This window comes from Anaeromassilibacillus sp. An250 (assembly GCF_002159845.1).
Taxonomy (GTDB): domain Bacteria; phylum Bacillota; class Clostridia; order Oscillospirales; family Acutalibacteraceae; genus Anaeromassilibacillus; species Anaeromassilibacillus stercoravium.
Genome location: NZ_NFJK01000022.1, coordinates 1 through 53420 on the forward strand (window position 1 = coordinate 1; position 53420 = coordinate 53420).

General features: G+C 54.4%; 50 protein-coding genes and 3 pseudogenes. 50 read left to right on the forward strand and 3 right to left on the reverse strand.

All coding sequences use genetic code 11. The features are described 5' to 3' along the window. Positions 1 to 69: 69 nt before the first annotated feature. The 8 genes and pseudogenes from B5F54_RS15075 to B5F54_RS15115 form a co-directional block, all read left to right on the forward strand. Positions 70 to 348 (forward strand): annotated as a pseudogene (locus B5F54_RS15075) (VirB6/TrbL-like conjugal transfer protein, CD1112 family); the annotation flags it as partial. Positions 349 to 368: 20 nt separating this feature from the next. Continuing rightward, complete coding sequence (locus tag B5F54_RS15080; RefSeq protein ID WP_002578789.1) at positions 369 to 791, forward strand: PrgI family protein; 423 nt, start codon at positions 369 to 371, stop codon at positions 789 to 791. A gap of 10 nt (positions 792 to 801) precedes the next feature. Continuing rightward, a pseudogene (locus tag B5F54_RS15085) lies at positions 802 to 2337 on the forward strand (VirB4-like conjugal transfer ATPase, CD1110 family); the annotation flags it as partial. After that, positions 2328 to 5243 (forward strand): annotated as a pseudogene (locus B5F54_RS15090) (SNF2-related protein); the annotation flags it as partial. The pseudogenes B5F54_RS15085 and B5F54_RS15090, both read left to right, overlap by 10 nt. Before the next feature lies 1 nt (position 5244). After that, positions 5245 to 6051, forward strand: coding sequence for a DUF3848 domain-containing protein (locus B5F54_RS15095; protein WP_002578490.1), 807 nt, complete (start codon positions 5245 to 5247; stop codon positions 6049 to 6051). Then, positions 6048 to 6392: a plasmid mobilization protein gene (locus tag B5F54_RS15100; RefSeq protein WP_002578491.1), complete on the forward strand. Its 345-nt coding sequence runs from the start codon at positions 6048 to 6050 to the stop codon at positions 6390 to 6392. The genes B5F54_RS15095 and B5F54_RS15100 overlap by 4 nt, the downstream gene beginning before the upstream one ends. 152 nt (positions 6393 to 6544) lie before the next feature. Beyond that, positions 6545 to 6850, forward strand: a complete 306-nt coding sequence (locus B5F54_RS15110) for a hypothetical protein (RefSeq protein WP_002578492.1) — start codon at positions 6545 to 6547, stop codon at positions 6848 to 6850. Continuing rightward, positions 6847 to 7158 (forward strand): CD1845 family protein, encoded by a 312-nt coding sequence (locus tag B5F54_RS15115; protein ID WP_002578493.1) that lies wholly within the window; start codon positions 6847 to 6849, stop codon positions 7156 to 7158. The genes B5F54_RS15110 and B5F54_RS15115 overlap by 4 nt, the downstream gene beginning before the upstream one ends. Before the next feature lie 33 nt (positions 7159 to 7191). On the opposite strand, the gene B5F54_RS15120 is transcribed toward B5F54_RS15115, so the two are convergent. Beyond that, positions 7192 to 7431 (reverse strand): helix-turn-helix domain-containing protein, encoded by a 240-nt coding sequence (locus B5F54_RS15120; protein ID WP_002578494.1) that lies wholly within the window; start codon positions 7429 to 7431, stop codon positions 7192 to 7194. A gap of 120 nt (positions 7432 to 7551) precedes the next feature. Here B5F54_RS15120 and B5F54_RS15125 point away from each other — a divergent pair, with 120 nt between their 5' ends. The 6 genes from B5F54_RS15125 to B5F54_RS15155 all read left to right on the forward strand — a co-directional run bounded on the left by B5F54_RS15125 (position 7552) and on the right by B5F54_RS15155 (position 11951). Beyond that, positions 7552 to 7989: a hypothetical protein gene (locus B5F54_RS15125; RefSeq protein WP_002578495.1), complete on the forward strand. Its 438-nt coding sequence runs from the start codon at positions 7552 to 7554 to the stop codon at positions 7987 to 7989. A gap of 136 nt (positions 7990 to 8125) precedes the next feature. Continuing rightward, positions 8126 to 8719 (forward strand): type IV toxin-antitoxin system AbiEi family antitoxin domain-containing protein, encoded by a 594-nt coding sequence (locus B5F54_RS15130; RefSeq protein WP_002578496.1) that lies wholly within the window; start codon positions 8126 to 8128, stop codon positions 8717 to 8719. Next, the gene (locus tag B5F54_RS15135; protein ID WP_002578497.1) at positions 8716 to 9570 is read left to right on the forward strand and encodes a nucleotidyl transferase AbiEii/AbiGii toxin family protein; all 855 of its coding nucleotides are present in this window, start codon (positions 8716 to 8718) and stop codon (positions 9568 to 9570) included. Before B5F54_RS15130 ends, B5F54_RS15135 begins: the two co-directional genes overlap by 4 nt. Then, positions 9567 to 9899 carry a hypothetical protein gene (locus B5F54_RS15140; RefSeq protein WP_002578498.1) on the forward strand — a complete coding sequence of 111 codons (333 nt, stop codon included), beginning with the start codon at positions 9567 to 9569 and terminating at the stop codon, positions 9897 to 9899. The genes B5F54_RS15135 and B5F54_RS15140 overlap by 4 nt, the downstream gene beginning before the upstream one ends. Positions 9900 to 9954: 55 nt before the next feature. After that, on the forward strand, positions 9955 to 11370 hold the full coding sequence (locus B5F54_RS15145; RefSeq protein WP_002578499.1) for a relaxase/mobilization nuclease domain-containing protein: 1416 nt from the start codon (positions 9955 to 9957) through the stop codon (positions 11368 to 11370). A 284-nt stretch (positions 11371 to 11654) separates the two neighbouring features. Then, on the forward strand, positions 11655 to 11951 hold the full coding sequence (locus B5F54_RS15155; RefSeq protein ID WP_002576327.1) for a hypothetical protein: 297 nt from the start codon (positions 11655 to 11657) through the stop codon (positions 11949 to 11951). 80 nt (positions 11952 to 12031) lie between these two features. On the opposite strand, the gene B5F54_RS15160 is transcribed toward B5F54_RS15155, so the two are convergent. Further along, on the reverse strand, positions 12032 to 12391 hold the full coding sequence (locus B5F54_RS15160) for a helix-turn-helix domain-containing protein (RefSeq protein WP_425330774.1): 360 nt from the start codon (positions 12389 to 12391) through the stop codon (positions 12032 to 12034). Positions 12392 to 12550: 159 nt separating this feature from the next. Between B5F54_RS15160 and B5F54_RS18315 the strand changes: the two genes are divergently transcribed. The 21 genes from B5F54_RS18315 to B5F54_RS15280 all read left to right on the forward strand — a co-directional run bounded on the left by B5F54_RS18315 (position 12551) and on the right by B5F54_RS15280 (position 36705). Next, complete coding sequence (locus tag B5F54_RS18315; RefSeq protein WP_009246557.1) at positions 12551 to 12748, forward strand: helix-turn-helix domain-containing protein; 198 nt, start codon at positions 12551 to 12553, stop codon at positions 12746 to 12748. Continuing rightward, a complete protein-coding gene (bcrR, locus tag B5F54_RS15170) occupies positions 12738 to 13352 on the forward strand; it encodes a bacitracin resistance transcriptional activator BcrR (RefSeq protein ID WP_087235057.1) in 615 nt (204 codons plus the stop codon). Before B5F54_RS18315 ends, bcrR begins: the two co-directional genes overlap by 11 nt. 180 nt (positions 13353 to 13532) lie before the next feature. Then, entirely contained in the window at positions 13533 to 14450 is a 918-nt protein-coding gene (bcrA, locus tag B5F54_RS15175) for a bacitracin ABC transporter ATP-binding protein BcrA (RefSeq protein ID WP_002576324.1), read from the forward strand. Then, positions 14443 to 15192 (forward strand): ABC transporter permease, encoded by a 750-nt coding sequence (locus tag B5F54_RS15180; protein WP_002576323.1) that lies wholly within the window; start codon positions 14443 to 14445, stop codon positions 15190 to 15192. The genes bcrA and B5F54_RS15180 overlap by 8 nt, the downstream gene beginning before the upstream one ends. Beyond that, positions 15192 to 16019: a bacitracin resistance undecaprenyl-diphosphatase BcrD gene (gene bcrD, locus B5F54_RS15185; RefSeq protein WP_002576322.1), complete on the forward strand. Its 828-nt coding sequence runs from the start codon at positions 15192 to 15194 to the stop codon at positions 16017 to 16019. The genes B5F54_RS15180 and bcrD overlap by 1 nt, the downstream gene beginning before the upstream one ends. A 167-nt stretch (positions 16020 to 16186) precedes the next feature. Further along, on the forward strand, positions 16187 to 16657 hold the full coding sequence (locus tag B5F54_RS15190; protein WP_002576321.1) for an RNA polymerase subunit sigma-73: 471 nt from the start codon (positions 16187 to 16189) through the stop codon (positions 16655 to 16657). Positions 16658 to 17133: 476 nt separating this feature from the next. Beyond that, positions 17134 to 17364 carry a hypothetical protein gene (locus B5F54_RS15200; protein WP_002576320.1) on the forward strand — a complete coding sequence of 77 codons (231 nt, stop codon included), beginning with the start codon at positions 17134 to 17136 and terminating at the stop codon, positions 17362 to 17364. Positions 17365 to 17448: 84 nt separating this feature from the next. Then, positions 17449 to 18660, forward strand: a complete 1212-nt coding sequence (locus tag B5F54_RS15205) for a tyrosine-type recombinase/integrase (protein ID WP_002576319.1) — start codon at positions 17449 to 17451, stop codon at positions 18658 to 18660. Positions 18661 to 18805: 145 nt separating this feature from the next. Further along, positions 18806 to 20017 (forward strand): tyrosine-type recombinase/integrase, encoded by a 1212-nt coding sequence (locus tag B5F54_RS15210; protein ID WP_002576318.1) that lies wholly within the window; start codon positions 18806 to 18808, stop codon positions 20015 to 20017. 1089 nt (positions 20018 to 21106) lie between these two features. Continuing rightward, positions 21107 to 21340 carry a hypothetical protein gene (locus B5F54_RS17405; protein WP_140400398.1) on the forward strand — a complete coding sequence of 78 codons (234 nt, stop codon included), beginning with the start codon at positions 21107 to 21109 and terminating at the stop codon, positions 21338 to 21340. A 466-nt stretch (positions 21341 to 21806) separates the two neighbouring features. Next, entirely contained in the window at positions 21807 to 23099 is a 1293-nt protein-coding gene (locus B5F54_RS15215) for a 3D domain-containing protein (protein WP_087235058.1), read from the forward strand. A 334-nt stretch (positions 23100 to 23433) separates the two neighbouring features. Continuing rightward, on the forward strand, positions 23434 to 23739 hold the full coding sequence (locus B5F54_RS15220; protein WP_087235059.1) for a hypothetical protein: 306 nt from the start codon (positions 23434 to 23436) through the stop codon (positions 23737 to 23739). Between the two features lie 83 nt (positions 23740 to 23822). Continuing rightward, positions 23823 to 24083, forward strand: coding sequence for a hypothetical protein (locus B5F54_RS15225; RefSeq protein ID WP_087235060.1), 261 nt, complete (start codon positions 23823 to 23825; stop codon positions 24081 to 24083). A gap of 485 nt (positions 24084 to 24568) precedes the next feature. Then, a complete protein-coding gene (rpe, locus tag B5F54_RS15235) occupies positions 24569 to 25210 on the forward strand; it encodes a ribulose-phosphate 3-epimerase (RefSeq protein WP_087235062.1) in 642 nt (213 codons plus the stop codon). Then, a complete protein-coding gene (locus B5F54_RS15240) occupies positions 25207 to 26433 on the forward strand; it encodes a 4Fe-4S dicluster domain-containing protein (protein WP_087235063.1) in 1227 nt (408 codons plus the stop codon). The genes rpe and B5F54_RS15240 overlap by 4 nt, the downstream gene beginning before the upstream one ends. A 1-nt stretch (position 26434) precedes the next feature. Beyond that, entirely contained in the window at positions 26435 to 27406 is a 972-nt protein-coding gene (locus B5F54_RS15245; protein WP_087235064.1) for an RnfABCDGE type electron transport complex subunit D, read from the forward strand. Beyond that, positions 27396 to 28064 carry an Rnf-Nqr domain containing protein gene (locus tag B5F54_RS15250; protein WP_172749767.1) on the forward strand — a complete coding sequence of 223 codons (669 nt, stop codon included), beginning with the start codon at positions 27396 to 27398 and terminating at the stop codon, positions 28062 to 28064. Before B5F54_RS15245 ends, B5F54_RS15250 begins: the two co-directional genes overlap by 11 nt. Next, on the forward strand, positions 28061 to 28654 hold the full coding sequence (locus B5F54_RS15255; RefSeq protein ID WP_087235066.1) for an Rnf-Nqr domain containing protein: 594 nt from the start codon (positions 28061 to 28063) through the stop codon (positions 28652 to 28654). Before B5F54_RS15250 ends, B5F54_RS15255 begins: the two co-directional genes overlap by 4 nt. A 583-nt stretch (positions 28655 to 29237) precedes the next feature. Continuing rightward, on the forward strand, positions 29238 to 31940 hold the full coding sequence (locus B5F54_RS15260) for a TasA family protein (RefSeq protein WP_087235067.1): 2703 nt from the start codon (positions 29238 to 29240) through the stop codon (positions 31938 to 31940). Positions 31941 to 32421: 481 nt separating this feature from the next. Next, complete coding sequence (locus tag B5F54_RS15265) at positions 32422 to 33603, forward strand: iron-containing alcohol dehydrogenase (protein ID WP_087235068.1); 1182 nt, start codon at positions 32422 to 32424, stop codon at positions 33601 to 33603. Positions 33604 to 34140: 537 nt separating this feature from the next. Further along, positions 34141 to 36705 carry a hypothetical protein gene (locus B5F54_RS15280; protein WP_087235071.1) on the forward strand — a complete coding sequence of 855 codons (2565 nt, stop codon included), beginning with the start codon at positions 34141 to 34143 and terminating at the stop codon, positions 36703 to 36705. A 158-nt stretch (positions 36706 to 36863) separates the two neighbouring features. Here B5F54_RS15280 and B5F54_RS15285 read toward each other — a convergent pair whose 3' ends face one another. Next, on the reverse strand, positions 36864 to 37322 hold the full coding sequence (locus B5F54_RS15285) for a hypothetical protein (RefSeq protein ID WP_087235072.1): 459 nt from the start codon (positions 37320 to 37322) through the stop codon (positions 36864 to 36866). Positions 37323 to 37501: 179 nt separating this feature from the next. Here B5F54_RS15285 and B5F54_RS17775 point away from each other — a divergent pair, with 179 nt between their 5' ends. From B5F54_RS17775 to mscL, 15 genes are all read left to right on the forward strand, one after another. Further along, complete coding sequence (locus tag B5F54_RS17775; protein ID WP_172749768.1) at positions 37502 to 37654, forward strand: hypothetical protein; 153 nt, start codon at positions 37502 to 37504, stop codon at positions 37652 to 37654. Positions 37655 to 37745: 91 nt separating this feature from the next. Then, positions 37746 to 38282: a stage V sporulation T C-terminal domain-containing protein gene (locus tag B5F54_RS15290; protein ID WP_087235073.1), complete on the forward strand. Its 537-nt coding sequence runs from the start codon at positions 37746 to 37748 to the stop codon at positions 38280 to 38282. A 269-nt stretch (positions 38283 to 38551) separates the two neighbouring features. Then, positions 38552 to 39058, forward strand: a complete 507-nt coding sequence (rimP, locus tag B5F54_RS15295; RefSeq protein ID WP_237967088.1) for a ribosome maturation factor RimP — start codon at positions 38552 to 38554, stop codon at positions 39056 to 39058. Next, the gene (gene nusA / locus B5F54_RS15300) at positions 39055 to 40170 is read left to right on the forward strand and encodes a transcription termination factor NusA (protein WP_087235075.1); all 1116 of its coding nucleotides are present in this window, start codon (positions 39055 to 39057) and stop codon (positions 40168 to 40170) included. Before rimP ends, nusA begins: the two co-directional genes overlap by 4 nt. Positions 40171 to 40403: 233 nt before the next feature. Next, positions 40404 to 40667, forward strand: coding sequence for an RNase P modulator RnpM (gene rnpM / locus B5F54_RS15305; protein ID WP_087235076.1), 264 nt, complete (start codon positions 40404 to 40406; stop codon positions 40665 to 40667). Next, the gene (locus B5F54_RS15310) at positions 40664 to 40999 is read left to right on the forward strand and encodes a L7Ae/L30e/S12e/Gadd45 family ribosomal protein (RefSeq protein ID WP_087235077.1); all 336 of its coding nucleotides are present in this window, start codon (positions 40664 to 40666) and stop codon (positions 40997 to 40999) included. Before rnpM ends, B5F54_RS15310 begins: the two co-directional genes overlap by 4 nt. Before the next feature lie 15 nt (positions 41000 to 41014). Beyond that, positions 41015 to 43633: a translation initiation factor IF-2 gene (gene infB, locus B5F54_RS15315; protein ID WP_087235078.1), complete on the forward strand. Its 2619-nt coding sequence runs from the start codon at positions 41015 to 41017 to the stop codon at positions 43631 to 43633. 69 nt (positions 43634 to 43702) lie between these two features. Further along, positions 43703 to 44074: a 30S ribosome-binding factor RbfA gene (rbfA, locus tag B5F54_RS15320; RefSeq protein ID WP_087235079.1), complete on the forward strand. Its 372-nt coding sequence runs from the start codon at positions 43703 to 43705 to the stop codon at positions 44072 to 44074. A 300-nt stretch (positions 44075 to 44374) separates the two neighbouring features. Beyond that, positions 44375 to 45343 carry a DHH family phosphoesterase gene (locus B5F54_RS15325; RefSeq protein ID WP_087235080.1) on the forward strand — a complete coding sequence of 323 codons (969 nt, stop codon included), beginning with the start codon at positions 44375 to 44377 and terminating at the stop codon, positions 45341 to 45343. Further along, complete coding sequence (gene truB, locus B5F54_RS15330; RefSeq protein ID WP_087235081.1) at positions 45340 to 46242, forward strand: tRNA pseudouridine(55) synthase TruB; 903 nt, start codon at positions 45340 to 45342, stop codon at positions 46240 to 46242. The genes B5F54_RS15325 and truB overlap by 4 nt, the downstream gene beginning before the upstream one ends. A gap of 91 nt (positions 46243 to 46333) precedes the next feature. Further along, entirely contained in the window at positions 46334 to 47260 is a 927-nt protein-coding gene (gene ribF / locus B5F54_RS15335) for a riboflavin biosynthesis protein RibF (protein ID WP_087235082.1), read from the forward strand. A gap of 157 nt (positions 47261 to 47417) precedes the next feature. Beyond that, positions 47418 to 47681, forward strand: coding sequence for a 30S ribosomal protein S15 (rpsO, locus tag B5F54_RS15340; RefSeq protein WP_087235083.1), 264 nt, complete (start codon positions 47418 to 47420; stop codon positions 47679 to 47681). Between the two features lie 327 nt (positions 47682 to 48008). After that, on the forward strand, positions 48009 to 50243 hold the full coding sequence (locus B5F54_RS15345) for a polyribonucleotide nucleotidyltransferase (protein ID WP_087235084.1): 2235 nt from the start codon (positions 48009 to 48011) through the stop codon (positions 50241 to 50243). A 303-nt stretch (positions 50244 to 50546) separates the two neighbouring features. After that, a complete protein-coding gene (locus B5F54_RS15350; protein ID WP_087235085.1) occupies positions 50547 to 52445 on the forward strand; it encodes a TasA family protein in 1899 nt (632 codons plus the stop codon). Between the two features lie 282 nt (positions 52446 to 52727). Continuing rightward, entirely contained in the window at positions 52728 to 53141 is a 414-nt protein-coding gene (mscL, locus tag B5F54_RS15355; protein WP_087235086.1) for a large conductance mechanosensitive channel protein MscL, read from the forward strand. Positions 53142 to 53420 lie beyond the last annotated feature (279 nt).

Consider the following 53420-nt stretch of genomic DNA (forward strand, 5'->3'; position numbering starts at 1 on the left):
TAAGTCCGGTTCGGAGGGGAGTTCTCGGAAACCTGCCATAGCGATATGGCAAGGCGCTGGGTTCTTACCCTACTTGTGACCTCGGTGGCTCCCATCCCTATGGCCACCATGATGGGCAAGGAATGGGGCGGTATGGGCCAGAACTATCTGCGCTCGTTGATCGCCCTGGGCTTCCAGGCATTTCTCATCATCGTCTGTGTGGCGATCTACGCCGTGCTGGTGCAGAGTATTGCCACCGAATCCGACATCATTATGGCCATCTGGAGCTGCGTGGGCTATACGGTCCTGTTGTGCTTTACGCTCTTTAAGACCGGCAGCCTCGCAAAATCCGTTTTCAATGCACATTAACCAGGAAGGAGGTAATCCCTTTGGCTTATGTACCTGTACCCAAGGATCTTACGAAAGTCAAAACCAAGGTCGCGTTCAACTTAACCAAGAGGCAGCTTGTCTGCTTCGGCGGCGGTGCGCTGATCGGCGTACCGCTTTTCTTCCTGCTCCGGGGGCCTGTGGGAAACAGCGTGGCTGCCATGTGTATGATGCTGGTCATGCTGCCCTTCTTCATGCTGGCGATGTATGAAAAACACGGTCAGCCCCTGGAAAAGATCGTGGGCAATATCATCAAGGTGGCCGTCATCCGGCCCAAGGAGCGCCCGTATCAGACCAACAACTTCTATGCCGTTTTGGAACGGCAGGAAAAACTCGACAAGGAGGTGTATGACATTGTTCACGGTAATCAAAAGCTGGCTGCACCGGCTGTTCGGAAAAGACGAAAAGACCGCGCAGCCGGTTAATCAGAAAAAGATGAAAAAGCTGTCCCGCGCCGACAGAAAGCAGATCGAGGCTGCCATTGCCCGTGCCAATCGCACAGACAAAAAGAAAAAATCGGCTCAGGACAGTATCCCCTATGAACGGATGTGGCCGGACGGCATCTGCCGTGTGGCAGGCAGCCGCTACACAAAGACCATCCAATTCCAGGACATCAACTATCAGCTCTCGCAGAACGAGGACAAGACAGCGATCTTCGAGGGCTGGTGCGATTTCCTCAACTACTTCGACAGCTCCATTCAGTTCCAGCTGTCCTTTTTGAACCTGGCAGCCTCTGAGGAGACCTTTGCCCGCGCCATCAACATTCCTCTCCAGGGGGATGATTTTGACAGCATCCGGGTGGAGTACACCACCATGCTGCAAAACCAGCTGGCAAGAGGCAACAACGGTCTTATCAAGACCAAGTACCTGACTTTCGGCATCGACGCCGACAGCCTCAAGGCCGCCAAGCCCCGTCTGGAGCGCATTGAGACCGACATTCTCAACAACTTCAAACGCCTGGGCGTGGCCGCCGAGACCCTGGACGGCAAGGCGCGGCTGGCACAGCTTCACGGCATTTTCCACATGGATGAACAGGTGCCGTTCCGCTTTGAATGGGACTGGCTGGCTCCGTCCGGTCTGTCCACCAAGGATTTCATCGCGCCGTCCGGCTTCGAGTTCCGCACCGGCAAACAGTTCCGTATGGGTAAAAAATACGGGGCTGTTTCTTTTTTGCAGATCCTCGCCCCGGAGCTGAATGACCGGATGCTGGCGGATTTTCTGGATATGGAAAGCTCTCTGATCGTCAGCCTGCATATCCAGTCCGTAGATCAGATCAAGGCCATCAAGACGGTCAAGCGGAAAATCACCGACCTGGATAAATCCAAAATTGAGGAACAGAAAAAAGCCGTCCGCGCCGGATATGACATGGACATCATTCCCTCCGACCTTGCCACCTACGGTGCCGAGGCCAAGAAGCTCTTGCAGGATTTGCAGAGCCGAAACGAGCGAATGTTCCTTGTGACCTTCCTGGTGCTGAACACGGCGGACAATCCCCGGCAGCTGGGCAACAATGTGTTCCAGGCCAGTTCCATCGCACAGAAGTACAACTGCCAGCTGACAAGGCTTGACTTCCAGCAGGAAGAAGGGCTGATGTCTGCGCTGCCCTTGGGCCTCAATCAGATCGAGATTCAGCGGGGGCTGACCACCAGTTCCACGGCTATCTTTGTTCCGTTCACCACCCAGGAGCTTTTCCAGAACGGCAAAGAGGCGCTGTACTACGGTATCAACGCCCTGTCCAACAACCTCATCATGGTGGACCGCAAGCTGCTGAAAAACCCCAATGGACTGATTCTCGGCACCCCTGGTTCCGGCAAGTCCTTCAGCGCCAAGCGCGAGATCGCCAACTGTTTCCTGCTCACCAATGATGACATCATTATCTGCGACCCGGAGGCCGAGTACGCGCCCTTGGTGGAGCGCCTGCATGGGCAGGTCATCAAGATTTCGCCCACCAGCAGCAATTACATTATACCACCTACGGAACCAGCCGTGCCAATGCCTACAAGATTCTGGAGGACAGCCTGAACCTGCGGGATGTCCGTATCTACGACACCATAGAGGATGCAGACGGCAAAGAGCGCCGGGTGTTGAATGCCAAAGAGACCACCCTGGCCGCCCAAAAGCAGCAAGCGATCCGGGACGCTTTCAAAGACTGGATTTGGAAAGACCCGGACCGCCGCCAAGCTCTGGTCCGCCAGTACAATGAGGAAATGAACTCCACCCGTCCCCGTGAATACGACGGCGGACACATTACTTTCGGTGGTATGAACCCGGCCATCACCTTGCGGGAACACCAGAAAAACGCTATCGCTCATGTGCTGTACGGCGGCAATACGCTGCTGGCACACGAGGTAGGCGCTGGCAAAACCTTTGAAATGGTGGCTGCCGCCATGGAGAGTAAGCGCCTGGGCTTGTGTCAGAAATCCCTCTTTGTGGTGCCGAACCATCTGACCGAACAATGGGCGTCGGAGTTTCTGCGGCTCTATCCTTCCGCCAACATTCTTGTCACCACCAAAAAGGACTTTGAGACCCACAACCGCAAGAAGTTCTGCGCCCGCATTGCCACCGGCGATTATGACGCCATCATCATGGGACACAGCCAGTTTGAGAAAATCCCCATCAGCCGAGAGCGTCAGGAACGGCTCCTTCAGGAGCAGATCGACGAGATCACCGAGGGCATTGCCGAGGTGAAGTACAGCGGCGGTGAGCGTTTCACGGTCAAGCAGTTGGAACGCACCAAGAAGTCCCTGGAAGCCCGGCTGGAGAAATTGCAGGCCGAGAGCCGCAAGGACGATGTGGTAACATTCGAGCAGTTGGGTGTGGACCGCCTGTTCGTCGATGAGGCGCATAACTATAAAAACCTGTTTTTATACACCAAGATGCGGAATGTGGCAGGTCTCTCCACAAGCGATGCCCAAAAGTCCAGCGATATGTTTGCAAAGTGTCGCTATATGGATGAACTGACCGGAAACCGTGGTGTGATTTTCGCCACTGGCACCCCCGTATCGAACAGCATGACCGAACTTTACACCATGCAGCGGTATCTCCAGTATGACCGCCTGCAAGAGCTGAACATGACCCACTTCGACTGCTGGGCCAGCCGCTTCGGAGAAACCGTCACGGCGCTGGAGCTGGCACCGGAAGGCACCGGCTACCGGGCAAGAACGAGATTCAGCAAGTTTTTCAACCTCCCGGAGCTGATGAACTTGTTCCGTGAAGTTGCCGACATCAAAACCGCCGATCAGCTGAACTTGCCCACCCCGGAGGTGGAATACCACAACATCGTGGCCCAGCCTACTGAACACCAAAAAGAGATGGTGCAGGTTCTCTCCGAGCGCGCCTCCAGGGTACACAGCGGCAGCGTTGACCCCTCAGAGGACAATATGCTCAAGATTACCGGCGATGGCCGCAAGCTGGGTCTGGACCAGCGTATCATCAACCAGCTGCTGCCGGATGAACCCGGCACCAAGGTCAATCAGTGTGTGGGTAATATCATGCAGATCTGGCGGGACGGCGAGGCTGACAAGCTGACCCAGCTGGTATTCTGCGACATTTCCACGCCCCAGGCAGCCCCCTCCAAAAAGGCAGCCAAACAGCTGGATAATCCCACACTTCATGCGCTGGAACAGGCTGTGCCGTTGGATGAGCCTGAGCCTGCCTTTACCATCTATGAGGACATCCGCCAGAAGCTCATCGCCCAGGGAATGCCCGCCGAGCAGATTGCTTTTATCCACGAAGCCAAGACCGAGGTGCAGAAGAAAGAACTGTTTTCCAAGGTTCGCACTGGGCAGGTGCGCGTCCTGCTGGGCAGCACCTCCAAAATGGGCGCTGGCACCAATGTGCAGGACCGGCTTGTGGCGCTCCATGACCTGGATTGTCCGTGGCGTCCGGGAGACCTTGCCCAGCGCAAGGGCCGTATCGAGCGCCAGGGCAACCAGAATCCGCTGGTCCATGTGTACCGCTATGTTACCGAGGGAACTTTCGATGCCTACCTGTGGCAGACGGTGGAGAACAAACAGAAATTCATTTCGCAAATCATGACCAGCAAAAGCCCGGTCCGCTCCTGCGATGATGTGGACGAAACGGCGCTGTCCTTTGCCGAGATCAAGGCCCTGTGCGCCGGAGACCCCCGTATCAAGGAGCGCATGGATTTGGATGTGGAGGTTGCGCGTCTGAAGCTGATGAAAGCTGACCATCAGAGCAAGCAGTACCGCCTGGAGGATCAGTTGCTCAAATACTTCCCCCAGGAAATCGAAACTAACAAGGGGTTTATTAAAGGCTTTGAAGCGGATCTGGAGACCCTGGCCGCCCATCCTCACCCGGAGGATGGCTTTGCTGGAATGGAGATCCGGGGCGATGTGCTGACTGACAAAGAAAACGCCGGTGCAGCCTTGCTAGACGCCTGTAAGGAGGTCAAAGGCTCCGAACCGGTGCAGATCGGCAGCTATCGGGGCTTTACTATGTCCGTGGAGTTTTCCGCTTGGAAACAGGAATATACGCTCCTGTTGAAAGGCCAGATGACCCACCGGGCAAGCCTCGGCACAGACCCGCGCGGAAACCTCACCCGTATCGACAATGCACTGGCTCAAATGCCTCAGCGTTTGGAAGCCGTGAAAAACCAGCTGGACAACCTTTACCAACAGCAGGCCGCAGCCAAAGAGGAAATCGGAAAGCCGTTTCCCTTTGAGGATGATCTGCGAGTCAAGTCCGCCCGTCTGGTGGAACTGGACACGCTGCTGAATATTGACGGCAAGGGCCATGCCCAGCCGGAAACTGTGGTTGCCAAGAGCGCACGGCCTTCGGTGCTGGACAGCTTGAAGCGCCCGGTGCCACCCCGTAGCCCTGAAAAGAAACCGAAACAACATGAGGAGGTGCGATAACATGAATACCAACGATCTGAATACGGCCCTTTATGAGAAGATGGCCGCTGAACAGGACAAATACCGGGACTGGCTGAAAAGCCAGCCCCCGGAGGAAATCCTGCACCATACCTATGAGTACACCGTCCGGGAGGACATTGTGATGGCGATGGAGGACTTGGAGCTGACCGATGCCCAGGCCCAGGCGCTTTTGGATTCGCCTACACCGCTGGCCGATGTGTACCGTCACTTTGAGAAGCTGGAGACCGGCTACATGGATGTGATCCGGGACAGCATTGAAAACCGAGCGGATGATGTGTGTAAGGTTTTGGAAGAACAGCGGTCCATCCCTCTCTATCTCCATTCTGCCGCCTATGCGTCCCAGCATGGGGAGATGGCACAATATAACCGCTCTTATCAGGCAAACTTTGACTGTAAAGAGGCCATTGAACACGCCATCAGCGCCCACTATGCGGATAACCGACTGGATACGGAGTCTGCGGTTAAGGCGGTGCTGGAAAAGTTCGGGTCGGAACGAGTACAGTTCATCCTTGCCAACACCATCCAGCATAAGGACAGCGACGGTCGCGTTTCCCGTGACAACAAAGCCTGGGCAAAGACCATTCCCATGCCGGAGGACAGCGGCACTTCGCGCCACTGTGCTTATCTGGTTGTGGATGAGGTCAATCTTGGTCTGACCGATCTGTTTACACGGCAGGCACGAAAAACGCTTCAGGAACCGGAGAAAGGCTCTGTCTTGCAAAAGCTCAAACAGGAGCCTACCACCCACAAGCCTGCTTTATCGAAGAAACAGGAGCCGGAACGATGAGCGCCAAAAAGCGTAAACGGGATGTGCCGGTCCTGTTTTGGGTTTCCGATGCGGAGATGGAAGCGATCCAGCAGAAAATGGCACAGTTCGGAACAAAAAACCTGAGCGCCTATCTGCGGAAGATGGCTGTGGACGGCTATGTGGTACAGCTGGACTTGCCGGAGCTGAAGGAACTGGTATCCCTGTTGCGCCGAAGCAGCAATAACCTGAACCAGCTCACCCGACGGGTACATGAAACGGGGCGGATTTATGATGCTGACCTGGAGGATATAGCCCAACGGCAGGAGCAGTTATGGGAGGGCGTGAAAGAAATCCTAACCCAGCTTTCCAGGCTTTCGTAACAGGGATATATGCCCCAACTGCGGAGGGAGGAACGGCGTTCTTTTCGCCGCGCCTTCCTCCGTTTTTTCTTTTGCCCATATCCTTGTCTTTTTGAAATGTTGGAAGGATAATATGGGTAGAAAACAGATTGCCGCAAAGGAGTTGAGAATAGATGAAAACCTTTGAGAAGGTGTTGGAGATTTTTCGTGAGTATTTGGACTGTGATCTAGAGGAAGAAGTCCTCCCTTGTCGAGAAGGTTATCTCCGCGTCACATGGAATGGAGATTCCCGCTACTGTGTGGATGGACTTCTCAGCCGGACACCGGACGAACTATTCGAGGTGCTGTTATCTGATTATCGCAGCTATGAGGAACTGCGGCTAACCAAAGGATGCCGAGAAGTGACGGAAGAAGATGAAAGACAGGCAGAAATTCTCTGTCAGAGCTTTCGGGAACGATGGAAGGAGGAAGAAAAATGAGGGCGATCTGGTTCATTCTGAAACTGCCGTTGAAGATTTTAATGGCTCCGGTGATTCTGTCGCTGACCCTGTTCGTCTGGATTTGTGTGGGGATTGTCTATGTCTCCGGTTTGGTGCTGGGGCTTATCAGCATGGTGGTTGCCCTGCTGGGTGTGGCAGTTCTGATTACTTACTCCTTGCAAAACGGCATTATCCTGCTGGTGATAGCATTTCTCATTAGTCCCTATGGTTTGCCAATGGCTGCAATCTGGCTACTGGGCAAGGTACAGGACTTGAAGTTTATCATTCAAGATTTGGTTTATGGATAATATGAAAACCTCCGACGAATTTCGTCGGAGGTTTTATGGTTCTAGGTTATCTTCTTGAAAAAGCGGCGATGCAAAAAAGGTATCTATCCCAATCCCCATTCCTTGGCACATCTCATGAATGATCCGTAGCTTAACCGAATCATACGAGCAGTTGATGACATTTCCAATCGTAGACTTGGGAACACCGCTTTTCATATACAGTTGATATTGTGTCATTTTTCTTTCATCTAGTAATTCTAACAGACGTTTGCTTACCGCCTCGTTTAGCTTCATTCTATACACCGCCCCTGTGACTGTACTATATTTAGTATATGGGCAGTTTTGCTAAAATTGGTCCCTGTACCTGTACTAATAGAGCTATTTGCAGTATGATGGTAATAGGGGTGCCATCGTATGAACGTAACTTTTTGTGGCCATTCGCAAATCACAAAGGCAGACAATATTGCGAATTGGCTTCGCAATGTAACACAAGACCTAATTGAGCAAGGAGCAACAACTTTTTATCTTGGAGGATATGGAGAGTTCGACAGTTTAGCAGCGTCTATTTTACGGGAACAAAAGAAAAAGTATCCGCAAATCGAGCTGGTTCTTGTATTGGCATATTTGAACACTGGCCGGGATGTTTCTGGCTATGACAGTACCGTGTATCCACCGCTGGAAAACGTACCGCGCCGTTTTTCGATTTCTCATAGAAATCGCTGGATGGTAGAGTCCGCCGATGTAGTGGTGGCCTATGTTCTCCATGATTGGGGCGGAGCAGCCACAACGTTACGGTGTGCCAAACAGAAAAAGAAGCAGATTATTTCATATCGTGATGAAATGGGCAGCTGAGGTTGTCTATTTTGCTGCCACTTCATATTTCCAAAACTGTTGAACGTTAAGCTGTCGGTAAAATTATGCCGAATTTTCATCACTTTACTTTTGAACTAATATTGCTTATAATATTAGTGTGAAAGGAAGTGGTACGGTGGGACAATTTGAACAGCTGGATCAGCTGCTGGAAACACAGGATGGGATGCTGCGAACAGCTCAAGTAGTATCTGCTGGTATTTCTAAGCCTGTTTTTTATGATTATGTGCACTCACGGGAATTGGAGCGGGTCGCGCATGGAATTTATCTTTCCAAGGATGCCTGGGTCGATGCCATGTACTTACTTCATCTGCGGGTCGAACAGGCAGTGTTTTCCCATGAGACAGCTTTATTTTTTCACGATCTGACAGACCGCGAGCCGCTGGAATATACGGTCACAGTCAAGACCGGATATAATCCCTCCAAGCTGAAAGCAGAGGGCGTACAGGTATTCACCATTAAGGCGGAACTGCATGGGGTGGGCCTGACAACGGCTCAGACACCATTTGGGCATACAGTTCCTGTCTATGACCTGGAGCGCACCATCTGCGACCTGCTCCGCAGCAGGAACAACATGGAGATGCAGACTTTTCAAGGGGCATTAAAGATGTATGCCAGAAGAAAAGACAAAGACCTGCGGACATTGATGCGGTATGCCGGTATGTTCCGGGTAGAAAAAATTCTGCGGCAGTATTTGGAGGTGCTTTTATGATAAAAACAGCAAGGCAGTTGAAGGATCTGATCCGCAATCTTTCCAGAAAAAAATCTGCGGACGCCCAGCTCTTGATGCGGAACTACATGATGGAGCGTTTTCTGGAGCGTATCTCCCTTTCTGAATATCGTGACAAATTTATTCTGAAAGGCGGTATGCTGGTAGCGGCTATGGTTGGTCTGGATGCCCGTTCCACGATGGATTTGGACGCTACTGTAAAAGGAGCCAATGTCAATGTGGAGGACATAGAGAATTTGATTTCCGCTATTGTGAGTGTCCCGCTTGATGATGGCGTCAAATTCCAGCTGAAAAGTATTTCGGAGATTATGGATGAGGCGGAATATCCGGGGATTCGCGTAAATATGACTACAACCTTTGACGGTGTGGTGACGCCTTTGAAGATTGACATTTCCACAGGGGATGCCATTACCCCCAGGGAGATCCGCTACTCTTTCAAGCTGATGCTGGAAGATCGCTCCATTGATATTTGGGCGTACAATCTGGAAACGGTTCTGGCCGAAAAGCTGGAAACGATCATTACCAGAACTACCACCAACACCCGCATGAGAGATTTCTATGACATTTATATTCTGGAACAGCTGCATGGGAATACATTGGACCCTCAGATTCTCCATGATGCGCTGCGGGCCACTGCTCACAAACGCGGGACAGAACGACATCTTGCAGAAGCTGCCGAAGTTTTTGAGGAAGTGGAGAACAGCTCGGTTATGCAGAAACTTTGGGAATCGTACCGCAAAAAATTTTCCTATGCGGCAGATCTGGAGTGGAACATCATCATGGGGGCGGTGCGCAGTTTATACGCTCTCAGTGAAAAGGAATCGAGCCTATGAAGAAGCACGGCCATTATTGTAAAGTCTGCGGAGAATATAAGGCTAATGAAAAATTTTCCGGCAAAGGTCATGCGGCGCACGTCTGTAAATCCTGTGCTTCTTTGCCGCCGGAGAAGCAAGCGGAGCAAATGACAATAAACCGCTTGCTGAATCTCCCATGGAGATTATCAAAGGAGCAGATTTCCTGGCTGAAGAACCGAATGAAAGATAAGCGCCGGGAAGTTCGTGCGCTGGCAAAAGAACAATACGAGATGAGGTTTCCTCCGAAGCGGTTAGAGGACATCGAGGACAATTTTGATTTTCTCGATGAGGACGATTTAATAGAATAACAAAAGCGGTCTGCACCATGCAGGCCGTTTCTTTTTTGGAAAGGAGGTCTCCCTTATGGCAACCACACGCATCATGCCGCTGCATATCGGCAAGGGTCGGACTGAGAGCCGTGCCATCAGCGATATTATTGACTATGTGGCAAATCCCCAAAAGACCGACAACGGAAAATTGATTACCAGCTATGGATGTGACAGCCGCACTGCTGATGCAGAGTTTCTGTTGGCAAAGCGGCAGTATATTGCCGCCACCGGACGAGTGCGCGGTACAGATGATGTGATCGCCTACCATGTGCGCCAGTCGTTCAGGCCCGGAGAGATCACACCGGAGGAAGCCAACCGGCTGGGCATAGAATTTGCCAGGCGGTTCACCAAAGGCAATCATTCCTTTGTGGTCTGCACCCACATCGACAAATCGCATATTCATAATCACATCATCTGGTCGGCGGTCAATATGGATTGTGACCGGAAGTTCCGTAACTTTTGGGGAAGCACCAGAGCTGTTCGACGTTTAAGTGACACCATTTGTATCGAGAACGGACTATCCATTGTGGAGAACCCCAAGCCCCACGGAAAAAGCTACAACAAGTGGCTGGGCGAACAAGCCAAGCCCTCCCATCGGGAACAGCTACGGGTGATGATTGACCGGGCGCTGGAGCAAAAGCCAGCAGACTTTGACACACTTCTGCAACTGCTTTCCGAGATGGGCTGCGAGGTATCTCGGCGCGGGAAAGCAATCCGCCTTAAAGCTCCCGGCTGGAAGAATGTAGCCCGTATGGATGACAAGCTGGGAGCCGGGTACAGCGAAACAGAAATCCGTGCGGTGCTGGCTGGAGAAAAGCAGCACACGCCCCGCAAGAAATCCACCGTGCAGCCGGAGCCACCCAAGGTCAATTTGCTGGTGGATATTCAGGCAAAATTGCAGGCCGGGAAAGGTGCTGGATATGCACGCTGGGCCAAGGTTTTTAACTTAAAACAGATGGCGCAGACCGTGAATTTTCTTACCGAACATCACCTACTGGACTATACAGAGCTGGAAGAAAAAGCGGTGGCGGCTACCGCCCATCACAATGAGCTGTCAGCGCAGATTAAGGCGACGGAGAAACGCATGGCAGAGATCGCCGTCCTGCGTACCCATATCGTTAATTATGCCAAGACCCGCGAGACCTATGTTGCCTATCGCAAGGCCGGTTATTCCCGAAAATTTCGGGAGGAACATGAGCAAGAAATTCTGCTCCATCAGGCGGCAAAAAATGCCTTTGATGAGATGGGAGTGAAGAAGCTGCCCAAGGTCAAAGACCTGCAATCTGAGTATGCCAAACTGCTGGAGGAAAAGAAGAAAACCTACGCCGAGTACCGGCGTTCCCGTGAGGAAATGCGGGAACTTTTGACGGCAAAGGCCAATGTGGATCGGCTGCTGAAAATGGATGAGGAACAGAAAAAAGAACAAGAAAAAGACCACGGCCAGCGGTAAGCCGGTCATGGTCATAAGCGTCCATCGGACGCGTAGCCGCAGAATGAAATTCTGCGTTCAAAGGGGCTTGGGGGCGCTGCCCTCAACAAGCAAAGCAGAGGGGGAAATCACGTCAGGATTTTTCCCTCTGTGGGCCGAGTGTATTAACACCGGCATTGCTTGCCACTTTTGTTCGCAAACAATATCCGTATCCTTTACACGATGATTTACTTTTATTATCATAGTCGTAATAAGTATATAAACTACTTACATATAAGCACCTAAAATATGAAAGGGCTGATAAAATGATGACCTTTGAAAAGGTTTTAGAAGTATTCAACGATTACCTAAATAAAGATAGTGTTTTGGAGGTGGTGAACACTAAGCGAGGATACACCGTTATGATTTGGGATGAAAAAGATGAGCAATGGTTTGGTGTGGAACATTGCAAAGCCCCCGAGCTTTTACGGGATGCCTTACTTGATGGCTATCGTGATTTTTTAGAGCAACAACTTACTCATAACCGCAGGAGTTTAACCGAAACAGAAATCTTAGATATTCAAAACCGATGTGAACAGCTTTATGATTTGTGTGGAGAATAAAAAAATAACCTAAAAAGTGCGATAGCCTGTGTAGGTGTCGCACTTTTTTCAGTTGGCTTGGCTTACGAAAACAGCGTTAATTATTCCGCAGTTTCTCTTGCCTTTTTCAAGCCTTGAGCCGTAGCTTCCATCACGATAAGCTCCTTTTCTTCCATATCATTCAACAGTACATCAACTTGTTTGCGGCGATTGTTGTCGCCATCTTCATTGCATGGAAAAAAGAACTGGTCTACAGAGATGTCAAGCAAGGTAGTAATGAGATAAAATTTGTTAAGCCTTGGGTGCTGCCCCCTGTTCTCTATATACATAATAGAGCGTGGCGTAAGGTCTACCAGTTGGGCAAGATATTCCTGTGTCCACCCTTTTGCTTCCCGAGCTTTTTTTATCGCTATACCTAACGGCTTAAAATCAAGTTTTCTTTCATCTTGGTACATTTTAATATCATCCTATATCATTGTACATTTCGGGTGATGATATTTGAACGAAGTATGATTTTATGTTTAGTAGTGTATAATTTCGTATTAGTGGAGAGAAACTTGCTATTATTCGTCATTCCGTATATAATAATTATATACTCTTTGCGAAAGGAAGTTGATATTATGAATTACATTTCTGTGAAAGCCGCTTCTGAAAAATGGGGCATATCGGAAAGACGGATACAAAAATTATGTGAGGAAAATCGCATTGACGGAACTGAAAAATTTGGTCGTGCATGGATGATACCAAAAGATGCAGAAAAACCCGTTGATGGACGTATGAAAACAAGGAACAAACAGGAGGAGAATCATGGAATTTAATGAAAAGCTACAACAGCTTAGGACTGGAAAGAACTTAACGCAGGAACAACTTGCGGAGCAATTATATGTATCAAGAACAGCCATTTCAAAATGGGAAAGCGGCAAGGGTTACCCTAACATTGAGTCGCTCAAGTGTATTTCTAAATTCTTTTCTGTGACCATAGATGAACTGCTATCGGGCGAAGAACTGATTACACTTGCCGAAACTGAAAATCGTTCCAACTTGAAAAAAATTTACAGTTTCATTTATGGAATATTAGATATGATGGCGGTTACTTTTATACTTTTGCCGTTGTATGGTATCCTTGTTGACGGATATATTTATTCTGTCAATCTACTTTCATTTACAGACACTACCCCAATATATCTTGCAATCTATTGGATTGTTTTTATTGTTTTGATTGCACTTGGGATAGCGAAACTGATGTGTGTTTGTTTTGAAAAGGAATCATGGAGCAACATAATCACAAAATGCTCTCTCGTGCTGAGTACGCTTTTTATCTGCTTCTTCGCTGCGGCAAGACAACCCTATGTAACCGCCCTTATGTTTCTGCTATTTGTTGCTAAAATATTTGTCTGGATAAAGCAAACCCAAACAAAGTAAAATGCCATAAACCCTTTAAAATAGGCTCTGACACGATAAGTGTCGGAGCTTTTTTCGTGCTGACATCTATTGTGTCGGCATTGTGACGGTAGATTTCTTGGCTTCTATGCAATACTCGTGGATAATAAGATTGTGGTCAGCGAAAACAAGAACAGCAACCCACGGAAAGGAGAATCAAATATGGATTATATCATTGAAACAGAAAATCTTACGAAGCGATACGGAACAGCCACCGTTGTCGATAAGGTAAATCTTCATGTGCCAAAGGGCAAAATTTATGGTTTGCTCGGCAGAAACGGAGCAGGCAAAACCACAGCAATGAAAATGATGTTGCAGCTTGCTTTCCCAACGGAGGGAACGGTACGCTTGTTTGGCACAAACTATAAGGAAAATATCCATACCCTTTATAGCAAAGTAGGCTCTATTATCGAAACACCGGGATTTTACAGTAATTTAACAGGGTATGAGAATTTGCAAATTCTCGCTAAACTGCGAGGGGGAGTATCTAAAAGTGGAGTAGAAAAAGCTCTTGAAGTTGTGGGGCTGCATAAGGAGAAAAGAAAAGTCTTTTCCGATTATTCCCTCGGAATGAAGCAACGGCTTGGTATTGCCGCCGCCATTATGCACGAGCCGGAGCTTTTAATACTTGACGAACCGATTAACGGACTTGACCCCATTGGAATAGTTGAAATACGCTCATTTTTATCTGAACTTAGTCACAATCATGGCATTACCATTTTTATCTCAAGCCATGTTTTAAGCGAGATTGAACAGATAGCAGATATTATCGGCGTTATGCACGAGGGGCATTTAGTAGAGGAAGTGAATATATCCGAGCTTCACAAAAGGAATCGAAAATACATTCAATTTGATTTATCTGACAGTGAGATAGCCGGAAAGATTTTAGAAAACCACTACCACATGACGGATTTTACAGTGCAGGACGGTACGGTGAGAATTTATGACTTTAGCCAAAGTGTTGGAGAAATCAATCGAGAATTTGCACGAAATGGACTGCTCGTGACAAGGATAAATGATAGTGAGGAAAACTTAGAGGACTACTTTTCTAAACTGATTGGAGGTGGCGGTATTGCTTAATCTTATTTCTTGTGAATTATTAAAACTAAAGCGTTCAAAAATGGTGCTAATTAGTGTGGCAGGGGTATTATCTACCCCACTTTTGATGTTAATAGAAGCCTTGCAAACACATTTTGATAAGCCGGAGATTATCTTTACCTTGTCTGACATATACAGCGACAGTGTACTGTATATCATGCTGCTGGTAAACATTATGATATATGTGGCAATTGCAGCTTACTTGTTTAGCAGAGAGTACACAGAAAGCACCCTCAAAACCATATTGCCCATACCCATTTCAAGGACAAAACTATTAATTGGAAAATTTTGCACCCTGCTTCTTTGGATTGTTATGCTAACCCTTGTAACATGGGCAGGTATATTTATCGTTTGTGGGCTATATGACGCTGTCTTTACATTGGAGGGATATAGCTTACTAGTGGCAATAGTATGGCTCCCCAAGTTTTTGTTTGGCAGTATCCTGATGTTTTTAACAGTTTCTCCTTTTGTGTTTGTTGCTATGAAAACAAAAGGATTTGTCGCCCCGATGATTGGCTCTGCCGTGATTGTCATGGGAAGTGCCGCACTTTCAAATCAAGAATGGGGAGCGTTGTATCCGTGGACAGCCACCTATTTCTTGGTGCAGGGTAAACTTCAGAGTACCGGCTATCCTACACTGCTGTCTGTATCTATTATTATTCTTGTATCAGCAGTTGGTTTTCTTATGACCTTTCATCATTTTAAAAAGGAGGATTTGAAATAATGGTACTTGATTTTATAGAAATTTTAAAAGTTATTTTTCTTGGAATTGTTGAGGGTATTACTGAGTGGCTACCTATCAGCAGCACAGGACATATGATTCTTGTGGACGAATTTATCACACTTAATATGAGCGAAGCATTTAAAGAAATGTTTTTTGTTGTTATTCAACTTGGAGCTATACTCGCAGTGGTTGTAATGTTTTGGAACAAGATGTTTCCCTTTCAATTTAAGAACAAAGCACAGTCAATTGTTAAAAAGGATACTTTCTCGTTGTGGTTCAAGGTTGCGGTAGCTTGTGTACCGTCAGCTATTATGGGGATTCTATTTGATGATTATTTGGATGCTTACCTCCAAACCCCCATTGTGATTTCAATCATGTTAATCTTTTATGGTTTGTTATTCATTCTCATAGAAAATTGGAATAAAAAGCGTACTCCTACTACTATGGCACTTTCTGACATCAGCTATAAAACAGCAATCTTGATAGGGGCATTTCAAGTGTTATCACTTATACCCGGCACATCACGGTCGGGAGCAACGATTATAGGTGCTTTACTCATAGGAGTTTCACGAGTGGCAGCAGCAGAGTTTACTTTTTTCCTCGCAGTACCTACTATGCTTGGAGCAAGTGCTTTTAAGCTGTTAAAATTCGGGTTTGAATTTACAAGTGCAGAACTGCTCGCTCTTGTTCTCGGTATGGCTGTGGCATTTGCGGTATCTGTCTTAGTAATTAAATTCCTAATGAACTTTATCAAAAAACATGATTTTAAGGTGTTTGGTTGGTATCGAATTGTGCTTGGTATACTTGTTGTACTTATAAAATCTTAATAATGCGTTTTCTTTGTGCGCGAATAAAAATGCCAGTTGGTCCTTAAGATCAGCTGGCATTTTTGTTTCTGGGGATGGAAAACAACCCAGAGATTCTCGTTGTCGATCTCCTCCTGATTTTAGTTTGCATGGTGAATTTTGCAAATTGAATCTACAGGAGGTTAATAATGGGATTTAATTATGGATATGAGAAAAAGAAGTTTGATAGTAGATGGAAGCGTTTAGAAGTTGAGTATTGTGATGCAGGGATGAGCGAAGAACAGATTGCTGCCATGAAAGAATATGACTGGGCATGGTTTTGCAGTCAAAGGGTTTTTCAAAACCATACGCAACCAATACCTTGTGAACAATATGATGAAGTATGTGGTCAATCACAGCTGTTCCGAAAGTTTGCATCGTTATCTTATCAATGGGATGTTGATAAGATTGATCAAACGCGATATGGATGGTTGGCTTCGGTGGAAAACGAACAACTACTGTTGAGATTGAAGAAGCTGTCGAAGAAAGATTTGGAGCTATTGACATTACTTTTTGTGGATGGTTATCGTCAAATTGATGTAGCACGTCTTTGGCATTGTTCCAGAAGTGCTGTTGCACAAAGATTTAAAAAAATAAAAAAATTTTTGAATAACACTTAACAAATGAAGCGTATCAGTGCCTACCCATTGAGGGAAGAACATTCTCCCAATGTGGAGCTTGACAATTTCATAGACGGCATTTCCGGTACATAACCTATGTACGAGCGAATCAGGCACGCCGCGAAGATGGACAGCCCCAGGAGGTGATGAATAGGACTGTTCCGAGCGATCCACGTCAGCCTGATACCCGAAAGTGGCATTTCAGGGCGCGATGACTGCATAGGGGTTAAAGATACTTCCTCACGGCCTCCTAAAGACTTGGGGGGAACTCTGCGGCGCACGAGTAAAACGACGCTGTGGAGTTATGACAGCCGCGCCAGCGGAGACCGGAATGTCCCCATCGCCAGGGGTGCGTGGCAAATGTGGCGAGTAAATTTTTCAAAGTCAGATACCATGCGCTGGCAGCTTCGGTTGCCAGCGCATTCATGTGATTTTGAAAGCAACAACCACATCTTTGACAGAAAGGGGGACCACCTATGGAAAAATTGATTTCGCGGAAAGAGGCTGCCAAATTACTGGGGATTAGCATTGCCACTTTGGATGCAGCTCGAAACAGTGGGCTAATTTCCTATGTTCAGTATGTGCAAAATGGTTGCGTGTACTTTACAGATGCTGGCCTTCAGGAGTATATCGCAAAATGCACCCATCGTGCAAAGCCAGTGGAAAAAAGCGCTACATACCGCAAGCTGCGAAGTGTCCGAGCTTGAGCTGTTCCGTATCCTTGCTGGAACCTAATATGTCTGATAAAACAAAGGTACAGCGCTGGACATTATTCTTAGGAGGTGACGGAATTGGCAAAAAGAAAAAGGGCAATTCCTCAATATGGTACGGTCGTGCTTAACGGCATTGAATATTATAGAACCAGAGTCGAAGATTCGGATGGAAACAGAGTGGCGCTTTATGCAAAGACGCCCGAAAAGCTTTATGACAAGGAACTGGAGGCGTTAGAGCAGATTGACAGTACTACGTTTCGTCGAAGATCGCCTACGGTTGCTGAGTACTGTGAGAAGTGGCTGCTGATGCAGTCCGTCCATGTTCGGGCCACCACCTTGACAGATTATACCTCTAAGGTGCGGCGGCACATTATTGGAGGGCTGGGAGACAAGAGAATGGCTGATGTATCCCTGGATGACATCCAACTTGCCCTCGTACCTGTTTCCAAGAAGTCGGCTTCGGTTTATAAGTCTGTGGTGATTCTCTGCAAGTCCATTTTCCGGGCGGCCAAGGAGAGCCATGTGATTGACGAGGACCCGACCATATACCTGGATGCAAAGGGAGGAGTTCCCCAGGAAGAAAGACAGGCATTGACGGATGAACAGGTTGAGCGGCTTTTGGACACGATCCGGGATTTGCCGCCCTATGTATTTGTGATGATCGGTTTATATGCCGGTCTGCGCCGGGAAGAAATCCTGGCGCTGCAATGGGATTCTGTGTATCTGGATGCAGAGGCTCCGTACTTAACGGTACGGCGGGCATGGCACACAGAACATAACAGGCCGGTCATTCTTACCGAGCTAAAGACCAAAGCGGCACAAAGAAACATTCCTCTCCCGGTCTGTCTGGTTGAATGTCTGAAAGATGCAAAGAAAAAATCCACTTCGGATTATGTGATTGCCAATCGGGACGGTGATCCGCTATCCTATACACAGTTTAAGCGGCTGTGGCAGTATATTGTGACGCGGACTGCAAAGCCGAGAATGGCCAGAAAACTTGTGGACGGAAAGTATGTAAAATATATGCTTTACCCGAAACTTGGAGAAAAAGCCAGGAATAACGGCCATGTGGTATATAGCCTGGATTTTGAAGTGACACCGCATCAGCTGCGGCACACCTACATCACCAATCTGATTCATTCTTCGGTGGACCCCAAAACGGTACAATATTTGGCGGGCCATGAAAGCAGCAAAATCACGATGGACATTTACGCAAAGGTCAAATACAACAGGCCGGATGATCTTGTCAAAGCAATGGGCTGTGCCTTTGACTTATGGGACGCTGTGTAAGTTCCGAACAATTCAGAAAATGAAGTAAGAGCGAGACAAGGATGTCTCGCTCTTAGTTTTTCCTTGGCCGTATCTTTGATTCAATTTGAAATCTCTGATAAAAAGGAGGTGTAGATACATCACCACGCGAGAAAGGAAATTAATTATGGCAAAGAAGAAAAAAAACATACCTCAATATGGAACCGTCACACGAAAGGGTGTCCTGTATTACAGAACCCGGATTCTGGACGCAGACGGCAAGCAGGTGAGCTTGTATGGGACTACCTGCGAGGAACTGTACGATAAAGAGCAGGAGGCGAGACGCCAGGTAGCGGAGATCATCTTCCACCGGGAGCATCCTACTGTGGCCGAGTATTGTGAGAAGTGGCTGTTGATGCAATCCGCAAAAGTGTCGCCGGCTACACTGAAGGGCTACGCCTCCAATATGAAGAACTACATTATCAAGCCTTTGGGAGATATGTATATGGAGGAAGTAACAGCGGATGATATTCGTCTGGCGCTGATCCCATTGTCCAATAAGTCCGAGAGCCTGCACAATACGGTGAATATGCTCCTCAAGTGCATTTTTTACTCGGCAGAGCGGAGCCAGTTGCTGGAATACAATCCGTGTGAGGGGATTTCGGCAAAAGGAGGGAAACCGACCCAAAAGAAAGATTCGCTGACAGACCAGCAGGTGGAAGTGCTGCTGGAAACCGTCAAAGGACTTCCGCCGTATCTGTTTACCATGATCGGCTTATATGCCGGTCTGCGCCGAGAAGAAGCTCTCGCCTTGCAATGGGATTGTGTGTTCCTCGATGCACCCACTCCATATATCTCTGTGCGGCGCGCATGGCGATCAGAGCATAACAGACCGGTTATCTCTACAACGCTTAAGACGAAAGCAGCAAGAAGGGATATTCCCATTCCCAAATGCCTTGTGAATTGTCTGCGGGAAGCCAAGGCTGCCTCCAAATCGGAATATGTGATTGCCGATAGTGAGGGACAGCCCTTGTCATATTCGCAGTTCAAACGTGTCTGGCAGTACATCGTTGTTCGGTCTACCAAGGAGCGTACCTATTATAAGTATGTGAACGGACAGAGCATCAAGTACACTGTTCAGCCGAGTCTGGGAGGACATCAGAAAAACAATCCCAACATTGTGTATAGCCTGGACTTCGATGTGACACCGCACCTGCTGCGGCATACCTACATCACCAATCTTCTGTATGCAGGTGTTGACCCCAAGACGGTCCAGTACCTTGCCGGACATGAGAACAGCAAGACAACTATGGACATCTATGCAAGAGTAAAGTATAATAAACCAGAACAGCTATTCGATGTAGTAAATTCTGCATTTCATCAAGCTGTCCCCTCGTAAAAGTGGCCTGTTTTTTGGTTAAGGAATAGGACAACCGAGGGGCCGAGGCTCAAAAAAGCCCGGAATATCAAGGAAAATCATCGCTCAGACGATTGAAATACGGCTTGAAGGCTGCACGCCGTGCACCGCAGTTCTCCAAGAGATAATTGCGCGCCTGGAGTCCCAATTCAAAAGCATTCGAAGCCTCCCACGGAATTTCCCGTTGGGAGGCTTTTTGCGTGTTCCAAGGGCTTTTTCTGATGTATATAGATGTATATAAGTTTCTAATAAGGATATTTGCAATCGGAGGAAGGGCTTCGTTACTTTGCGTCTATTTTGATGCGCTCATATTTAAAGGAAAAAGCATGTTGCGTTGGCAAGAAGGTTTCTATTTATATAAAGGAAACTGGGGTGTCTGCTCATGCCGCAGGGAAGGGATTCCCCATCTTGCATACTTTTCCGCCTGCCTTTGCGGAATACTCCCTGTGGGTGGGAGACTTCCCATCTGATTCTGTAGGGCTTTCCCCCGTGGAGCGGAGGATACAATCGTTGCCGTTTGCTGCCGTGGCCCTCGCCGTAGGCGCGAAAGACGCGGTGCGTCCGCTGCGCGCCTGCTCATGCCGCAGGGAAGGAACTTGTAACCTTATATACTTTTCCGCCTGCTTTTGCAGAACGCTCCCTGTGGATGGGACATAAAACTTCCATCTCGCTTTTGTAGGGCTTTCCCCCGTGGAGCGGAGGATACAATCGTTGCCGTTTGCTGCCGTGGCCCTCGCCGTAGGCGCGTCCTGACCGGAGGTCCGCGAGAGGCACTGTGTGCCTGGCCTTTGTGGAGTGCTCCCTGTGGGTGGGCAATAAGGCTTCCCATCTGCTTCTGTAGGGCTTTCCCCCGTGGAGCGGAGGATACAATCGTTGCCGTTTGCTGCCGTGGCCCCCGCCGTAGGCGCGAAAGGCACTGTGTGCCCGCCGTAGGCGCGTCCTGACCGGAGGTCCGCGAGAGGCACTGTGTGCCCGCTGTGTGCCTGTGGAAAACGGTGTTTTTGAGCGTGGGCGGCGCCCCAATTCGACCGGCTTTCCACAGAGTTTTCCCTTTCAACGGTGGAAAACTGTGTGGAAATAGTGGAAAACCTTTCAAAAACCCGCTTCAAACCCCAATATACAGTAGGAGGAAAAAGACAGTTGTCCGGTCCGAGGAAAATCCACAGAAACAAGGCTCTCCCTGTGGAAGAGAGGGAAAACTCGTGGGAATCCGGTGGAAAAGCGGTTGAGAAGTGTGGAAAATTGCCGTCCGCCTTTCTCTTGCGCGAAGAAGAAATGCCAAACCTGCAAAATGGAAATCATTGACGGGAGAACTGCCAAAGACATACAATGTCCCCCAAGGCCAATCCGCCCGGAAAGCCAGAGGACAAGCCGTTTTTGGGCTTGTCTCCCCGCATTTTTGCCGCGCTTTTTTCCCGTCCCCTGGCATAAAATACAGGCTTGAAACCTTTGTAACAAGTTTGTAACCGAAAGTTTTTACATTCTGCACAGAAAACACGGTCAAAATCTTCCTAAGCAACGGGGAAATCCGGTCGAAAACGGAAGCTTCTCCGGAAAACGGTGGACAATTCTGATTTTCGACTTGTTCATAATGCTCAAAATCGCGCTTTTTCCAAATTTGACAATGGGCGATTGGATGAATATAATACGTGCATTGACAACCCCAATAACCATGAAGCGGCGAGCGGGAAGATTTTTTCCCGCATGTAGTAATTGATTTACTTTGTCGTAGGCTCTTTTCCCTGCCAAACAGGATGGCTGGGGGAGGGTGATGGCACGAACCGAAATTGCCGCAGAAAAGGAAAAAGGTGAAACAATGTTCAATCAGAATGCGAAGCAATTTGTGGAGAACGCAAAGCGCTTCCTGTGCAAAACCCCGTTGAAACGGTTGACCGCCCTGCTGGTGATGGTCGTGATTACAGTGAGTTCTGTTATCACGGTTATGGCCGCCACGCGCGACGTCAATCTTACGTACAATGGGGAGATCTACACGCTGCAAACAACCAGCGGCGGGACGCAGGACATCCTGAATCAGGCAAAAGCCCAATATCCGGAAATCGAAGTTGGGCCGATGGACGACATCTCCCGTTCGGAGGACGAGACGGCGATCAACCTGACCGTGAAGAGCGCGTATGACGCAACGGTTTTGGCGGACGGCGCCGGCCACACTATGCTTGCTTATTACGGTGAGGACGTGGAAGATGTTTTGGAGAAGGCAGGCGTGACCCTTGGCGTGAACGATGTGGTGGAGCCTGCGAAGAACGAGAAAGTGACGGATGACACGGAAATTACGGTCACCCGCAGATATGAGGTGTCCATCACAGCGGATGGGGAAACGAGAGAGCTCTTGGCCCCCTCCAATACGGTGGCACAGACCCTGGAGGACCAGGGGATCCCCCTTGGTTCCGACGACCTCGTCAGTGTAGACCTGGATGAGCGCGTATGCGACGGTATGCAGATCGTCGTCTCTCGCGTAACCTATCAGGACGTCACGGTGACGGAAGAGATTCCTTATGAGACGACAACAAACAAGGATGCGAATCTTGACAAGGGCAAGACGATTGTGGAAGTAGAAGGCCAGGTCGGAAGCCAGTCTGTTGAGAAGCGCCAGAAGTTTATCGACGGCCAGCTCGTGGAGGAGACGGTTCTGAACACAACTGTGCTCAAGGAGCCTGTCACGCGGGTGGTCACGGTCGGTGCAAAGCCGAAGAACGGCATTGCAATCGTCAATGGGGACGGCACGCTCACGGATCACAACGGCAATACCATTAAGTATTCCAAGGTGGTATCCGGGCGCAGTTCGGCCTATACGGGCGGTGGATATACGTCCACCGGGAAGCCCGCGGCGGTCGGCCTTGTGGCGGTCAACCCGAAGATCATCCCGTATGGAACGAGAATGTATATTGCATCCCCGGACGGCAAGACCGTCTATGGTTATGCGATCGCTGCGGATACCGGCGGCGGCGTAAAGAGCGGCCGGATTGTAGCGGACTTGTACTATGATACGTACAATGAGTGCATCAACTTCGGTGTGCGGAATATGAACCTCTATATCCTTGAGTAAGGTTTCCCCAAAGGGAAACCCTGTTATAGGCAAAAAGAGGCCGGAAATCCCTCTGCGCGGCATTTGCCGCGGGGAGTCGGCTTCGCCTACCCAAACGGAGGAAACAGCCATGCATCCGGGTATGGCAATTGAATAAGGAATTTCAAGGAGCGCCCTACGTGGGCGCTTTTTGTTTTGTCTTTTTGGGGGGCTGGGGTGTCTAAAGAGAAGGGGAGGAACGCAATGGATCGTTCTTATGTTCGAATTTTTTGGCGGAGGCCCTTGTATTTATAGAACATATGTGTTATTATAACTTTGCAATAGAACATATGAGCGTTTTACAGGAGGGGATAAGATGTTAGCATGTATGGGGATTCTGTTAATAACCGGCGCGTGCGCGCTGTTTGTGAAATACCAGCCGCGGATATTGGAAAATCAAATGCTGTGCGGCATGATGGCGGTCATGGGGCTGGTTGCCCTGCTTGCGGGGCAGGGTAACGGACTTTTTACCGCTGTACAGGTGGGGCTGGGGGTTGCCATGGCGGTCTGCTGCACGCTGCGGGTGCGCAGGGAGTATGCCTGCCGCCTGCGCCGGCAAAGGAGGATGCGAGCCCTGCACCGCGCGCCGGTGGGGGCTGGGCCGCTCAAACGCGCTAGCTGACCGGTTGACAGAGCTTTTGGCAGGGCGTATACTGGATGGCAAATCATGCGGACCCAAAGGTCCGGTAGGAAGGGTTGTGGGGTTTGTTGGATTACGTATATGCGGCCATGTGGTTTGCCGCCGCCCTGCTGTTGTTCTTCCGGTTTGGGAAGATGAATAAGATTTTCTACTTCGCCGGTGCATTATTCCTGGTGATGGGCGGCTGGTGGCTCGCAGGGGCTATTTTGCAGCAGGATCTGTTTGCCGGCGCGCTGGGCTGGGCGTTCCGCGGGGTGATGGCGGTTGCCTTAGTGCTGCTGTGCATGGCGTATTACCGGGAACGGAAGAAAAGCGGCGGGCAGTGAGGTTGGCAGCCATGCCAAAGAAAAGGCTGAGGTTGTGAAGCTTAACGCTCGATCGGAAGCAAAGCAATTTCTCGGAAAATTGCAATCCATTTTGGGCCGGGGCGCATACTATGAGGGTGCGGGGCAAATATATTTTCCACCGCTTCAGATAGATTGCCCGGGCCCGGCCAAGGCCCGGGCGTCCAGCTGGCCCCGGGATCTTGGCGTCTGTTCGCTCGCGGCGGCAAATGTGCGCAGGGCTTTTGCCCTGCGCACATTTGGCATTTCCGGGAAAAGGCGGGGGCCGCACCGAATGAATGCAAGGCGTTTTGGCAAGGGGACTACAGGGAGAGGGTTCATTTTTCAGAAGAATCCGAATCCTTTTTGCCCGGATTCGCTTGTGTGTACGCGATTGGTTGAAAAAAAGACCGTTTTCGGCTAAAATGGAGAAAAAGACAACCGGAGCCGCAAGGCGGCCATGGAATTGAAAAAAGGAGGCTGCGGTCATGCTGATTGCACCATCGATGTTGTCCTCGGACTTTTCCACACTGGGGGAGGAGACCGCGCGGATGGAACGTGCGGGCGCGGATTGGATCCATCTGGATGTGATGGATGCCCATTTTGTGCCGAACCTGACCTTCGGAGCGCCCATTGTGGGGGCGATCCGGCCCTATACGAAGCTGCCGTTTGACGTCCATCTGATGATCAGCGAGCCGCTCCGCTATGTGGATGACTTTTTAAAGGCGGGCGCGGATATCATTTCCTTTCACTTGGAGGCGGAGAGCAGTGTGCATGAGACGATCCGGGCGATCCGCGCGGGGGGCGCAAAGCCCGCCGTGGCCCTGAAGCCCAAGACCCCGGTGGAGGCGGTGCTGCCGTTTTTGGACGACCTCGACATGGTTTTGGTCATGACGGTGGAGCCCGGCTTTGGCGGGCAGTCGTTTATGGCGCCCATGATGGACAAGGTGCGCACCCTCAAGGCTCATGGCGCATTTGTGGAAGTGGACGGGGGGATCAATCCCCAGACGGCGGTTGCCGCGAAGGAAGCAGGGGTGGACGTCTGCGTGGCGGGGACAAGCGTGTTCCACGCGCCGGACGCTGCAAAGGCCATTGCAACGCTCCGGGAAGGGAAAGGGGTGGTCCTTTGACGCTACTGCCGCGCGGCGTCCATCTGGAGCCGCACCGAGAAGAACCGCTCAAACAGGGGATTCAGGAGCTCCCAAAGCCAGCGGAGCTGTGGATCCCTTTGGTGGGATGTACGGTGCTTTCCGAACGCCTGGTAGAGCCCGGGGATTGGGTGGACAAAGGCGCCCCGCTCTCCTCCCCGCAGCGTTCCGTGCCAGCCCATGCCCCGGCTGCAGGGCGGATCAAGGAGATCCGTGAGCTCCCGCTTCCCCTGCAGGGGACGGTCCCCTGCGCCCTTTTGGTGCCGGACTGGGCGTATGAAGGGCCGGAACAAAAGCCGCCCGCCCAGGGGCAGCAGGAAGAAGTAATTTCGGCCGCGGCATCCGCCGGGATTATCGATGAATTTGATGGCCTTCCGCTGTACAAAAAGCTGAAGCGGTTCCGCAGGCGCGGTGTAAACCTGTTGCTTGCCAATGCGATTGACGACGACCCCTATGTCGCATCCGCGGTGGCCGTCCTGCGGGAACAGCCGCAGAAGGTGGCCGACGGGTTGGCTGCCGCGGCAAGGGCCTGCGGCGCGGCGGAGTGCCGGGTCACCGCCAGCTCCCGCAAGGAGATGAAGCGGGTTCACGAGGCCTGCCCTGCGGTAGAACCAATGCCGGCAGGGGAGCGCTATCCGGCGCGCGCACTGCTCAAGCGGGGCTTATATGCCAAGGGAAACACAACGGGATTCATCGGCGTACAGGCCTGCGCCGCCTTGGCGTCGTTTTTGGAGAATGGGACGCCGCAGACCGAAACCGTGGTCACGGTGGCGGGGGACGCGGTCCCGCACCCATATAACCTGCGTGTGCCGGTCGGGACCCCGCTGCGGGAGCTTCTCGCCTTTTGCGGTGTGGAGGGGACGCCTGGCGCCTGTTTTGTCGGTTCCTCCATCACGGGAAAGCGGGCGCCCGACCTGGACGCCCCTGTGACGCTGGACACGCGCTGCCTGATCGCCTTGCAGCGCCAGCCCCGCTGGAGAACCTATCCCTGCATCGGCTGTGGAAGCTGCGTGCGCGCCTGCCCCCGGGGGATCCGCCCTTGGGAGGTATGCGACCAGCTTTCCCGGGAAAACCCCGATCCCCTGCGCATGGTAAACGTCCAGCACTGCATCGCCTGCGCTGCGTGCAGCCTGGCGTGTCCCTCCGGCATCGACTTGGTCGCGCAGATGCTCCGCGCGGCGGAATTCAAGAAAGGGGGCGAATGAGATGCCTTCGTTGCAGGAAACGCCCTGTTTAAGAAAAGAACGCAGCGTCCCGTCCCTGATGTGGAACGTGACGCTCGCCCTGTGTACGCTGTTGGTGCTCCCAACGGTCTATTATGGATGGCGGCCGCTGGCGATGGCCTTTGTGACGGTGGCCCTCTGCTGCCTGGCGGAGGTCGCGGTCTGCCTGGTCCGCCGCCGCACCATCCATTCGGACCCGTCCCTATTGGTTACCGGCTTGGTCATTGCCCTGTTGATGCCGGTGAACGCGCCCTTTTGGATGCCTGCGGTGGCGGCATTGTTTGCGGTTTTGGTCGTGCGCGCGCCGTTCGGGGGGACGGGCTGCACGCCGTTTAACCCGGCTGCGGCGGGGGTGGCGTTTGTCACCATCTGTTGGCCGGAGCGCATGTTTTCCTATGTGAATTCCACCATTGGATGGGTGCTGCCGGTGTTCGGGGATTGTACCTATATGGAAGTGCGCTCGCCGGCTGGGGTCCTGAAGGAGGGCCTCAAGCCCGACATCGTGCCGTTGGAGATGCTTTGGGGCCGCTTTGTGGGGCCCATGGGGACGACCGCCATGCTGGTGATCGGCGCATGCGGCCTGTTCCTGGTTTTCCGGCGGATTGCCAATTGGGAAGCGCCGGTATTCTTTTTGCTTGCGGCAGCGCTGTGGGCGGCGCTGTGCCCGCGCATCGCTTGCAGCCCGCTGACGTCCGTCAAATACGAGCTGATGTCCGGTTCCCTGTTTTTCTGCGCAATTTTTATGGTGACGGACCCGGTGACCGCCCCCCGCACCGCGGTGGCGCGGAGCATTTACGGCGCCTTTTGCGGCGCCTTGGTGATGGCGTTCCGCCATTTTGGTGCATATGAACAGGGGGCGTGCTTTGCAATATTGGCGTCCAATGCGATTGCCCCGCTCTTGGACCGGGCGGCCGGCGCGGTGCGCGTATGGGGAGGGAAGATCGTTGAAAGCTAAAACCGAACAAACGCGTCCATCCGGACGTTCCACCCTGCGGGAAACCCGGACGGTCTTTACAAACGGCCTGTTCTTTAAAAATCCTGTATTGATCGGCGCGCTGGGCCTGTATCCGGTGGTGGCGGCGGGTTATAACCTGCGCATGGCCGTCGAACTCTCGATCCTGCTGTTTTTAATTACCCTTCCGACCGGCCTGGTCTGCTGCTTCCTCGGTGGCTTGATCCCCAATTGGCTGCGACCTGGCGCTGTGCTTGCCGTGAACGCCGTGTTCTACTTGCCGGCAGCCTGGTGCTTGAACCAGTTGTTCCCGGGGTCCCTGCATTCGTTGGGGATATACGCGGGGTTGACCATCTGCAATTCGATGCTGCTGTCCCGCTGCAACGACTATGCGCCGTATCATCTGGCGCGCGCTGTACTGGCGGATGTCTTTGGCTGCATGATCGGATATTCCCTGGTTTTATGCGGGTTTGCCTGTTTGCGGGAATTCCTTCAGCGTGGCAGTGTCTGGAACAGCAATACCGGGACTTACATTGCGGCAGATAAGGGCACAGCCTTGCCGTTCTTTGGGTTTATCTTGCTGGGGTTTGCAGCCGCCTTTACAAAGTGGGCGGACAACCGGCGGGATAAAAAGGCGGAAAGGCGGGTGCCGCGCGGATGAATATGTTTATGGAGCTCTGCTTGGCCGCGCTGTTGGCGGTTGCGGCGGAGAATGTGATCTTTACTGGGGGGATTGGCTTCAGCCGTGTGCTGCGCGCTGCGCGCAAGCCAAAAACCATTGCGCTTTATAGCTGTTTTGTTGGGCTTTTTTCCCTGGCCTCAGCGTTGACGGCCTGCTATTTGGGGCCGGTGCTGTTATCAAACAGCACCCTGCTGTTTATGCGCCCGGCGGTTTATGCGTTCTGTGCGGCGCTGGCCTATCTCCTGGTGGCTTTTGTCTTAAAGACTTTTTTACCGAAAATTTACGGCAAGGTTGGGGCGATCCTTTCGCCTGCTGCGATCAACTGCATCGTGCTGTCGATGCCGTATATGCAGCGCAGTTTTGCTATGCGCCCACATGAGGCGGCAGGATTCGCGATTGGGACAGGCGTAGCGTTCTTTTTGGCTGCACTCGTGCTTTCTGAGGCGTTGGCACGTTACCGCAACGAATATATGCCGAAAGCGTTCCGCGGCTTGCCCTCCGTTTTGATTTATGTGGGGATTCTCTCCATGGTCTTTGTGGGCGTGACGGGAGGACGGCTGTTCGGCTGAGAGGGCGCACGGCGAGGGCCGCCATAGCTTAAGAAGCAATCTTAAAAAGACGGCGTTTTGCTGGATGCTGCGACCCAGGAGGCAATTACGTCTACATCGCCCGTGCGATTTACTGTAAAAGTGGAAAAGGTTGACAAGTATCGAATGATTTCTATTGGTTCGATTGATTCGGTGTGCCGTGGATTTTTCTACGGCACATCTTTTATTTTGGAAAGCTGACTACAATTTTCTGAGTATGATAAATTAGATTTTCATGAAATGCAGCGTGTAAACATGACCTGGAATATAAATTTTGCCTGTTCCTAAATTTTTTAGGAATACAAACGTGTAATTAACAGCTTATAATATATTAAATAGAAAAATGAATCATAAATCGGGGCGAATAATGCATGATTCACCAAAATATAATAATATTTATGGATAAATTATATAGGATATAAATAACCAAATTTTAAATATAGAAATAAAGCAGAACCATAAAATGGTATAATAATACAACAAATAAGGAATGCCTATATTCCTTATTTTGTACGGCCGCAAAGGGCGGCTATTGAGGATGTAAAAATAGAATGGAGGAAAAGACATGAAGGCAAAAAAGAGCAGAGTCATTTTGTCTGGCGTGTCCCTGCTGTTGGTGCTGTGCCTGTTGGTGGGCGGCACGATGGCGTGGTTCACAGACACGGAGAAGGTCGATACGAACTTCACGGCGGGCATCCTGGATGTCAGCGTGAAACCGGGCGAAGAGGGGAAGACGGCCCTCGATTTTAAGAACCTGCGCCCGATGCTGTACGAGAACTTCTACAAGGAACTGGACAAAAACGAATGGAACAACGACGTAACACAGGGCGGCACGACCGGACTGAAGGACAGCCACTATGAACCGGTCCCGGCGTACTTCAAGCCGGTGGAGATCACGAACGAAGGCACACTGCCAACAAAGGTGAAGCTTTCCCTGGAAGCGGGCAATGGCTGTGCGGATGGCGAGCCGATCCTGACGAAGGACAACATCACCATCACCCAGGACGGCAGCAAGCAGGACTGCGCGAACCGCCTGGCGCCGGTGCTGAAGGTATTCGTCTACAAGCTCGTTGGCGAGGACTGGACGCTGGTGAAAGGCGTCAACCTGAACACGGCGTATGACGAGGCTAAGGCGAACCCGGACGGCGTGGCGTCTGAGAACACGGCGGAGGAAGCCAACAGTACATACATGACGGCGATGATCCCGGCGAACGGCACAGCGCAATATGTGATCGCGGGCTATCTGCCGGAGACGGTCGGCAACGCATACCAGGGCCAGCATTACCATGGCAATCTGGTGCTGAATGCGTACCAGATGGACGACACTGCGGCCGGAAATCCGGACGAGGGCGGTTCCAGCTCGGAGGACCCGGACGATCCGGACCGCTTTGAGGACAACGTGACCATCGAATGGCGCAAAAACACAGCGGACGGCGCGCTGGTGGATAGCAAGAAGGCGACGTTTGAAAGCAGCACAACGGTTTCGGCAACCATGTATCCTGCGCCGGAAGGCTATGTGTACAGCCCGGATGCGGCGGGCCAGTCCACCGCGGTGACGGTTGACAACGAGACGGGCGCCGCAACCCCGGCGACGGTTGTCTTTACCGTGGTGCGCGAGGACGTGGAAGATGCGGTCATCACCGTGCGGTATAACAACACGCTCGATACGGACGACACAGCGGACGACGTCATGCTCACGACAACGCAGACAGTCTCCCTGGCAGCTCCCGGCGAGTACTACATCGCTGCGGAAAATGCTCCCGACCAGTCTGGGAGAAGCAGAGCGGCAGGAAAAACCAGGATTGACGTCCCGGCAATCCCGGAGGCAGGCTATGTGTTCGATCCGGACACCCAGTCAATTGATGTGACGGTTGACGCAGAGGGCAACGCAATGCCCACAGAGGTCACCTTCAATGTGCGCAAGTCGAACGCATATGTCATCATCCAGTATTATGACCAGGCGCTGGTTGGCAGCTACCGCGATACGGTGGCCGCAACGGATGGGCAGCAGTACACCTATGCGACGACCACGCCGGTGGTGGCAAACAATCTCCCCTCTGGATACGAGTTTGCTGCGCCGGATGCAACCACGACCATCACCTATCCGGACGATTTCGATATGGAAAACTCCACAGGCGATATGAGCGATACCCGCGTGGAATATGTTATGTTCCAGGTGAAAAGGACGTCTGAGCCGACCAATCCGGATTTTGCCGGTGGCGATGGATCGCAGGAGCATCCGTTCCTGATTACCAATGATGACCAACTTAATGCTGTAAGAAAGTATATGGATAAGCCGTATTACTTTGAGGTCGGAAACAACTTTTCCATCAGCACAACAAAGTATGAAGACTGGAATCCTTTGGGCCGTGACGGTTCTACGGTGACAGAGTTTATCGGGAACTTTAATGGCGCTGGCTATACCATTAGCGATTTCCATGCAAACAATGAATTCGTGTATCCGGCGGGAAGCGGAGTAGGCTTGTTTGCCAGCATTGGTACAACCGGTGTCGTCGAAAACCTGAACTTTGAAACCCCCTATTCGTTTGGCAATGATACCGTGGGCGTAGTTGCCGGACTCAACAAGGGCCTTATCCAAAATTGCCATCTTGTAGATGGAGGAAAGGTAGAAGGCGTAGGCGAATCCACCGCACAGACAATTGGCAACCGTGTAGGCGGCATTACGGGTGAGAACCAAGGAACGGTTCGCAATTGCTCTTCCTCCGTTGAAGCAGTAGGGTATATTAATATCGGCGGCTTGGTTGGCATTAACTTTGGTACGATTGAAGGATGCTATTCAACCGGCGGTGTAAATACAGATTATACCTCGCTTGCTCCTAGTAATGAATTGAATGTCCCAGTGCAGTATGTTGGCGGACTGGTTGGCAGCAACCAGCGTGGCGCAACGATTGTGAACTGCTATAATAATACGAGCGAAGACGTTGCAGGCTATAACGGTGTTGGTGGCTTTATTGGCTATAATGCAGGAACCGTGCAGAACTGTTATTCCAGATCGACTGGTAGCGTCTGGTCCAACAGATATATGATTGCCCACCGCTGCATTGGCGCCATTGACGCAGCAGCAGGAGCGAATCCGATTGCGACAAACGTCTATTACGAGTCGAATTATACAACCGCAAATGTAAACAAGGGCGTTAACAAAACGGCGGCTCAGCTTCAGAGCGGGACCTTGACAGGAATCCAGGACAATAGCGCGTGGGTTTGTGAGAGCGGTTCTTATCCGAAGCTGGCATGGGAAGTTGCATAATCTTTCTGTGAGCGAAAGTTAAAGAAGTAGGACGAAAAGCCCCGGCGGGAATTCCCGCCGGAGCTTTTGTGTGGTGCTGCGCCACTTGCAGATGAAACGAGCCATACGTTCATGGATTGGAAGCCCTGCGTCACCATTCGCGTGTGTATCCTTGCTGTGGGTTTGCATCGTAAAGCAGCGCAGGACGTCCTGCGTTTCTAGAATTTTTGAGAAAACGTGTTTCCAAAGCGGAAACCCGCGTTGGAAATTGAACAGATGGGGTGGTGTTGGGGTTGTGTTGACGGAATCCGGCACTTCCCTTTGCAACGTTACTTCCCAACGGTGTTCCCGCACTTATAAACGGCCTGTAAATCTGCTTTGTTTTATCAAAATTCCCGAAAATATATTGACATTTTATCGTCAAAGTGTATAATAATATATTGATAAATTGTTAAAGATTTATCAATATCGATTTGATTCTACATATTTGGAGGTATTTGTCATGTCCAGATTTACCCTTCCCCGCGATATTTATTACGGCGCCAATGCGCTGGAAAACCTCAAGAACCTGAAAGGAAAGAAGGCTGTCCTCGTTTTGGGCGGCGGCTCCATGAAGCGCTTTGGCTTTGTGGACAAGGCCCTGGCTTATCTGAAGGAAGCCGGCATTGAGACCAAGCTCATCGAGAACGTGGAGCCCGATCCCTCCGTGGAGACCGTCATGAACGGCGCCGCCGTAATGCGCGAGTTCGAGCCCGATTGGATCATCTCCATGGGCGGCGGTTCCCCCATCGACGCAGCCAAGGCGATGTGGGCGTTCTATGAGTATCCCGAGACCACGTTCGAGGATCTCATTACCCCCTTCAATTTCCCGGAGCTGCGCCAGAAGGCCAAGTTCTGCGCCATCCCCTCCACCTCCGGCACCGCTACGGAAGTGACCGCCTTCTCCGTCATCACCGATTATAAAAAGGGCATCAAGTACCCGTTGGCAGACTTCAACATCACCCCGGACGTGGCCATCATCGATCCGGCCCTGGCCGAGACCATGCCTCCCAAGCTGGTGGCTCACACCGGTATGGACGCACTGACCCACGCGATTGAGGCCTATGTGTCCACCTTGCACACCGTGTTCACCGATCCGCTGGCTCTGAAGGCGATCGATATTGTGAACAGCGATCTCATTAAGTCCTTCAACGGCGACATGGCTTGCCGTGAAGAGATGCACTATGGCCAGTGCTTGGCGGGTATGGCGTTCTCGAACGCCCTGCTGGGAATTGTCCACTCCATGGCGCACAAGACCGGCGCTGCGTTCTCCACCGGCCACATCATCCACGGCCTGGCGAATGCGATGTATCTGCCCTATGTCATCGCCTACAACGCCAAGGCAGACGGCGTTGCGGAGCGCTATGCCGACATCGCCCGCACCATGGGCGTGACCGGCGATACCACGGCTGAGCTGGTCGAAGGCCTCCGCGCCAAGATCCGCTCCATGAACGACACCATGGGCATCCCCAACACGCTGAAGGACTTCGGCATCATCGAGTCCGAGTTCCAGGAGAAGCTGAACACCATCGCGGAGAACGCTGTGGGCGACGCCTGCACCGGCTCCAACCCGCGCCCGATCGACCCCGCTACCATGGCGAAGCTCTTCACCTGCATCTATTATGGAACGGAAGTTGATTTCTAAGAGGCGTTCCTTATCCTGAATAATCCCCAAGGACGTACGGCTTGCAGCCGTACGTCCTTCTTTTTTGAAAGTATGGCTTTGCTGCTTCTTTGGCTGTCCCCCTTTCCGCCCGTATATTTTGCGGTTTTGCCCGCTTCAATACAGGCCGGGCAGATCCCTCTATCAAAGCGGTCCAGCTTCATCCATGTTTTTCTGCTTGGGTCCCGAATAAAAAGGGCTTTTTAGCCTTCATCTGCCCCAAGGACGGGTTTTCCTCTTTCAGCGGCAGGGGCTTTCCTTGCAGATCGGGCGGCGCCTGCTCCGCTCGTTTTGCCGGGGCCTCTGCTGCTTTTCCGCCTTTTGCTGCATGCAGCTTTGCGTCCTTTAAACAAGCGCGATTCGTTTTTTCATACATTTTTTCATGCAGTCCGCAGAACCAGGGAGTTCCCAAACTTTATGGGAAACGAAGGGATTTCCTTGTTATGCATGCCAACGGCCGGTATAATGATGCTGAAACCACGGATGGACCCAAAAGGATGGAGGAGGAATGGGAAACTCATGAAACGAGGGATCGGATTTTTATTGAGCCTGGCGATGCTTTTGGCGGCTTTGGGCCCGATCGGGGCGGGGGCGGCGGTTGCCAAGGCCGCGGAGGGCGATTTGCCCGAATCTTATTATGTACAGCCCCCCGTGGGGACGTGTGCATCTTGCGGTGCGCCCCTGTTTGCGCGGGAGGGCAATTGGGCGGAAGACCAGCGGTGTTACGACTGCTGGGCGAATGACCGGAACAAATGGAGTATCGTCCTTTGGACGCCGCCCCGCCCGCATTGTGCGCACTGTGGAAATTCCACCCTGGGGAACACCTCCGGCTTGTGCGACGGATGCGTCATGGCGGGCTGTGGGGAACACACCCAGACCGTTGCGGTTGTGGATAAAGCGACGGGAAAGCCGGTGGAGGGCGCGATGGTGACAGGCGGGGCCTTGGGCCCTGCGCAGACGGACGCCTCCGGGAAGGCCTCGAAGAGCGAACCGCACATGCACCTGGACGGGACCGCGGATGTGTTGGTTTCCTGCGACGGCTATCAGAGTCAAAAGCTTTCCGTGGCCGTCCGGGAGCTGGCCGAGACATTGACCGTGGAATTGGAAACCCTGCCGGAGACGTTTACCATTCCGCTGGATCTTTCCTCGTTTGTGGGGGAGGCCTACGGGCCGGTCCTGTTGAATGCGGAATGGCAGCTGGAGCCGCTCCCCTTCCCGATCAAAGTGGATCACCTGCTGTCCAATGAGGTGACGCTCACGCGGGATCCGGAGACCGGCGAGTACAAAGGGTCGTTCCAGCTCAACGGCTTGGCAGAGCTGCTGTTCCAGGGGAAGGCCGCCGTCGAAGGCGAAGTAACCGCCCAGTGGGACGAGGAACAGGCCCGGTTAGAGCTGGTCAACTCGGATGTAACGGCTTCGGTCACGCTCTCGCAGGATCTGAGCTATCTATTCCTGGGGGTTGACGGGGAGCTGACGCCGCAAATTCGCCTGACCGGGGCGTATCAGGAGGACGGTTCCCTGCATTTGGTGCCGGCGGTCTCCTGCTCCGGCTCGGCGTACGCCTACCTGGGGAAAAAATTGGAGCAGGAAGTCCTCGCGGGAAAAGTCAAATTGAAGCTCGGCGCGGAATTGACCGGCGGCGTAAATTTCACCATGCAAGCGGACCTGGCCAACGGCGAAAACGTCCTACAGGACTTTGTGCAGTTGGGCGGGAATCTGCGCGCGGTGGCCAAGCTGTTGGGGTTTGAACGCACCTGGGAGGGATATTATTGGCAGTATTACCCCGTGGTCTCCGAAGAGGATGGCCCGGCGTATGAACCGCCGCAGCCGGTAGACCGTTTCCCCGGCCGGAGCGAGACCGGCACCGCTGGTGAGGACAGCCAGCAGTTCCGGCCGGACGCAGCACCCGCCTTCCCAACGGAAGAAGGCGACCCGGTGGTGGAAAACGCTGGGGATCATGCGGACCCGGTGCTTGTGCCGTTGGGCAACGGCTCGGTTTCTTCCGGGACTTCTGGCAAGTACAATGGGGCGGCTGCGTTGTTTTGGGTGGAGGATGCAACGGAGCGCACGGAGATCAACCGGTACCGGTTGGTCTACTCCCTGTACGACGGCCTCCACTGGGGCGATCCCACGCCGGTTTACGACGACGGGACGGCGGATTTTGCCCCGCGCGCCGTAACGGTCAACGGGGAAGTGTACCTGCTTTGGCAGAGCGCCAACCAGGAATTTCCCGGGATGGTCAACTCTTCCGAATATGCGCGTTCCATGGACCTTTATGCGGCGGTGCTGCGGGACGGCCAAATGCAGGATGTGACGAACCTCACCGAGGAAACCGGCGGGTACTGCGGGATGCACAATCTGGAAGTGGTGGACGGGAACGTTACTGCGGGCTGGTTGGCAAACGACTCCGGCGACCTCCTGTTTGCCGAAGGGCAAAACCATCGCTACGAAGCGGTTTATGAGCAGGGGGCCTGGAAGGTACAGAGGGAGGACGCGGTCGCGGAAGCGAGCGCTCCCGGGATGCAGGCGCTGGAGCTGATGGTCCCGCTGGGGCAGGCGGACGCAGCGGAAAGCGTTGAAGCGGCGGGAACGAAGTTCTATTGCCGGGAGGACGGCTCCATCGCCTGCGAACGGCAGGGGGAGGAGCTGATCCTGGCGCCGGACGCACAGACGTCTTCGTTTGAAACCGTGACCAATGGGGAACTGGTATTCCTGTATTGGCTGCATGCCGGGGAAGAGGGCGCGTTCCGACTGGACGGCGCGTTTTATCACCCTGGAACGGGAAAATGCAGCGCCGCCCAGACGTACCTCGGCCATGGGAATGCGCTGCATGGAATAGATGCCTCGATGGACGGCGGCGGGAATGTGCTCATGGCCTACCAGTCGTCCGATTGGAGCGGCACGCAGCGGCGCTCCTATGCGTCCAGCGACCTGATGACCGCGGTCATTGCGCCGCCGCAGGACATGGCGGACGGCGGCGTTCCGTGGGTTTTGCCGGCTGTGTCCGGCAGCGTCCTGGTCCTTGCGGTTGTGGGCGCAGTTATATTCCTGATGCTCCGCAACCACCGGCAGCGGAAGGGATAAAGAGGGCTTTGCGAACGGAAAGAGCGAATCGTGAAGGCTGTTTGACAGGCAGAAAAAAACGGATATGCGCGGAAGTGAAGCGCATATCCGTTCCTTTTTGTCTTTATGTTCTTACAGGAAGTTGCATCCTGCTTTGCAGGAAGGCGAACCGGCGTACATCAATATTGGATCGCGCTGAGCAGCTCGTCCATCTTGTTCCGCTGGGCCAGCTTGCCAGTCCCATAGAGCACGGTATCCTCGATGCGGGCGATCACAAAATACAGTTCGCCGTTTTCCACCGTATATTTGCTGTAGGCGGCAGAATCGACGTTTGTAGTTCTTTCTGCGGTTTTCGGCTCCCCGATGTACTCTTTGAGGCCGTTGTACGTGGTTGTCGCCGTCTCCTGGTCTTTACAGACGGCGAAGTCGATCTGCATATCGATGGTCTGGTCGTACGCGGTGCGGGCGGAGACATAGGTTTCCGGATCGACGCTGGGCGTTTCGACCGTAAAGCCGACCGCAGAAGCCTGCGTTTCAAATTCTTCCGCCGTGACGGGCGTGCGCGCGGAACATCCAGTGCAGAACAGGGAGATCAGGACCACCAATGCAAGCAGGCGTGCATATATCGTTCGTTTCAATGGTATACCTCCTATCAATGAAATTTTCTTTTGTACAGAGATTCCAGTGGGCCATATGCGGCAAGCCACGGGAAAAAGAAAAGTCTTCCCTTTATTATACGACTTTTTTCGGATTTGTATAGAGGCAAATGCCTAAAATATATAAAATCCTATGCCTTTATAAGGGGGATTATCGGCATATGTATCAACCGGCGCCCGACCCGGAGCGTTCAGTCCCCGTGGAAATGAGCAAGATGGGCGGCCAATCAAAATGCGGCAGCAAGCGCTATGCCCGGATGGATTCCCAAATGGATTCCCGTGCCCGAAAATTTGCCCAGGCAAAGCCTGCATAGTCAGGACTTTCCTGCGGATAATATGGACATGACACCGTTTTCGAAGATTCAACAGAAAGGTCAAATATAGATCATCAGGAGGGAATCAATTTTGAAGGCAACAGGAATCGTAAGAAGAATTGACGACCTTGGACGCGTCGTCATCCCGAAAGAAATCCGCCGCACGCTGCGCATCCGCGAAGGCGATGCGCTTGAAATCTTTACAGACGCGCAGGGCGGCGTTATCTTTAAAAAATATTCCCCGGTCGGGGAGATGTCCACGTTTGCCGGGCAGTATGCAGAGGTCCTGAACAAGGTGACCAACCGGCCGGTGGTCATGTGCGACCGCGACCACGTGATCGCCGTGGCAGGCGTCTCCAAGAAGGAATACCTGGAGCGCCGCGTCTCGCCGGAATTGGAGGAGTATATGCAGAACCGGATGTCCTATTCGAACGGCGACGCCAGCGAGATCCGCCCCGTGGAGGGGATTGACCGCACCGCCTGCATCCTCTACCCGATCATCGCGTCCAGCGACGTCAACGGCGCCGTGGTGCTGCTCTCCAGCGAGACGCAGGAGCCCGCGGGCGAGACGGATGAAAAATTGGTGCAGGCAGCGGCGTTCTTCCTCGCAAAGCAGATGGAGGAATAAAACGCCCGCGGCGGAAGGAAATTTCGAAGGGGAGACGGTGAAGCAACCCTTCTTTTTGAAGGCGGATCTGCCGTTTGACCGGCGGCGATTGGCCGACAAGATGGCCGCTTTGCAGAAAATGCGTGGAAAACAAGCGCAGGACCGCAGAAAAACCGCAGTTCTCCGCCGCGTACCCTTGCATTTTTCCAGCAGTTGTGCTACACTATACAAGGTAATATTATGTGAGGATGAAAGAGTGGGGCAACCCACTCTTTTGTTTGCATTATGAGGTGAAACGATTGGCAGCGAAAAAGAAAGGCGGCAATACGGTCGCCCTGGTGCGGCGGCTGGCAGAGCCGATTGCGCGGGACCTGGGCCTGATGCTCTGGGACGTGCGCTTTGTCAAAGAGGGCGCGGATTGGTTCCTGCGCATTTTTATCGACAAGCCGGAGGGGATCGGCATCGAGGACTGCGAGGCGATGAGCCGCGCGATCAACGGCCCGCTCGACGAGCTGGACCCGGTGGAACAGTCCTATTGCCTGGAAGTCTGCTCTCCGGGAATGAACCGCGAGCTCACGCGCGACGAGCATTTCGCCGCGTACTTGGGCGCACCGGTACAGGTCAAGCTGATCCGCCCGGACGAGGACGGGCAGCGCGTGATTGCCGGGATCTTGGAGGATTACCGCGACAGCACGATGATTTTGCGGATGGAGGAAGGAGACGAACGCTCCGTGGCCAGAAAGGACGCTTCCAGCGTGCGGCTGATGGACGACGACTTTGGAGGGATTGAGGAATGAGCGAAGTGTTTGAGGCGTTGAGCCTGCTCGAAAAGGAGCGCGGCATCCCGGTGGACTTTATGGTGGACCGCATCAAAAAGGCCATTGTGACCGCGTGCAAAAACAGCTACGGCAACGAGGACACCGTCATCAATATGGACCCCGAGACGGGCGTGTTCGAGGTGTATCTGCGCAAGACGGTGGTCGAGGATGTGGAAGAGCCGGGCAAGGAGATTTTGCTGGAAAAGGCGCGTGAGATCGACCCGACGGCAACGGCCGGGGATACGGTCAGCGTGCACCTCAATACAAAGGAGTTTGGACGCATTGCCGCGCAGACCGCGCGCAACATCATCCGCCAGGGCATCCGCGACGGCGAGCGCGGCCAGATGATGCAGGAGTTCCAGAGCAAGCACCAGGAATTGGTGACCGCCCTGGTGGAGCGCATCGACCCCCGCACGGGCGCGGCAACCCTGCGGATCGGCAAGGCCGAGGCGGTGCTGCCCAAGAGCGAGCAGGTCGGCGGCGAGGAGCTCAAGGAGGGCGACCATGTCAAGGTGTATGTGGTGGATGTCCGCGAGACGGAAAAGGGCCCCCGCGCCATGATCTCCCGCACCCACCCCGATTTGGTCAAGCGCCTGTTTGAGACGGAAGTGCCGGAGATCTACGACGGCACCGTCGAGATCAAGGCGGTATCCCGCGAGGCGGGGTCCCGCACCAAGCTGGCCGTCGTCAGCCACAACGCGGACGTGGACGCGGTCGGCGCGTGCATCGGCGCGCGTGGCGCCCGCGTGTCCAGCATCGTCAACGAGCTGGGCGGCGAGAAGATCGACATTGTGGAATACAGCGACGACCCGGCGAAATTTATCGCTTCCGCGCTCTCCCCGGCGACGGTCCTCTCCGTCGTGACCGCGGAGGACGGTTCGCATGCCTGCCGCGTCACCGTGCCGGACAGCCAGCTTTCCCTGGCGATCGGCAACAAGGGCCAGAACGCGCGCTTGGCGGCAAAGCTGACCGGCTGGAAGATCGACATCAAGCCGGAGAGCGGCTTCTACGGGGAAGAAGAGACTGCAGAGCCCAAGGCCGAGGAGGAGCCTGCCGCCGAGCAGGAACCGGCGGAGGCCGCGGAGGAATAAGCGGCCAAACGGGAGGAAATTCCGGACGGGGGTTCACCCGGTTCGTATCATAGGAATAGGGTGCGGTTGCCGCACCCGCGGAAAACAGGGAAACGGCGCCGCGCGTCCAACGGACGGTTGCACCCAACGGGTGCAAAAGCGCAGGGGAAGGGTTCCCCAAGCCGCGGTTGTTTTCATATAGATTCATCAGCGTACGTTTAAGAAATCACAGTCGGGAAGGGCGGTGTGTGCAAATGCATCAAAAGCGGGTCCCCCTGCGCATGTGCGCCGGATGTGGGGAGAGCAAGCCGAAAAAAGAATTGGTCCGGGTGGTCCGTTCACCGGAAGGGGAGATCTCCCTGGACCTGACGGGCAAAAAGCCCGGGCGCGGCGCTTATGTTTGCAAGAGTGCGGACTGCCTCCGGGCGGCGCGAAAAGCGAGGCGATTGGAACGAGCCTTCTCCTGCCAGATTCCCGCAGAGGTCTATGACCGTATGGAGGAGGAGATCGGAAAATGAATGAAAACAACAAGCGGCTTCTGTCCCTGTTGGGACTGGCGCGGCGGGCAAACCGGCTCTCACTGGGCAGCGATCCCGCCGAGGAAGCGCTGCGGAAGGGCCAGGCGCGCCTGGTGCTGCTGGCAGAGGACCTCTCTCAGCACACCGCGGGCGGCGTCCGGTTTGCGGCGGAGGAAGCCGGGGTGGACGTCCTGACAGCGGCGTGCACCATGGACGAAATCAGCATGGCTCTTGGAAAGCGAACCGGAGTTGTTGCAGTGAATGACGCAGGGTTCGCAAAAAAACTGCATGAGCTGTGCGAAGCCGGAACCGGCGAGCAAGTGGTGAAATGAGGAGGAATTTCGTATATGATGATTAAATATCGCGTTCACGAGGTGGCAAAGGACCTGGGACTCCCGAACAAGGAGGTCATCGACACCTTACAGAAATACACGGGCGAGACCAAAAAACATATGACCGCTCTGACGGAGAACGAGCTGGATGTCGTGTTTGAGGAATTCACGCAGAAGAACCGCGTGGAGAGCTTCGACGAATATTTTGCAGACCAGAAGGAACCGGCGGTGACGGTCACAGTGGAGCAGGAACCCGCCGCCCCGCAGAAGCCCGCCGCGCCCGCGCGCCCGGCACAGCCGCAGCAGGGCGGAAACCAGCCGGCCCAGGCGAAGGCGCCGCAGCAGAACGGTGCGCAGGGGCAGCAGGGGAATGCGCCGCGCCGTCCGGCGGTAAAGCCGGGCAAGATTACGCCGGTGCGCCCTGCGCCGCAGCAGAACGGCAACCAGCCGGCCCAGACGAGGGCGCCGCAGCAGGGCGGTGCACAGGGCCAGCAGGGGAATGCGCCGCGCCGTCCGGCGGTGAAGCCGGGCAAGATCACGCCGGTGCGTCCCGCGCCGCAGCAGAATGGCGGCCAGCAGCCGCATAAGAAGCCGGGCGCGCCCATCCCGCCGCCCCGCCCGATGCAGACCGGCGCGCCGAACACCACCAACGTCAAGCGCGGAGAGGGCCGCCTGGTCGATACCCGCGCCTCCCATGTGGAGCTGGATAAATACAACGAGAAGTACGACCGCCTGGCCTCCGAGAAGGTCCGGACGGAGAACATCGTGCAGAAGCAGAAGATCACGCAGCGCAGCAGCCAGTACCGCGGCAAGCCGCGCAACGCCCGCCGGGAGACCGAGGCGGAGCGCCTGCGCCGCATCGCGATGGAGCGCAAGGCGAAGCCGATCACTGTCACAATCCCGGAGGAGATCACGGTCAACGAGCTGGCGCTCCGCCTGAAGGCGACGGCCGCCGAAGTCATCAAGAAGCTGATGGCCAACGGCGTGTTCGCAACCGTGAACGACACCATCGATTTCGACACCGCCTCCCTGATCGCCATGGAATTCCATGCGAAGGTGGAGAAGGAGGTCGTCGTCACGATCGAAGAGCGCATCATCGACGACAGCGAGGACGACGAGGCGAACCTGGTGCCGCGCGCGCCGGTTGTGGTGGTCATGGGCCACGTCGACCACGGCAAGACCTCCCTGCTGGATGCGATCCGCCACGCGCATGTGACGGACACCGAGGCGGGCGGCATCACGCAGCACATCGGCGCCTACCGCGTCAAGATCGGCGACCGCGACATCACCTTCCTCGACACCCCGGGCCATGAGGCGTTTACGACCATGCGCGCCCGCGGCGCACAGGTGACGGATATCGCCGTGCTGGTGGTGGCTGCGGACGACGGCATCATGCCGCAGACGGTCGAAGCGATCCACCATGCAAAGGCAGCGAACGTCTCGATCATTGTGGCGATCAATAAAATGGATAAGCCGGGCGCAAACCCGGATCATGTGCTCCAGCAGCTCACGGAATATGAGCTGGTGCCAGAGGAGTGGGGCGGCGATACGCCCTGCATCCGCGTCTCCGCGAAGAAGAAGGAAGGCATCGACGACCTTCTGGAGATGATTACATTGGTGGCCGATTTGAAGGAACTCAAGGCCAACCCGGACCGCGCCGCCAAGGGCACGGTGGTGGAAGCGCGCCTGGACAAGGGCCGCGGCCCAATCGCCACCGTTTTGGTGCAGAACGGCACCCTGCATACGGGCGACATCATCGTCGCAGGCACGGCGGTCGGCCGTGTGCGCGCGATGACGGATGAAAACGGCAAGCGCATCCAGTCGGCCGGCCCGTCCGTCCCGGTGGAGATCACCGGCCTGGACGACGTGCCCGCGGGCGGCGACATCATGAACGCCGTTTCCGACGAGCGCCTGGCGCGCGAGCTGGTCGAACAGCGCCGCAACGAGCAGAAGGAAGCGATGTTCAACTCACAGACCAAGGTCACGCTGGATAACCTCTTCGACCAGATGCAGCAGGGCGAGATGAAGGAACTGCAGATCATCGTCAAGGCCGATGTGCAGGGCTCTGTGGAAGCGGTGCGCCAGTCCCTGGAGAAGCTCTCCAACGACGAGGTGCGCGTCAAGGTTATCCACGGCGGCGTGGGCGCGATCAACGAGTCCGACGTCATGCTCGCGAATGCATCGAACGCCATCATTGTCGGCTTCAATGTGCGTCCCGACCCGGTGGCGGAGGACAATGCAAAGCGCAGCGGCGTGGATATGCGCCTCTACCGCATCATTTACGATTGCATCGAGGAAATGGAATCCGCGATGAAGGGCATGCTGGCGCCGAAGTTCCGCGAGGTCCAGCTGGGCCGCGGCGAGTGCCGCCAGGTCTATAAGATCTCGAATGTCGGCACGGTCATCGGCGGCCATGTCACCAGCGGCAAGATCACCCGCACGGCGGACATCCGCGTGGTGCGCGACGGTATCGTGATCGCGGAGGACAAAGTTTCGTCCCTGAAGCGCTTCAAGGACGACGTGAAGGAAGTCGCCGACGGCTACGATTTCGGCATGACGCTGGAAAAATTCAACGACGTCAAAGAGGGCGACGTATTGGAAGCCTTCACGATGGAAGAATACAAAGAGGACTGACCGGTTTTGCCGGTTGTCCGGGACGGCCCGGGGCGCGCTGGCGCGCTGCGGCCGCGGAGGTGAAACAAGATGCCAAGCCATAGAATGGGACGGACGACGGAGGACATCCGCCGGGAGCTCACCGCGATTTTCCGGGAGCTCAAGGACCCGCGCGTGCAGGGATTAATCAGTATTGTGCGCGTGGATGTGTCGAGCGACCTCTCGTACTGCACCGTCTATATCAGCGCGATGGAAGGCATGGAGCACGCAAAGCAGGCGACGCAGGGCTTGAAGTCCGCCTCCGGCTATATCCGCCGGGAGCTGGGCCAGCGGCTGCGCCTGCGCCATGTGCCGGAGATGCACTTTAAGGCGACGGACTCCATCGAATACAGCGCAAACATTTCGAAAATTTTAAACGACCTGCCGCTTCCCAAGGAGGACGGACAGGAGGAAGAACCCTAACCAACCGCCGGGGGAGCCCCGGGGGAACGCGGGGCGGCGGGGACGTGCGCGCGGTCCGAAGGGACCGCGCCTGGGAATCCCTTTGGGATTTCCCGGCGGGGATTCGCAGGAATCCCCGGCACGTCCCCGCTTCAGGCGTTCCACACGCTTTTTGCTTTGGGGGACCGGGGCCAAACAAGCCGGGCGGACAACCCCAGGCCGGAAGGGATCCCCGGCGGCTGCCTGCGGGCAAGAACGGGAAGAATTTTGAAAACAGACGGAGAAGACATTCCGGAGACCGAAAGGGGAGTGTAGCAAACGATGATCAGCCTGGATGACGCGGCGGAGTATCTGCGCCGTGCGGACGACATCGTCATTTTGAGCCATCAATTCCCGGATGGGGATACGTTTGGTTCGGCCGCCGCGCTTTGTATGGCGCTGCAAAGCATGGGCAAACGCGCCAAAACGCGCTGCCGCCATGCGGTCAGCGCAAAGTACGCCTTTATGTTCCGCGGCGTGAAAAAACAGGAATTTGAGCCAAAGACGGTTGTGGCGGTGGACGTCGCGGACATCGACCTGCTGGGCGAACCCATCCGCGAGGAATACGAGGGCCGCGTGGACCTCTGCATCGACCACCACGCGGGCAACCGCACCTTTGCAAAATATACGTATGTGGACAGCACAGCCGCCGCGACGACGGAGATCATCTATGCGCTCATCACCAAATTGGGCGCGAAGATCACGCCGGAGATCGCCGAGGCCATCTATACCGGTATCACCACGGATACCGGATGCTTTAAATATACGAACGCGACGCCGCGCACGTACCGCATCGCCGCGTGCATGATGGAGACCGGCATCGATGCGGCCGCCATCAACCGCGAGATGTTCGATACCAAGACCCGCGCCCGGCTGGAGATGGAGCGCCGGGTCTTAGACTCCATGAACTTCTACCTGGACGACCGGTGCGCCGTCGTGTACATCCTGCGCGATATGATTGCGGAATCGGGCGCCTGCGAGGACGATTTGGAGGGGCTGGCGGCCATCCCGCGCCAGATCGAAGGGGTGCTGGTCGGCGTCACCCTGCGCGAAAAGAAAAGCGGGGAATACAAGGTCTCCCTGCGCACACAGGAGCCGGTGAACGCGGCGCAGATCTGCGCGCTGTTCGACGGCGGCGGCCATGCGTGCGCGGCGGGCTGTACGCTTCCGGGCCCAAAGGAAGCGGCGACCGAGCGGATCGTCGCTGCAATCGGCGCGTATCTGGAACAGCAGAAGGAGGACGGCCGGTGAACGGCGTCCTGGTGGTGGACAAACCGGCGGATTACACCTCCTTCGATGTGGTCGCCGTGGTGCGGCGCCTCGCCGGGCGCGAAAAGACTGGGCACACGGGGACGCTGGACCCCATGGCCACGGGCGTTTTACCCATCCTGCTGGGAAAGGCGACCCGGGCGGCGTCCCTGCTGGAGGACACCAGCAAGGAATACCGCGCGGAATTCGCCTTCGGCTACGCCACGGATACCCAGGACTCCACCGGGGAGGTGCTTGCGCGCAGCGATGTGCGCGTGACAAAGGACGCGCTGCTGGCGGCGCTCCCGCATTTCCGTGGAAATATCCTCCAGGAGCCGCCGATGTACTCCGCCGTGCGCAAGGACGGCAAGCGGTTGTATGAGCTCGCGCGCCAGGGGATCACGGTGGAGCGGGAAAAACGCCCGGTCACGATTGAAACGCTGGAATGCATCCGCTTTGACGAAGCCTCCCAGACCGGCGCGCTGGAGGTGCGCTGTTCCAAAGGGACCTATATCCGCACCCTGTGCGCGGACATTGCCGCTGCGCTCGGCACATACGGCGTGATGACCGCGCTGCGGCGGACGTCGGCGTGCGGATTCTCATTGGAGGACGCCGTCCCCCTCGACGGTGCGCGCGCTTTGGCGGAAGAGGGGAAGCTGGAATCGCGCGTGCTCCCGGTGGACCGGCTGTTTTCCGAGCGGCCCGCGCTGCGCGTGTCGGCGGCACAGGCGGTCCGGTTCCGCAACGGCGGAAGCCTCGACCTGGGGCGTACGGCGCTCGCTAAACAGAATGCGGCGGACGGGCTGCGGCTGCGGGTGTACGGCCCCGAGGGAACCTTCCTGGGGCTGGGGACCGTGGACCGCGGTGCAAACGAATTAAAAATTTTGAAGCTATTCGTCTGACGGCGGCGCAAGGGAGGCCGGCCCCCGCAGGGGCGGGCTGGGAGCCCTTTCAGGCTGCCGGCGGACGGGCAGGGAGATAAAGGAACCATCTATGAACGTATACCATGATTTGACTCCGGGCGCGCCGCGGGCCGCGGTCGCTCTCGGCTGCTTTGACGGCCTGCATCTGGGGCACCGGCGTGTGATCCGCGCGGCGTGTGCGCCGGGCCTGACGCCGTCCGTGCTGACCTTTGCGGACCCGCTCGAGGAGCTGGGCGGGAAATCCGGCGGGCAGCTGGTCACCAAGCGCCAGAAGCTCCACCTGTTGGAGCAGATGGGCGTGCAGCAGGTGTATTCCCTGCGCTTCGCGGCGATCCGGACCATGAGCCCGGAGCAGTTTGTGGACGAAGTCCTGGTGCGGGTCTGCCACGCCTGGAAGGTCTGCTGCGGGTTTAACTTCACCTTTGGCTACAAGGGTGCGGGCACGCCGGAGACGCTCCAGGCGCTCTGCGAGGAGCGCGGCATCGGCTGTGAAATCGTGCCCGCGGTGGAGGTGGACGGCGAGACTGTGAGCTCGACCCGCATCCGCGCGCTGGTGCAGCAGGGGGATGTGGCGGCTGCGGAGCGTCTGCTGGGGCGGCCGTTCGGCTACGATTTCGAGATTGTGCGCGGCCGGCAGCTGGGCCGCACCATGGGCACCCCGACCATCAACCAGGTCTTCACCGAGGGCTTTGTGCTGCCGCGCTTCGGCGTATACGCCTCCCTGGTCAGCCTGAATGACGGCGATTATTACGGCGTCACAAACGTCGGCGTGAAGCCGACCGTCGGCGCGGACGCGCCGCTGAGCGAGACATGGATCCCCGAATACCACGGCGAGGAGCTGTACGGGGAAAATATCCGCGTGGACCTGATCGATTTCATTCGCCCGGAGAAGAAATTCAGCGGGATCGAAGAGCTTCAGAACAACATCCTGCAAAACGCGGAGACGGCAAAAAAGATCATTTCCGCATATTTACAAAAGGAAATGCCCGTGGTATAATACCTGTAGTTTTGCCCCGGAAATATGGGGCGTGCGAGGCTACCCTATTCCCGGTTGCAGGGGTAAGCCCGGTCGGGCAGACACCGGCCTGCTACTGTGAATATGGGCGCATAGAAAAGGGGTTTGCCCCCAAATTTTAGAAAAGGTGGAAAAGCACATGCTGAAAGAAGAAAAGACAGCCATTATCCAGGAATATGCGATGCACGAGGGCGACACCGGTTCCCCGGAAGTCCAGATCGCAGTCCTCACCAAGAGAATCAACGACCTGACGGCGCATTTGAAGATCCATCAGAAGGACCATCACTCCCGCCGCGGCCTGCTGAAGATGGTTGGCCAGAGAAGAAACCTGCTCAACTACCTCATGCGTGTGGACATCGAGCGCTATCGTACGATCATTGCCAAGCTCGGCATCCGTAAATAAGAAAACATTGGCTGGGGCAGGCGGCATTTTGCCGTCTGCCCTTCTGCGCGTTCAGGCAGAGGGAGGCGCCGCCGCGTCAAGCGCCGGTTGCCGCCTGTTTGCCCGATCCCGATGGGAAGTGCAGGCCTTAGCCGTGAAACGAACGCCGCGCCCGGCGCGGGGCTGGTTTCATTGCTAAACCTGTTTCCTCCCGAAGGGGTTGCAACCCAATGGACAGATTGACAGACGCCCTTGGAAAGGGCCGGACGGCCATTTTTGCCGGTTGCCGGTGGGCTTTCCGGGGCAAGATGAGAGAACCATGCATTTCTGATTCTAGGAGGAGACAAGATGTTTGAAAATTTCAGAACGTTTGAAACGGATTTTGCCGGACGTCCGCTGGTGATTGAAACCGGCAAGATGGCGCAGCTCGCAAACGGCGAATGCCTGGTCCGCTACGGCGACACCGTGGTGCATGTCGCGGTGACCGCTTCCGCGAAGCCGCGCGAGGGCGTGGATTTCTTCCCGCTTTCCGTGGACTTTGAAGAGAAGCTCTATGCGGTGGGCAAGATCCCCGGTTCCTTCCTCAAGAGGGAGGGACGCCCGAGCGATAAGGCGATTTTGACGTCCCGCGTGATCGACCGCCCGATCCGCCCGCTGTTCCCGAAGGACATGCGCAACGACGTCTCCGTCGTCTGCACCGTGATGAGCGTGGACCACGATTGCCTGCCCGAGATCGCCGCCATGGTCGGCACCTCCATCGCGCTGACCATCTCCGACATCCCGTGGAACGGCCCGATCTCCGGCGTATCCGTCGGCCTGATCGACGGCGAATATATCATCAACCCGACCTCGGAACAGCGTGAAAAGAGCCGTATGGCCGTCACCGTCGCTTCCACGGACGAGCGCATCGCCATGATCGAGGCGGGCGCGAAGATCGTCACCGACGAAGAGATGTACAACGGCATCATGGCGGGCCACGAGGCCAACCAGAAGATCATCGAGTTCATCAAGGGCATCCAGAAGGAGATCGGCAAGGAGAAGTTCAGCTACCCGAGCAACGAGCCGGACGAAGAGATGCTCAACGCCATCAAAGAGTTCGCCATGGAGGACGTGAAGTACGCCCTCGATACGGACGACAAGAACGTCCGCGACGAACGCCTCAAGCCGATCTATGAGAAGGTGCATGAGAAGTTCGACCCGATCTACCCCGAGCAGGAGGCCAAGATCGAGGAATGCATGTACCGCACCCAGAAATACATTGTCCGCCGCTGGCTGCTGGACGAGCAGAAGCGCGTGGACGGCCGTCAGATGGACCAGATGCGTCCGCTTGCGGCAGAGATCGACCTGCTCCCGCGCGTGCACGGTTCCGGCATGTTCACCCGCGGCCAGACGCAGGTGCTCACTGTAGCGACCCTCGGGCCGGTCAGCGACCAGCAGATGCTGGACGGCATCGACGAGGAGGAGTTCAAGCGCTATATCCACCAGTACAATTTCCCGTCCTACTCCGTCGGTGAGACGAAGCCCAGCCGCGGCCCGGGCCGCCGTGAAATCGGTCACGGCGCATTGGCAGAGCGCGCGTTGGTGCCAGTGATCCCGTCGGTGGAGGAATTCCCGTATGCATACCGCCTGGTCTCCGAGGTGCTTTCTTCGAACGGTTCCACCTCCCAGGCGTCCATCTGCGGTTCCACCCTGGCGCTGATGGCGGCCGGCGTGCCGATCGAGGCGCCGGTGGCCGGCATCTCCTGCGGCCTCATCACAGAGGGCGAGCGCTGGATGACCATGGTGGACATCCAGGGCGTGGAGGACTTCTTCGGCGACATGGACTTCAAGGTCGCGGGCACCAAGGAGGGCATCACCGCCATCCAGATGGACCTCAAGATCAGCGGCCTGACCCCGGAGATGGTCAAGGAAGCGCTGGAAAAGACCCACAAGGCCCGCAACTACATCATCGACGAGATCATCCTCAAGTGCATTCCGGAGCCGCGCAAGGAGCTCTCCAAGTATGCGCCGAAGATGATGAGCACTGTGATCCCGGTGGACAAGATCCGCGAGGTCATCGGTTCCGGCGGCAAGGTCATCCAGAAGATCTGCGCCGAGTGCGACGTCAAGATGGATGTGGAAGAGGACGGCCATGTGTTTATTTCCGGCCTCGATAAGGACAATTGCCAGCGCGCACTGACGATCGTGGACACCATTGTCAACGATCCGGAGCCGGGCGCCATTTACAACGGCAAGGTCACGCGCATTATGGACTTCGGCGCATTTGTAGAGATCGCCCCCGGCAAGGAGGGCCTGGTGCATATCTCCCGCCTGGATGTGAAGCGCACCGAGAAGGTGACGGACGTTGTCAATGTGGGCGACGAGGTCATGGTCAAGGTGTTGGAGATCGACGACAAGGGCCGTTTGAACCTGTCCCGCCGCGATGCGCTGATCGAGGTGGAGGGCCTGGTGCCGGAGAACACGATCTCGGATTCCCCGCGCCGCCCGGAGCGCCGCGACGGAGGGCATTTCCGCCGCAGAGACGACCGCCCGCGCGCCAGCAACGGGTTTATCGCCAATACCAATAAGAAGCCCAATAAATAAGAAGGCAGGAACTGGCTGCCCTGGGAGCTTCCCGGGGCGGCCTTTTTGCACCCTTTGGGGATTCTTTCCCGGGCAAAGGGCGGTTGTATGCAAGGCCCGTTCCCCAATCGGGACGGCGGTTGATGGCCCTGGATATCGATGTTTTACCAAAAGATAGCCAAGCCGTACAAAATTTTTGGAAATCCTTTGCTTTTTCTTCGGATAAATACTTGTAACAGATGGGGGAAATGGCGTATAATAAACATGAGTTATACCGTCCTCCGTTTAGGTTGAGGGCGGCAGTTGCAGAAGGAGCGTGAGAGGATGGACAAGACAAAAAGGCATCTCGTTTTATCGATTGTCTCGTTTTTGCTTGTGTTGACGCTGTTGGGAGGGACCACCTTTGCTTGGTATATGGATGCCGAACGGGTCGGTTCGAATTTTCAAGCCGGCGTGTTGGATGTCGATTTGACAGAGGGCAACACTGAAGAGGTTGTGCCCTTGAATTTCACCAACCTTCGCCCGCTGACCATTGATCAGCTGCGCGATGCGTTCCAAATGGATGAAGACGGGGTCATCACCAATAAAAACCAGGAAGGCTTTGCAGGCGTCCCGCTGTATTTCTATCAGGTGAATGTGGAAAACAAGGGGACGCTTCCTGCACGCGTCAATTTGGCGATCCGGGAGCAGGCAAAGGGCAGCGATCCGGACCTCCCATATGGACATACGATCCCCAATATTGTGGAAAACGGCACGGGCGGCGTCCAGGTGGATGAGGACGAGCCGGAGATTGCCTGCCAAAACGATCTGCGCGGGGTGCTGCATATCCAGCTGTACCGGGTGGCAGAGACGGCGGACGGCTACGCGCTTCAGCCGATTGACAACGGCGCAGGGGACGGGGACATCGACGGTACCGTGACCCTGTGGAAGGACGGCAAGCCTTCGGACTATGCCGTGCCGGAAATCCTCAAAGCAGGGGAAAAGGATTCTTACATTGTGGCGGCATGGTTGCCGGAAACGGTTGGCAACGAGAGCCAGGGGCAGCATTTCCATGCAGCCCTGTATGTCAATGCCGGCCAGGTGGACGAGGGTGCAAGCCAGGCACCGCTGCCCGGCTGGAGCGATTCTCCCTCTGAAGGAGAAGGCGGAGAAGAGGGCGGCGAAACGCAGGTCCAGGCTACCGTTAAGGTCTATTATGAAACGGTGGACGGTACGCGCACCTTGGTAAAAGAAGTCGACCGCGCGATCGAAGCCGCGCCGGGTTCAGTTGACCTGAAGCCGGCCGCCAGCGAGCTGGAAGGCACCGGATACCGCCCGGCAAATATGGACGAGACATATACCATCACCCTGGCGGAAGACGGGACCGTCACGTATCAGGGCGAGGACACGGCGGCGACCTTCACAGCGGAGGAAGACGTGTATGTGGACGATACCAGCAAGGACTTTGACAGTGGCGACGGCACGAAAGAAAATCCGTTTTTGATTATGAACGCCCGCCAGCTGGACAATGTGCGCAAGTATATGGGCTCGTCGACAAGGGGCGATTTCTATTACTTTGAGATCGGCCGCAATATCGACCTGACGGGCTACTACGGCGAAACTTGGGCAGAACAGGGTTGGACCGAAGACCGGGGCTGGATGCCGATCGGTTGGACGCCGGACAGCAACACAAATTGCGACGAATTCTGGGGTAACCTGGACGGACAGGGCTATACCATTACCGGATTGACGATTCATAATCCCACGAATGTGCAGACCGGATTGTTCGGCTGGGTCAAGGGGCAGACCGGTCATGAGGATGCCGGTGTAATTCGCAATCTGAAGGTTGAGGAACCCGACGTGTGGGGCCGTATGAATGGATCGACAAACTCTACGCTTGCAAGAGTGGGAGTGATTGCTGGCTATATTACCACTGGAAGTGCGACGATTGATAATTGTCATGTTATAGGCGGTTCTGTCAAAGGTGGTAAAGAAGGGATTCCTTCACAGCAAGTGGGCGGCATTGTTGGCTATGAAGGTTCAGGAAGCGAACCCATCACGAATTGCACTGTTACCGATCTTGATGTAACCGTATTTGTCACAGAAGCAGAAATTGAGGATGATCCGGATGCATATGCAAAGCGTCTGCTTGTTGGTGGGAAAGTTGGCTCTGTAGGCTGGCCGGTTCATTCCACCGGTTCCGGCCGTGTGAATGGAACAGAATCTTCCATTTCGTTTGAATGACTTTTCCGGGCGTTGTTCCCGTGAGTCCATGAAGCAAGCAAAATCAGGGGCAGATTTACAGTCTGCCCCTGATTTTTTATGTTTCTTAAAGGTATTTTAAAGGAAGGCCCTTGGCTGCCACGAGCAGGCCACACGGCGTGGGAAGGCCCTTCTTTTTTTCGCCGGGCGGCCTGCAACCGGTTACAATCTTGCTACCTTTCGACAAAATCCGCGCGATCCCCTTTCCCAGACAGCCTTCCTGTGTTATAGTGGAGGAAATCCAAAAGAAGGGAATCAGGAGCTATGAAAAAATTTATGCAGGAGTTTAAGACCTTTGCGCTTCGCGGAAACGTGATGGACATGGCGGTCGGCGTAATCATCGGCAGTGCGTTTTCCGGGATCGTCACCTCCCTGACGGATAATTTTATCAACCCGATTTTGAACCTGGTCACGGGCGGCGCGACATACACCTTGCAGGACGTTGCAAGCTTCGCGTCCAGCTTCCTCACCGCTGTGGTGAATTTCCTGGTTATGGCGTTTGTACTGTTCTGCCTGCTCAAGGGAATGAACAAGTTGGCCTCCTTGGCCCATAAAAAAGAGGAGGCGCCCGCCGCGGCAACGACGAAGAAGTGCCCGTATTGCAAGACGGAAATTGCAATCGACGCGACCCGCTGCCCGCATTGTACGTCGCAGTTGCTGGATGTGGAAAAGCCGTAAGGCGTTTGGCAGGGCGCGGCAAAACAGGGGATTGCCTTTTGGGGTTTCGCACGCGCAAAAGAAGAAACCGCATGGGAAGCGGGCCGGCTGTTGTTGTCGCAGCCGGCCCGTTTTATAAAAATCTGCACCGGTGGGCGGTATGGCCACAGGATAGGGGTTGCCCTTCCAAAGGAATCCATCGCGAATGCATTCCGTGTCGAAATCTGTAGGTTTGTCAAACATCTTGTACAGCGAGAGATTCAAAGAAAGCAGCAAGTTTTTCTTTCGGGGAGAGCCAGG

What these genes read in the sequence shown, in the direction of transcription:
- rpsO (WP_087235083.1), top strand. Translation starts at nt 47,418, where the DNA reads ATGCTGAAAGAAGAAAAGACAGCCATTATCCAGGAATATGCGATGCAC.
- B5F54_RS15115 (WP_002578493.1), top strand. Translation starts at nt 6,847, where the DNA reads ATGAGGGCGATCTGGTTCATTCTGAAACTGCCGTTGAAGATTTTAATG.
- bcrA (WP_002576324.1), top strand. Translation starts at nt 13,533, where the DNA reads ATGGATTATATCATTGAAACAGAAAATCTTACGAAGCGATACGGAACA.
- B5F54_RS15100 (WP_002578491.1), top strand. Translation starts at nt 6,048, where the DNA reads ATGAGCGCCAAAAAGCGTAAACGGGATGTGCCGGTCCTGTTTTGGGTT.
- B5F54_RS15200 (WP_002576320.1), top strand. Translation starts at nt 17,134, where the DNA reads ATGGAAAAATTGATTTCGCGGAAAGAGGCTGCCAAATTACTGGGGATT.
- B5F54_RS15350 (WP_087235085.1), top strand. Translation starts at nt 50,547, where the DNA reads ATGGACAAGACAAAAAGGCATCTCGTTTTATCGATTGTCTCGTTTTTG.
- B5F54_RS15220 (WP_087235059.1), top strand. Translation starts at nt 23,434, where the DNA reads ATGTTAGCATGTATGGGGATTCTGTTAATAACCGGCGCGTGCGCGCTG.
- bcrD (WP_002576322.1), top strand. Translation starts at nt 15,192, where the DNA reads ATGGTACTTGATTTTATAGAAATTTTAAAAGTTATTTTTCTTGGAATT.
- B5F54_RS15140 (WP_002578498.1), top strand. Translation starts at nt 9,567, where the DNA reads ATGAAGAAGCACGGCCATTATTGTAAAGTCTGCGGAGAATATAAGGCT.
- rnpM (WP_087235076.1), top strand. Translation starts at nt 40,404, where the DNA reads ATGCATCAAAAGCGGGTCCCCCTGCGCATGTGCGCCGGATGTGGGGAG.
- B5F54_RS15245 (WP_087235064.1), top strand. Translation starts at nt 26,435, where the DNA reads ATGCCTTCGTTGCAGGAAACGCCCTGTTTAAGAAAAGAACGCAGCGTC.
- ribF (WP_087235082.1), top strand. Translation starts at nt 46,334, where the DNA reads ATGAACGTATACCATGATTTGACTCCGGGCGCGCCGCGGGCCGCGGTC.
- B5F54_RS15125 (WP_002578495.1), top strand. Translation starts at nt 7,552, where the DNA reads ATGAACGTAACTTTTTGTGGCCATTCGCAAATCACAAAGGCAGACAAT.
- B5F54_RS15280 (WP_087235071.1), top strand. Translation starts at nt 34,141, where the DNA reads ATGAAACGAGGGATCGGATTTTTATTGAGCCTGGCGATGCTTTTGGCG.
- B5F54_RS15190 (WP_002576321.1), top strand. Translation starts at nt 16,187, where the DNA reads ATGGGATTTAATTATGGATATGAGAAAAAGAAGTTTGATAGTAGATGG.
- B5F54_RS15120 (WP_002578494.1), bottom strand. Translation starts at nt 7,431, where the DNA reads ATGAAGCTAAACGAGGCGGTAAGCAAACGTCTGTTAGAATTACTAGAT.
- B5F54_RS15265 (WP_087235068.1), top strand. Translation starts at nt 32,422, where the DNA reads ATGTCCAGATTTACCCTTCCCCGCGATATTTATTACGGCGCCAATGCG.
- B5F54_RS15345 (WP_087235084.1), top strand. Translation starts at nt 48,009, where the DNA reads ATGTTTGAAAATTTCAGAACGTTTGAAACGGATTTTGCCGGACGTCCG.
- B5F54_RS15255 (WP_087235066.1), top strand. Translation starts at nt 28,061, where the DNA reads ATGAATATGTTTATGGAGCTCTGCTTGGCCGCGCTGTTGGCGGTTGCG.
- B5F54_RS15325 (WP_087235080.1), top strand. Translation starts at nt 44,375, where the DNA reads ATGATCAGCCTGGATGACGCGGCGGAGTATCTGCGCCGTGCGGACGAC.
- mscL (WP_087235086.1), top strand. Translation starts at nt 52,728, where the DNA reads ATGAAAAAATTTATGCAGGAGTTTAAGACCTTTGCGCTTCGCGGAAAC.
- bcrR (WP_087235057.1), top strand. Translation starts at nt 12,738, where the DNA reads ATGGAATTTAATGAAAAGCTACAACAGCTTAGGACTGGAAAGAACTTA.
- B5F54_RS15215 (WP_087235058.1), top strand. Translation starts at nt 21,807, where the DNA reads ATGGCACGAACCGAAATTGCCGCAGAAAAGGAAAAAGGTGAAACAATG.
- B5F54_RS15145 (WP_002578499.1), top strand. Translation starts at nt 9,955, where the DNA reads ATGGCAACCACACGCATCATGCCGCTGCATATCGGCAAGGGTCGGACT.
- rbfA (WP_087235079.1), top strand. Translation starts at nt 43,703, where the DNA reads ATGCCAAGCCATAGAATGGGACGGACGACGGAGGACATCCGCCGGGAG.
- B5F54_RS15155 (WP_002576327.1), top strand. Translation starts at nt 11,655, where the DNA reads ATGATGACCTTTGAAAAGGTTTTAGAAGTATTCAACGATTACCTAAAT.
- B5F54_RS15110 (WP_002578492.1), top strand. Translation starts at nt 6,545, where the DNA reads ATGAAAACCTTTGAGAAGGTGTTGGAGATTTTTCGTGAGTATTTGGAC.
- B5F54_RS15135 (WP_002578497.1), top strand. Translation starts at nt 8,716, where the DNA reads ATGATAAAAACAGCAAGGCAGTTGAAGGATCTGATCCGCAATCTTTCC.
- B5F54_RS15095 (WP_002578490.1), top strand. Translation starts at nt 5,245, where the DNA reads ATGAATACCAACGATCTGAATACGGCCCTTTATGAGAAGATGGCCGCT.
- B5F54_RS18315 (WP_009246557.1), top strand. Translation starts at nt 12,551, where the DNA reads ATGAATTACATTTCTGTGAAAGCCGCTTCTGAAAAATGGGGCATATCG.
- infB (WP_087235078.1), top strand. Translation starts at nt 41,015, where the DNA reads ATGATGATTAAATATCGCGTTCACGAGGTGGCAAAGGACCTGGGACTC.
- rpe (WP_087235062.1), top strand. Translation starts at nt 24,569, where the DNA reads ATGCTGATTGCACCATCGATGTTGTCCTCGGACTTTTCCACACTGGGG.
- nusA (WP_087235075.1), top strand. Translation starts at nt 39,055, where the DNA reads ATGAGCGAAGTGTTTGAGGCGTTGAGCCTGCTCGAAAAGGAGCGCGGC.
- B5F54_RS15210 (WP_002576318.1), top strand. Translation starts at nt 18,806, where the DNA reads ATGGCAAAGAAGAAAAAAAACATACCTCAATATGGAACCGTCACACGA.
- B5F54_RS15310 (WP_087235077.1), top strand. Translation starts at nt 40,664, where the DNA reads ATGAATGAAAACAACAAGCGGCTTCTGTCCCTGTTGGGACTGGCGCGG.
- B5F54_RS15260 (WP_087235067.1), top strand. Translation starts at nt 29,238, where the DNA reads ATGAAGGCAAAAAAGAGCAGAGTCATTTTGTCTGGCGTGTCCCTGCTG.
- B5F54_RS17775 (WP_172749768.1), top strand. Translation starts at nt 37,502, where the DNA reads ATGTATCAACCGGCGCCCGACCCGGAGCGTTCAGTCCCCGTGGAAATG.